The following is a 57,671-nucleotide window of genomic DNA, read 5'->3' on the forward strand; positions in this document are numbered from 1 at the left end:
GCCGGCGATGCAGGCATCGCCGATCACATGGATGTTCGGGTCCACCTTGCTCTGCAGCGTCGCCGGTTCGATGGCGCAGAAACCATTCTCGTTGGTTAGACCCGCCGCCTCGGCAATCCGCCCGGCCTTTTGCGCCGGAATGACGTTGGCCACATCCGCCTTGATCGTATCGAGGCCGGTGACGATCTCGCCCGTTTCCGGATTGACGCTCTCGATGCCGCCATGGATGGACGCGGGCAGCCACTCCACCATACCGGGATAGTGCTTCTCCCAGCCCTCCATGAACAGCGCCTGCTTGGAGAACGCCTCCTTGGGATCGATCACCACGAGCTTTGCCGTCGGATTGGAAGTCTTGAGCAGGTGCGCGACCATGGAGATGCGCTCATACGGCCCGGGCGGACAGCGATAGGGATTGGGCGGCGCCACCATGGCGAAGGTTCCGCCCTCGCGCATCGCCGCGATCTTGTTCTTCAGGAGCGCGGTCTGGGTTCCCGCCTTCCAGGCGTGAGGCATCAGCGAAGCGGCTTCCAGCGAATAGCCCGGCACGCTGTCGTAGATGAGGTCGATACCCGGCGCGACTACCAGCTTGTCGTAGGGAACGGTCCCCCCGCCGGCGAGCGACACGGTCTTCGCGTCGCGGTCGATACCGACGGCCCAGTCATGAACGACATTCACGCCGAAGTCGGAGGCCAGCTTGTCGTAGGTGTGGCCGATGGACTCAAGCGAACGGAAGCCGCCGAGATAGAGATTGGAGAAGAAGCAGGTGTAATAGGCTTTGGTAGGCTCGATCAGGGTGACATCGATGGCCCCCTTGCTGTCCTTCGCCAGATAGCGGGCTGTCGTCGCGCCGCCGGCGCCGCCGCCGATCACCACGACCTTGGGCCGCGCCTGGCCATAGGCCGCACGCCCCATTCCCGTCAGCAGCCCCGCACCGGCAATCGCCGCAGTCCCTTTCGCAAACCCTCGCCGTGTGATCCCCATGTCTTGCTCCTCCCGTTCCCGCTTTGCGGGCTTCCCTTGAATTTTCAACCCAAAGTTACCCTCGTCCTTGCTCCTCACTCAAGCGTTTCGAAATAGACCGCAAGCGAGGCGATTTCCTCGTCCGTCAGGCTCGCGGCCACGGAGCGCATCACCGGGTTTTCCCGGTGCTTCGACCTGTAGGCATGCAGGACCGTCACGAAGCGGCGCACCGGCCAGCCGGTGATGGAGGGAATGCCCTTGTCCTCGCCGCTCGCCTGGTGGCAGGTCACGCACTCGCTGGACAGGTATTCGCCATAGGCTGGATCCCCCGCGATCGACAGGATGTGCTCGGGCAGATCGGGATCGCCTGCCGAGGCATGAACAGGCGCGGTCGGCGGCGTTTCGGGAATGTTGGCAGGACCCGGCGAATGCTGCCGGATGAAAGCAACGAGCGCCTTCCGATCGGCCTCGACCTTGAGACCGCGGAACTTCATCCGCGTCCCCTTCACCACGCCGGACGGATCGGCGATGAAACGGGACAGGGCGCCCTCGTCCCAGACGAGACCGCCCTGCCCGGCCTGTTCCATGGCGTCGGAATAGCGGAACCCTTCGAGGGTGCCGGCCCGGCGACCGAAGATATTGTTGAGATAGGGGCCGACCGCGTGCCGGGCCTTCGGCCCGACCTGATGGCAGGACTGGCATTGGCGGAACAGCTTGCTTCCCTGCACCACCAGCTCGTCTCGGGCCTGGGCCGAAAGCTGGCTCCCTGCCCAGGCAACCGCCAGCGCAATGCCCAGCACGCAGAGCCGAACGCCGCTCATTCCCATTCTCGCACTCCCCCTCCCAAGGTGACGAGAAATACGCGTGGCCCGCCGCCCGGGCAGACCGTCTAGTCGACGGACATGCCGGCGGCCTCTTCGTCCTCCGGTGTCACGTCGATGATGCGGGCCCGCTTGGTGACCTTCACATCCGTCTTGCAATCCGTCATGCACAGCTCGGCTGTCGCCTTCATCGGCTCTTCCGAACGCGTATCGTCGATGAACCCATCCTCGTTAGGCATCTTGATCGAGCTGAAATTCTCCTTCGAGAGCTCAAACTCCTCATCCGTCACGACGTCGTTCAGATAGAGAAGATACGCGACGATAGCATAGGTTTCATCGGGCGAAAGGCTCTGCGCATTCCCGAAGGGCATGGCCCGGTAGATGTAGTCGTAGACGGTCGACAGATACGGCCAGTAGGAGCCGATCGTCTTCACCGGATCGTGCGACGACAGCGACCCGTTTCCGCCAGCCAGAACCGGCCAACGGCCCGCCCCCTCGCCGAAATCGCCATGGCAAACCGCGCATTGCTCGGAGAAGATGGCTTCGCCCTCGGCAACGGTTCCCCGTCCCTCCGGCAGCCCCTGCCCGTCCGGGCGCACGTCGATGTCCCAGCCGGCGACCTCTTCGGGAGTGGCCGGCGTTCCAAGGCCGAGCTTCCCGGCGCTCGCGGGCATCGCTCCCGCAAGAACAAGCGACAGGATCAGAGCGGCGGACTTAAGAGATCTCGACATTTTCAACGCTCCCGTTGGCCTTGACCTCCCAGGTCTGGATACCATTGTTGTGATAGATGGAGTTGGTGCCGCGCGCCGCGCGCAGTTCGTCCTTGGTCGGCTGCACGAAGCCCGCATCGTCATAGGCGCGCGACTGCAGCAGCAGCGGCGACCCGTCCCAATCGAACTCGTAGTAGAAGCGATGCAGCGCCTTCGGCAGGCTCGGCCCGTCGATCCGTGCCTGGTGCCAGTTGCGCCCGCCGTCGGTGGTCACATCCACCCGGGTGATCCGCCCGTTGCCCGACCAGGCAAGGCCCGTCAGGACCGTCTGGCCGCGGCCGTGCAGGATCGGCGCCTGGGGGCTCGGATTGGTGATCACCGACTTGGTGTCCATCACCCAGGTAAAGCGCCGCGCCTTGCCGCTTTCCAGCAGGTCCGTGTATTTCGACGTCTCCTCGCGAGCATGCCACGGCTCGTCGCCCACCTCGATGCGGCGCAGCCACTTGACCCACATGTTGCCTTCCCAGCCCGGCACCACCAGGCGTGCGGGATAGCCCTGTTCGGGGCGCAGCGCCTCGCCGTTCATCTTGAACGCGACCATGCAGTCGTCGAGCGCCTTTTCCATCGGGATCGAGCGGTTCATACCGGCGGAATCTCCGCCCTCCGGCATGATCCAGCGGCCGTTGGTCTTCACCCCCGCCTCTTCCAGCAGGTATTTCAGCGGCACGCCCGTATACATGACGCAATGGACCATGCCGTGGGTGAACTGGCAGCCGTTCAGCTGGGCACCGCGCCACTCCATGCCGGAATTGGCAGCGCATTCCAGGAAGTACAGCCGGTTCTCGCGCGGGAAGCGCTTCAGGTCGTCCAGCGTGAAGACCAGCGGCGTATCGACCAGACCGTTGATCATCAGCCGGTAGTCGGTCGGATTGACATCGGCCACGCCGCCGTGATGACGCTCGAAGCACAGGCCGTTCGGAGTGATGATGCCGTCCAGCTCGTGCAGCGGCGTGAAGTTCACCGAACTCTCGCGCGAGGCCGTCAGCCATTCGACGCTGCGACGCACGACATGCGCCTCATGCTCGGAAGGCATGCCGTAGGGCGCCGCATCCACGCCCGCGCCCAGATAGCGGCTCCAATCGGCGACATTCGGCGGCAGGTTGTCGGGATTGACCTCCGAGGCACGGGCAAGACCGCCTGTCGCGACCAGTCCGCCGGCGGCAAGGCCCGCCTTCAGAAGCGACCGGCGGCCCGGGTTTGCCAGCACGCCCTCAGGTCCTGGTGTTTTTTTCATCTCGTCCTCCGCAGGCATCTTTTCAGATACGCGATTTCATATGATTGAACATTAAGGGCGGAGCTGTACTCCGCATCCGTTCTCTCAGATTCCGGTGACGCGCACGGCGCGGTTCGGCTCCAGCGTGACCGTGCCGCGATCCTTCAGATGGGCCTCGACCACATCCCAGATCGCCGGGCCTTCCGTCCCCTCGTTTACGCTGGCCCAGCCGGTCACCACATAGCTCTTGCTGGCCTCGACGGCTGAGCCGTCGGCGATGATCGTCATGTCGGAAATCCGGCTGCCGATCTCCTTGGTGGGATCGATCGAATAAGCCATGCCGCCGACGCGCACCATGTCGCCGCCCTGCTGGTAGTAGGGATCGGCATTGAAGAGATTGTCGGCCACGTCCTCGAGAATGTCCTTCAGCATCGCGCCGGTCATCTCAGAGCGGTAGGCCGCCGGATAGGTCATCGAGGTTGCGTTGTGCAGGTCCTCGACGGTGATCGGCTTGCCGGCCGGAACCGACGTCCCCCAACGGAAGCCCGGCGACAGGGCGATCTGCGCCTCGCGCTGCTCCAGCAGGGCATCGCAGATGAGATCGTCGAACGTGCCGTTGAAGTTGCCGCGCCGGTAGAGCAGCGTTTCGGTCGTCGCCAGTTCGCGCGCAAGCTCGTCCGCATAGGGTGCGCGGACCTTTTCCACCAGCGCCGCCATCTCCGCGTCCGGCGCGATGACGTCCGAGAAGATCGGGATCAGCCGGTAGCGGAAGTCCTTCACCTCGCCGCCCTGCACATCGAGATCGAGGCGCGAGACGAACTTGCCGTTGGAGCCGGTGGCGACCAGGAGCGTCTTGCCCACCTTCACCGGCTCGGGCAGCGCATCATGCGTGTGGCCGGTGAGGATCACGTCGAGGCCGGTGACCCGGCTCGCCAGCTTGCGGTCGACGTCGAAGCCGTTATGCGACAGCAGGACGACGAGCTCCGCACCTTCCGCGCGCACCGCGTCGATATTGGCCTGAACCTCCTCCTCGCGGATGCCGAACGACCAGTCGGGCATCATCCAGCGCGGATTGGCGACCGGCGTGTAGGGGAAGGCCTGGCCGATTACGGCGACCTTGATCCCGCCGCGCTCGAAGATGCGATAGGGCTCGAAGACCGCCTCGTCCCATTCGGTGTCGCGAATATTGCTGCCGAGGAAGGCATAGGGAAGTCCCTCGACCAGTTCCTTGACGCGCTCCGCGCCATAGGTGAACTCCCAATGGCCGGTCATGGCGTCGGGCGCCAGCGCGTTCATGACCTCGATCATGTCCATGCCGCCGGTCTTCAGCGAGGTATAGCTGCCCTGCCAGGTGTCGCCGCCGTCGAGGAACAGCATCCGGTCTTCGCGCTCGGCGCGGATCGACTTCAGCACGGTGGCGATACGGTCGACACCGCCCATCCGGCCATAGGCGCGCGACAGGGAATCGAAGTCGACCGAGCTCAGCGCATAGGCTTCCGGAGAGCCCGGCTGCAGGTTGTAGAGCTTGAGGAAATCCTCGCCGGTCACATGCGGCGGCAGGCCCTTCACCTCGCCGACGCCCAGATTGGTCGACGGCTCGCGGAAATAGACCGGCATCAACTGGGCATGGATGTCCGTCAGATGCACGAGGGTGACATTGCCGAGCGGCCGGAACGATAGGAGGTCGTCCTGGCTCAGGCTCTGCTGGGCCGCCAGCCGCGCCCACTGGCCGAAGCCGGAACCGCTGGTCAGGGCACCGGCGGCCACCGCCGCCATCAGGAACTCACGCCGCGAAATCATGCTCGCTCATCCACTCCGGGTCGTTCGCCGCTGTCGCCCGGCTGTGGGCAAAGCGGAGCAGTTGCGCCGCGGGGGCGCGAACGGGACATGTCTGTTTTCGGCACTGATCGGGGCGGCACGCGCCGCCCCGGATCCGGGTTGCGCCTAGTTGCGCACCGCGGGCGTCTCGACCGAAAGGCCCGTCCCGCGCCAGGCGAGATAGGTCTCCAGCGCGACGAACTCGTCCGATCCCACGTCGTAAGGCTCGGCACGGACATCCGCCATGCAGCCCTTGAGACGACGATGCAGCGAGCCCATCTTCTGCCACTTCAGCCGGTAGGTCGGGAAGCCGTTGGACTGCCCCTGGCTGAGGTGGTCGGCGCGGATATAGTTGCCGTAGTTGCTTTCGTGGCAACTGGCGCAGGCGAGATCCAACTGACCGCTGCGGGTGTAGTAGATCTCCTTGCCCTTGTCCCACCAGCTCTGCATGTCGCCCGCCTTGAGGTCGAGCGCGACAGGCATGCCGCGGGACTGCAGGCCGACATAAGCCGTCATGCCCAGCATCTGGTCGGATTCCCATTTCCAGGCATCCGCGCCCATGCGCTCGGTCCGACAGGCGTTGACATACTGCTCCAGCGCCATCGGCTTGCCGGCAGCCTCGCTCCATTTCGGCATGGAGGCGCGCACGCCCTTCATGCTTTCGGAGGCATCGCCATGGCAGCTTTCGCAGGACTTGCCTGCGCTGCCCTCGACCGTCGACCAGAGCGCCTCGCCCTGCTCGACCATCAGGAAGCCGGGGTTGTTGAAGTCGTCGAGTTCGAGGTCCTGGGTTTCCTTGGTCCTGAACTCGAAGCCGGAGATCACCTCGCTCAGGGGGTGTCCCTCGGGCGGCGCCACCCGCGTGACGATGGTCGTACCGTCGATGCTCGGCATCTCGGTCTCGTCACCGATCGCGGCTCCCGTCGCCAGGACCGCGATAGCGGCCGTGCCGGCGATAAGTGTGCCCGCAAGTTTCTTCATATGCCTCCCCCTGTGATGCGAGCTGCCAACCCGCCTTCTGCCGTTCGAATGTCCACCGGCGACCCCCATCGCCGGCAGGGGCCGCCTTACTCGACGGTGATCTTGGATTCGCTGGAATAGACCGAGCCGTCATCGTCCACCCAGGTGAACTTGAACGTGCCCGTCTCCGGCACCTTGGCGCTGAATTCCAGGTAAGGATTGGCCGAGATCGCAGGCTCGAGATCGCAGGAGAAGACGGTCTTCCCGTTGAACTCGCAGGTGAACTTGTTGATGATCGACCGCGGAATGACATTCCCCTGGTCGTCCTTGCGCTGGCCGGATTCCATCTTGTGGGAAATGAGGGTCTTGATCTGGATGACCTCGTCCTTGGACGCCGTCTTCGGCACCTTGACGCGGGGCTTGGAACTGGACATCTCGCGCTCCTGCTGGCGATGAATGTAGAAGAATGGATGCAGGCCGGCGGGCTTAGCCGCCGCAGCCGCCGATCGTCACCTTGACGGTCTTGCGGTCCATGAAGACCTTGCCCGTCGACGTCTTGGCCAGCGCGATCACGTCCTGCGTCTTGGCAAGCCGCATACGGGTGGTGGCATCCGCCGAACCCGACATGGACGTAAAGTGGAACGTCGCCACGCCCGGCTGCGGGTTACCGGCCGCCAGCAGCATGACGGAGGTCACGTGGTCGGCCTCGGTCATCGGACTGTCGACGGAAACGCCGATCGGCACGGTGTTGCCGTTCTCGGCGATCTCCGGCGCGGACAGCGAAACGGTGCCCGTCTCGATGGAGGCACCGCCGGCAAAGGCGTCGATCGCCGCCTGCACCTTGGCGTCTTCCGCCGATGCGAAGCGCGGCAGCCCGGTCATTCCGAGAACGGCGGCTCCCGCACCCAGGGCCAGCGCCTGGCGTCGTGTCATGTTCATCTTGAGTTCCTCGCGAAAGATCGACTGGTCGCGGCAGCCCGTCCGGCGTCCGCGGCTTAATCCTTGAGCGTCATCAGATAGGCGACCACATCCTCGACCTGCTGCGCGGTCATGATGGTCTTTCCGGCGAATTTCTCTGCCACCCGGTGGAAACCGTCATTGCGATAAAAGGCCGGCATCACGGTGCCCTCGTAGACCATCTTCGGGTTGACGATGATCATGCGCAGGGTGGCTTCGTCCCAGCGATCGGCTACGCCGTCGAGCGGCGGGCCGACCTCGCCGTGGAATTGCTGGTCGGACAGTTCCGTCGCCGTATGGCAGGCGACGCAGTTGCCGAGCCGGCGGTCAATCACCGCCTTGCGGCCGGCGGCCGGATCACCGGGAACGCCTGTCAGCGATTTCGGAATGGTTCCGTCGACAACTTCGTAGGACACGATGTCTTCGGCAGCAGCCGCTGCAACGCCTGCAAGCAGGACGCACGCGGCCGTCATACCCCTACGAAAGAGGCTCATGGGCTGTTTTCCTTCCCTCTGACCGGCTTGCGCCAGCGTCAGGCCGCGTTCCCGGCCTTGTCTTCTTGGCGGTCGATTCAACCGACCTGATGAAACCGTAGCACCATCGGGAAAGGCAATCAATTCACATATTCATTTATGAGAATACATTGATGCGACCGCATTCCCCCCAGGATGCGGCACCAGCTTAGCCGATGACGGCAAGAGCGGGAAACGTTTCGAGCAGCCAGAAGGAAAAACGGGCCATCTGGCCGGTCATGAAGGCAACGCCGGTGACGATCATGAACACGCCCATCACCCGCTCCACCGTCACCATATGCTTGCGGAAGCGACGCATGAACCGCATGAACGGGCCGGCAAACAGGCCCGCAATCAGGAACGGCACGCCGATCCCCAAGGCATAGGAGCCGAGCAGGACGGCTCCCTGCAATACGGATTCCTCGGTGCCGGCAACGAACAGGATCGCCGCCAGTATCGGCCCGACGCAGGGCGTCCAGCCGAAGGCGAAGGCAAGGCCGATCACATAGGCGCCGAGCAAGCCGGCGGGCTTTCGCTCCACATGCACGCGCGCCTCCCGGTACAGCAGGCCGATGCGGAAGACGCCTAGGAAGTGAAGGCCCATCACGATGATCGCCGCGCCTGCGACATAGCCGAGCACCTGGATGTGCTGCGTGACGAACTGGCCGATGAAGGAGGCGCTGGCCCCCATCGCCACGAAGACCGTCGAGAAGCCCAGGACGAAAGCAAGCGATGCAAAGAACACCTTGCGCGGATCCGCCTTTTCCTCCTCGCCCTCGCCCGTCAGCTCGTCGAGGGAGACGCCGGCGAGAAAGCCGAGATAGGGCGGAACCAGCGGCAGCACGCAGGGAGAGACGAAGGAGAGGAGGCCTGCGAAAAACGCGCCGATGACTGTGACGTCCTGAAACATGAGCCTACCTGCTTGCTGTCTGGGACCGGGTGGGACGCCGAGGTGAGCGGCGAACTGATATCGCCCGGCATAACGGATACACGCTACACGGCAATGTGACCCCTTGCCTCAACTCGTATTCCCCTTTTCGCATATGATCCACTTGTTTTGGTATAGGCTCGCGGGATAGACGTGTCCCCTCACCTTTTGGCGAGCAGGAAGAATGACGATGCGCTGGCCGGCCATGAAACTGACCCTGATTCTGGTGACGGCCCTTGCTGTTTTCGCCGCTCCGCAGGCGCGCGCGGCCGAACTCGTCATGTTCGAACAGAAGGGCTGCGAGTGGTGCGCCCGCTGGCACGCGGAGATCGGGCCGATCTACCCGAAGACCGAGGAAGGCCGGCAGGCGCCACTTCGTCGCGTCGACATCCACGAACCGATGCCCGATGATCTGGCGTGGATGAAGGGCGAGCGGTTCACACCGAGCTTCGCGTTGATCGAGGACGGACGCGAGATCGGCCGCATTCGCGGCTATCCGGGAGAAGACTTCTTCTGGGGCCTTCTCGGCCGGATGATCGAGGAGTTGCGACCGTCCGCAGACGATACGCAGGAGCGGCCCGCCGCCGGCTGACCTGCGAGCGGATGCGATACGCACCCGAGCCCTGTATACTGAGCAGCACAACTTTTCCGCCCGCGCCACGCGCGAGCGGGCCGACGACAAGGGACACGCATTTGGCACTTCCGGGAATCAAGGACCTCGAGTGTTCGGACGATCTCGACAGGATCGTTGATCGCGCGAAGACCGCGAGCGACTTCCTGAAGGCGATCGCTCACGAGAGCCGCTTGCTCATCCTGTGCATCCTGGCGGAGGGGGAAAAATCCGTCACGGAGCTGGAGGCCCTGCTCTCGCTGCGTCAGCCGACCGTTTCCCAGCAGCTTGCGCGGTTGAGAATGGACAAGCTGGTGACCACCCGGCGCGAGGGAAAGACCGTCTACTACCGTCTGGCAAACGACGATGCCCGCCAGATCATCGAGGCGGTCTACACCGTCTTCTGCCGGGACTGATCCGGGCCGAACGGCCTTCGGCGGGCGACGGGCCGCCGAAGGAAAGCAATCGATAAATCCAGTCGTACGCGAAGGGGAGGCGCGGCCGATGGAGATGCAGACATCCTTGGTCATGGCGCTGTGCGGCTTTGCTGGCGGCGTGGTGCTGGGCCTTGCCGCGCGTGTCGGCCGGTTCTGCACCATGGGCGCGCTCGAGGACGCGTTTCTCGGCGGCGACTTGCGCCGGCTGCGCAGCTGGGCGCTGGCAATAGCCGTCGCGCTGGCGCTGACCCAGATCGCCATCGCCTTCGGCCATATCGATCCGGCCCGCTCGATCTACCTTCCCTCCACCCTCCCCTGGCTCGGCGCGATTGCCGGCGGCTTGATGTTCGGCATCGGCATGGCGCTCGTCGGCACCTGCGGGTTCGGCACCCTCGCCCGCATCGGCGGCGGCGACCTGCGCTCTGTCGTGACGTTTCTCGTCATGGCGGTCTCCGCCTACATGGCGATGCGCGGGGTCACCGGCGTGCTGCGACAGATCCTGATCGATCCGTTCACGCTGTCGCTGGCCTCGCTGGGCGGCACGGCGCTGGATGATATCCTCGACACGATGCTCGGCATCGAGACGGGCGCGGCGCTGGGGCTCGTCGTCGCCGGCCTCCTGGCGGCCTGGGCCCTGCGCGACGGCACCTTCCGATCCGAAACGCGTCTGGTCGTCAGCGGCATCGCCGTCGGCCTTGCAGTCACCGGCGGATGGCTCGCCACCGGCCTACTCGGCAGCAATCCGTTCGAGCCGCAGAAACTGGAATCCTTCACCTTCGTGCGTCCGCTCGGCGACGCGCTGGTCTACGTGATGACCTATAGCGGCGCGACGCTGACCTTCGGCATCGGCTCGGTTTTCGGTGTCACTTTCGGTGCGCTTGCCGGCGCCCTGTTCAAGCGCGAATTCCGCTGGGAGGCATGCGACGATGTGCGCGAACTGCGGCGCCACATGGTCGGCGCGTTCCTGATGGGAACCGGCGGCATTCTCGCCTTCGGCTGCACCATCGGCCAGGGCATCACCGCCGCTTCGGTGCTGGCCCTCTCCGCGCCGCTGGTGCTGATTTCCATCGCAATCGGCGCCCGCCTCGGCCTCGCCTGGCTGATCGAGGGCAGCATCATGGGCCTGTTCGGCCAGCGCGGCTCGCACGGCACCTGACGCCGGATGCGACAAGGCGGCACGCGTGACCGCGCACCGCCCTATGCCTTCCTACTCCGTGCGCTCGCCTTGGCCGCGCCTCAGCGCTCGCGCACGACCAGCACCGACACCTGCGCGTGGCGAACCACGCGTGCCGCATTCGGACCCAGGAGATAGTCCTTCAGCTCCGGCCGGTGCGAGCCGATGACGATGAGGTCGGCCCCCACCTTGTCGGCGGCAACGAGGATCTCCTCGTAGATATTGCCGTGGCCGATCACTGCCTGCACCCGCGTCCCCTTGGGCACATGCGTATCGATGAAGCCGTGCAGCGCGTCGCGCGTCTTCTGGATCGCCGACTTCTCGTAGTCGTCCGGGAAGAACGAGCCGACGATGCTGCGGCCGAAATCCGGCACGGCGGTGAAGACATGCAGCGTGTCGTCCGCCCCCACCGTCTCCATCGCCGCAGTGATCACCTTGGCCGAAGTCGGCACGTCGCCGAGATCGATACAGGCAAGAATGTGCTTGAACATCGAGCTCATGCGGTCGCCTCCTTGCCGGCCTTCTGCCGCTTGTCTTCCATCTGATGCCGCTTGCGGCCACGCTGCAGCATATAGACCAGGCCCAGCAGCAGCAGCGCCGGGATGTAGAACAGCTCGCGCGGCGGCTGGTTGTTGGGCATGTCGAGCGTCTGGAACACCTGATCGAAGTCGAAGCCGGCCTGCTGGGCGGGCGAATCGTAGGTCGCACCGTCGACGATCAGCTTGCCGTCCTGCTCCAGCACCTGCAGCCCGAAGGCATCGAGCCGGTCGATCCCTGTCGGCTGATCGCCGACAGGGATCATCATCGTCAGAGTGATCGGGTCGCCGACATCGTTCATGCCCGCCACGGTCGCACGCAGCTCCGTACCTGGCGCTGCCCGCTCGAGCGTCTCGACGAGGCTCGTCGGATTGACCGATTCATAGGGCGCGACGGTGAGATCCATCCAGAAGCCGGGACGGAACAGCGTGAACGCCACCAGGATCAGCACCGCCGATTCCCAAAGCCGCGAGCGGACGATGAAATACCCCTGCGCTCCGGCCGTGAATATCAGGATCGCGGCGGTTGCAACGATGAAGACGATGACGCCCTCCAGCGGCGTCACGTCGATCAGCAGGATGTCGGTGTTGAAGATGAACAGGAACGGCAGCAGCGCGGTGCGCAGCGAATAGAAGAACGCCACGAAACCGGTGCGGATCGGATCGCCGCCCGAGACCGCCGCCGCCGCGAATGAGGCAAGCCCCACCGGCGGCGTCACATCCGCCATGATGCCGAAATAGAACACGAACAGATGCACCGCCACCAGCGGCACGATCAGCCCGTTCTGCTGCCCCAGCGCGACGATAACCGGCGCCAGCAGCGAGGAAACGACGATGTAGTTCGCCGTCGTCGGCAGGCCCATGCCCAGGATCAGGCTGAGGATCGCGGTAAAGATCAGGATCAGCAGGATCTGCCCCTGGCTGAGGAACTCCACCAGCGCCGCCAGCACCGCGCCGACGCCCGTCTGCGACACCGCACCGACGATGATGCCCGCCGCCGCCGTGGCGATGCCGATGCCGATCATGTTCCGCGCGCCGGCGATCATGCCGTCGATCAGCTCCGACCAGCCGCGCGCCACCGTTCCTTCCGTCGGCTCCTTGCGGAAATAGGCGAAGAGCGGACGCTGGGTGAGCAGGATGAAGATCATCAGCATCGCCGCCCAGAACGCCGAAAGCGACGGCGACAGCCGCTCAACCATCAGGCACCAGATCAGCACGAAGACCGGCAGCAGGAAGTGCAGGCCAGACTTGACCGTCGGCCCCGGCTCCGGCAGCCGCACCACCGGCACGTTCGGATCGTCCATCTCCAGGTCGGGAAACTGCGCGCAATACCGCACGAGCCCCACATAGACGGCCAGGAGGAGCACCGCGACCGCCCATTGGGTCGCATCGCCGGCCAGTCGCGACAGCACGTCCATGAAGAAGAACAGGCCGAAGGACGCGATGGCGGCAACGCCGATCACCAGCGCACCGGTCGACAGGACGCGCATGCGCGTGTCCTCGCCGGCCCGCGAGCGCAGCAGGGCCAGAACGCAAGCAATGAGCCCGAGGACGATCAGGATCGCGAACAGACGGTTCTGCGAACTGCCGAGCGCCTCGAAGGCGGCGAACAGGTAGTAGATGCCTCCCGCGATCGCCAGCATCACCGAAATCGTCACGCCGAAGGAGATCAACGCCCATTTCAGCGGCTTGGGCTCGCTCGCCCGCGGCAGCCCCTCCATGCCCTTCCGCATCGCTTCCAGGTGCACGATGTAGACCAGAGCGATGTAGGAGATGATCGCCGGGATGAAGGCGTGCTTGACCACCTCGAAATACGAGATGCCGATATATTCGACCATCAGGAAGGCGGCGGCGCCCATCACCGGCGGCATGATCTGGCCGTTGACCGACGAGGCCACCTCGACGGCGCCGGCCTTTTCCGGCGAGAAGCCGACACGGCGCATCATGGGGATCGTGAAGGTGCCGGTGGTCACCACATTGGCGATGGACGAGCCGGAAATGAGGCCTGTCATGCCGGAAGCGACGACCGCAGCCTTTGCCGGACCGCCGCTGAAATGGCCCATCAGCGAGAATGCCACCTTGATGAAGTAGTTGCCCGCTCCCGCCTTGTCGAGCAAGGCGCCGAACAGCACGAACAGGAAGACGAGATCGGTGGAAACGCCGAGCGCGATGCCGAAGACGCCCTCCGTCGACAGCCACTGGTGGAAGGCGACAGCGTTGAAGCTCGCGCCCTTCCAGGCAAGCAGACCGGGCGCATAGGGCCCCAGGAACGTGTAGCCGAGGAAGACGATCGCGACGATCATCAGGGGCGGACCGAGAGCGCGGCGCGTTGCCTCCAGCAGGAACAGGATGCCCAGCACGGCGACGACGACGTCGGTGCTGTTCGGATTGTTCGGGCGGTCGGCGAGTCGCGAGCCCATCAGGCTCTTGATCAACGCGGTGTCGAAAACGAAGAGATACAGCGCACAGGCCGTGGCGCCGATGGCCAGCGCCCAGTCGGCGATCGGCACGGAGCGCCGCGGAGAATTGCGAAAGGCGGGAAAGACGAGATAGGCGAGGAAAAGCGCGAAGGCGAGATGGATCGGCCGCGCCTCGCGGCTCGAGAACACGCCGATGCCCAGACTGTAGGGCAGCGGCGAGGCGATCCAGATCTGGAACAGCGACCAGGCCAGCGCGACGCCGGCAATCAGCATCGCAACCTGCCGGTTGGCCGGGTTGCGTCCGCCCGTATCGGTCGAGGCAACCAGGTCCTCAAGCTCGGACGCGCTCAGTTGTCCCTTGTTCGTGCCTTCGCTCATGAGCCCCCCACAGGTTCGACCTTTACCTTGTCGCATCAGGCGGAGTTGCCCGAGCGCAATCCGGAAGAAAATGGGCCGGCGCGAAGGAACCGCGCCGGCCCGGAACCTGGATTACATCCAGCCGCGCTCCTTGTAGTAGCGCTCTGCCCCCTCGTGCAGCGGTGCCGAGAGGTTGTTCTTGATCATGTCCTCTTCCTTCAGGTTCTCGAAGGCGGGATGCATCTGCTTGAAGCGACCGAAGTTCTCGAACACCGCCTTGGTCACCGCGTAGATGACGTCCGGCGAGGTCTTGGTCGAGGAGACGAAGGTCGCGCCCACGCCGAAGGTGGTGGTGTCCTCGTCGGTGCCCGCATACATGCCGGCCGGAATGGTCGCCATGGAGTAGAACGGGTTGTCGTCGACGAGCTTGCGGATGACGTCATTGTCGACGTTGATCAGGCGCGAGTCGCAGGAGGTGGTGGCCTCCTTGATCGTTCCCGCCGGGTGGCCGACGGTGAAAACGATGGCGTCGATCTTGTTGTCGCACAGTGCGGCCGACTGCTCGGCCGACTTCAGCTCGGCGGCGAGCGAGAAGTCCGAGGCGCTCCAGCCCATCTTGTCCATCACCACCTCGAAGGTGGCGCGGGCGCCCGAGCCCGGATCGCCCATGTTGACGCGCTTGCCCTTCAGGTCGTCGAAGGTCTTGATGCCGGAATCGGCGCGCGCCACCACGGTGAACGGCTCCGGATGCACGGAGAAGACCGCACGCAGCTCCTCGAACTTGCCATCCGGGAACGTGTCGGGGGCCGTGCCGTTATAGGCGTGGTACTGCCAGTCCGACTGGGCGACGCCCATGTCGAGGTCGCCGGCGCGGATGCCGTTGATGTTGGATACCGAGCCGCCGGTCGTGTGCGTGCACTTGATGTCGTGCTCGGCCGAACCACGGTTGACCAGACGGCAGATAGCGCCACCGACCTGGTAGTAGACGCCGGTCTGGCCGCCGGTGCCGATGGTGATGAAGGTCTCGGCCTGGGCCGTGCCGGACAGCGCCATGGCGCCGGCGAGCATCGTACCAAGGGTCAATGACTTGAAGAGTTTCATATGGTGCCTCCCGTGATAGGCAGCGGTTTCGTGCGACACGCAGGGAAAAGCCGTCAGGACGGGCCTCCCGTTTCAAAGCGGTTCAGGAAGATCGTGGGCCCGTTACACGGGACCGGCATTCGCGCACAGGGCTCGATCCTGCATCGGATCGCGCCGCCTGCCGGCAGTCTCGAAAGCTGCCTTCGCACGAACAACCGCCTCCTCTCCTCGCTTCTGGCGCGTGAGCTGGACAGGACTGCCACAGCCTTCCCGCGAAAATGCGGAAAGTCAGGTTAGACCGAAAGTGGACGGTCTTCCAACCCCCTGTAGAGGTTCTGGAAAAAATGGAGAGAGGCCGTCTGGAAGATTGCAGGACATTCTTGCGATATCTTGCAGACAATCGGCGCGTCCGCGCATCGGCCGCGGCGGCACTAGTGCAGCAAGACTTCAGTCGCCGCTTTTGCCGCCGGAGATCACTTCGAGGAAATTGCGACGCAGCTGCGCCTCGTCCTGCCCCTCGCGAAGGCCCTGGCGCCACTGATCTATGACCAGACGCAAGGCAAGCGTTTCGCGCGTGTGCGGCAGACGGCTGAGGTAATCGGTAAAGTAGTCGTCGAGCGCCTGACGGTCGAGCGCACCTTGCGCGATCAGCCCATGGATGAGTGCCATGGTCGCAGCGATGTGCCCCCTCAGGAACTCATACTCTGCCGTGCTGTTTCCGCCGGAGGTGTCAGACATCGTCTCGTGCGTCCGTTCCGTCGTTGTGATGATCACTTGCCCCTGCCAACAGTTGTACACAGCATCGGCAGGATGGTCGATAGACGATGCGCGTGGCCGGTCCGGACAAGGCCGGCGCCGGGACATCGCTCCCGTCATTCCCAAGCGTAACTCTACATCATGAAGGAAGGGTTTTCCAATCGAGCCGGTGAGCAAACGCTCAACAAGCCCCGCATCCAGCATGTCGGATCCGAGTCAGATGGCGGCAAGGCGCTTGGAAAGAGAGGAAATGCCGAGGCGGTACAGCAAGTCCGGCGGCAATGGTGCCCACCAGAATTCCCCCGCGCGTTTGGCGGTCTCGACCGTTTCTCGAGGCCGCCGCGCTGCGGAAGATTTTGGTGAGCCCGCAGGGGCTCGAACCCTGGACCTACTGATTAAAAGTCAGTTGCTCTACCAACTGAGCTACAGGCTCACACGCGCGTTCCTGTAACAATGTGCGCCCGGCGTGACAAGAGGCGAATTGGCAAGGGTGGATAACCGCCCTCGCCTTGCCGCTCACGCAGGCTTGGTCTCGTCCCGGGCGACATCGGCTCCGGCATAGATCCCCTTGAGGCGTTCGCGCAGGATCTGCATGACCACATAGAGCACGGGGATCAGCACAACGCCCAAGGTCGTGGCGAACAGCATGCCGCCGAACACCGCGAATCCGATGGCCTTCTGGCTGGCCGCACCGGCGCCGCTCGCGGTGACCAGCGGAACGACGCCCAGCAGGAAGGCCAGCGCCGTCATCATCACCGCACGGAACCGCAGATGCGCAGCCTCGCGAGCCGCAGCAATGATCGACTTGCCCTTTTCCCGCTCCTCCATCGCGAACTCGACGATCAGGATGGCGTTCTTGGCACCAAGGCCGACAAGCATGATCATGCCGATCTGGGTGTAGAGATTGACGTCGCTCCCCGTGGCCGCCACCGCGGCGAAAGCCCCCAGCAACGCCACCGTCACCGACATCAGAATCGCCAGCGGCATCGACCAGCTCTCGTACTGGGCAACCAGGAAGAGATAGGCGAACAGGATCGACAGCATCAGCACGATGACCACCACGGCCCCCGCCCCCTGCTGCTGCAGCGCCGAGCCGGTCCACTCGTAGGTGTAGCCGGACGGCAGCGCCTCGGCCGCGCCCCGCTCCATTTCCGTGATCGTGTCGCCGGTGGACATGCCGGCTTTGGGAGCGGCATTGACGGAGGCGGAGCGGAACATGTTGTAGCGGTTCAGAATCTGCGGACCGAGCACGTTCTCTACGCTGACGATCGAGCGCAGCGGGACCATCTCTCCCGTCTCGTTGCGCACATGCAGCTGCGCGATATCGTCGGCCCGGTCGCGAAGCGCGCCTTCCGCCTGAATCATCACACGATAAACACGGCCGAACAGGTTGAAATCGTTGACGTAGTATCCGCCGAGATAGGCCTGAAGCGTCTGGAAGACATCCGAGATTCTGATGCCGAGCAGCTTCGCCCGCTCGCGGTCGAGATTGACGAAGAGCTGCGGCACGTTCGCCCGGAAGGTGGAATAGGCCTGGGCGATGGAGGGCTGCTGGTTGGCGGTGTAGACCAGCGAGCCGACCGCCGAGGACAGGTCCTGCGGCGTGCCGCCGCCGGTCTGCTGGACTTTCATCTCGACGCCGGCGGTGGTGCCGAGCCCGGGAATCGGCGGCGCGTTGAAGGCGATGATATTGGCCCCGGGAATCGTCGCGAACGTCGCCCAGAGCCTGGCGAGGATCCCGTCGGCGCTCAGCTCCGGCGTCGTGCGCTCGCCCCAGGGCTTCAGCTTGACGATGACCATGCCCGCATTCGGCGAAAGGCCCGAATTGAGGATCGAGAAGCCGTTGACCATGATGATGTGCTGGATGCCGTCGACACCTTCCAGCATCTCCTCCATCCGGTCGGTGATCTCCGTGGTGCGCGGCAGCGCAGCACCGTCCGGCAACTGCACATCGACCATCAGGTAGCCCTGATCCTCCAGCGGCAGGAAGCCCTGCGGCAGGCGGCCGCTCATCACCACGATCAGCGCAATGGCACCGGCAACGCCGACAAGACCGAGGAACGACCGGGGAAGCAGGCGCGACACGACGCCGACATAGCCGTCGCGGGCGTGGCCAATTCCCTTTTCGAAGACTGCCAGCAGCCCGCGCGGCGGGCCGGAGCGCGCCTTCAGCACCAGGCCGCACAGGGCCGGCGACAGGGTCAGCGCGTTGATCGAGGAAATCACCACCGAGACCGAGATCGTCACGGCGAACTGCGAATAGAGCCGTCCGGTGATGCCGGGCATGAAGATCGTCGGCACGAATACGGCGAGCAGCACCAGGGTGGTCGCGATCACCGGCGTGGTGATCTGCGCCATCGCCTTCTCGGTCGCTTCCTTGGCCGACAGGCCCTCCTCCGCGATGATGCGCTCGACATTCTCCACCACGATGATGGCGTCGTCGACGACGATGCCGATGGCCAGCACCAGCGCGAACAGGCTGATCGTGTTGAGCGACATGCCCGCCAGCAGCAGCACCGCGAATGTACCGATCAGCGAGACGGGAATGGCGACGGTCGGGATGATCGTCGCCCGCCAGTTGCCGAGAAACACGAAGACCACCGCGACCACGAGCGCGAAGGTCATCATCAAGGTCATGACCACATCGTCGAGCGAGCGCTCGACGAACTCGGTCGTGTCGAAGGGAATGTCGTAGGCGACATCTTCCGGGAAGGCCTTGGACAGTTCCTCCAGCCGCGCCCTGACGCCCTCGGCAACGGCAAGCGCGTTGGCGCCCGGCGCCTGGTAGACCGCAAGCACGGTCGCCGGATTGCCGTCATAGCGTCCGCTCGCCGCGTAGAACTGCGACCCGAGCTCGACCCGGGCCACATCGCCGATGCGCACCAGGGCCCCGTCGTCGCCGGTCCGCAGCACGATGTTGCGGAACTCCTCGACCGTCGACAGGCGCCCCTGCGCCCGCACGGTGTACTGGAACTGCTGCCCGTCGGGCGCCGGCGGCGCGCCGATCTGGCCGGCCGCGACCTGGAGGTTCTGGTCCTGGATCGCCGCGATGAAGTCCGACGGCGTCATCGACAGGGCCGCGAGCCGATTCGGATCGAGCCAGATCCGCATGCCATAGGCAAAGTCGGTCAGCACGTCGGCCTTGCCCACGCCCTTCACGCGGGCAAGCGAATCCTTGAGGTTGATCGAGGCGTAGTTGGCGAGAAACAGCTCGTCATAGGTGCGGTTGGGCGAATACAGCGTCACGACCAGCAGCATGTTGGTGCTGGCCTTCTGCACGGTCACGCCGCTGCGGGTGACGTCGGCCGGCAGCACGCTGGTTGCCTGCGAGACGCGGTTCTGCACGTTGACCGCAGCGATGTCCGGATCCGTGCCGACATCGAAGACGATGTTCAGCGAGTAGCTGCCGTTGTCGGAGCTGTTCGACGACATGTAGAGCATGTTGTCGACGCCGTTCACCTCGGCCTCGATGGGCGCGGCGACGGTCTCTTCCAGCACCTGTGCGCTGGCGCCGGTATAGCTGGCGGAGACGTTGACCACCGGCGGGGTGATGTTGGGGAACTGCTCGACCGGCAGCGACATGTAGCCAAGCGCGCCGGCGATCGTGATGACGATCGAGATGACCAGCGCGAATTTCGGCCGGTTGATGAAGATCCGCGAGAACATCGGCGTTACTCCGCCGAGCCGGCGGCGAGCGCGGCGTTGACCGGCACGCCCGGGCGCACCTTCTGCAGGCCGAGCGTGATCACCCGCTCACCCTCCTGCAGTCCCTTCGTCACGGCGAAATCCGCGTCGACCTGCTGGCCGAGCTCGACATAGCGCTGCTCGACGGTCTCGTTGCTGCCCACCACCAGCACGAAGGGGCCGCGCTGGTCGCGCTGCACCGCCGACTGCGGAATGAGGATCTCCTTCATCGACACCGGCGCTTCCACGACGACCTCGACGAAGGTACCGGCAACCAGGAGCAGGTCGGGATTGCGGAAGCGCCCGCGAACCGAGATCGTTCCCGTCTTCGGATCGACGACATTGTCGATGAAGACGATCTCGCCGTCCTGTTCGTAGCGCGTGCCGTTGGGCAGGATCACGTGGATCCCCGGCAACTCGGCCTTGTCGTTGACTGCCTCCGCCGGATTCCCGCCGCGCACCGCGTCCAGATAGTCCTTCTCGCTGATCGCGAAGCTCACATACATCGGATCGGTGCGCACCAGCCGCGCGATCGGCCCGCTCGTCGGCCCCACCACATCGCCGACGCTGAAATTGCTCTTGCCGATCTTGCCGGCAAACGGCGCTGTCACGTCGGTGTAGCCGAGGTTGAGCTCGGCCTGGGTGATTGCGGCATTGGCCGCCGCGACCGAGGCATCGGCCTGCTCCTTGGCGGCGAGCGTCGCCTGGTACTTGGCCTGGGAAACATGGCCCTTGTCGAGCAGGTCCTTGTCGCGCTCCAGATCCGAGGCCTTCAGCGCCGCGTCGGCCGCCGCGCGTGCCGCATCCGCCTTTGCCGAGGCAAGAGCCGCCTCGTAGGGAGCCCGCTCGATGGTGAACAGCAGCTGGCCATCCTGAACGGTGGCGCCGTCATCGACATTCTTGGAGTTGAGGAAGCCGGAAACGCGGGCGATGAGATTCACATCGTCGACCGCCTGCACGCGCCCGACGAAACGGACGGACTGGCGCACCTCCTTGGAGACGGCCGCGGCGACGGTGACGGAAGGAGGAGGCGCTTCCTGTGTTGCGCTGTCCTGCGACGGATTGCAGGCGGCCAGCGCGATGGCAAGACCAGGAACGAGGCTCACGCGCAGGAACGAACGCAACTGGGCCATGATTGTAACCTCCCCCGAGCCCTGGCTACCAGGCACCCGTCTAGCGGACGAACGAGAACGGGCGATGACGCCCCTTCCCGCACGACCGTTTTGCAACTTTTGGAAGGTTACGCAGGCATTTCAGTCAAAGACAAGCGCCAATCCGAAGTGGTCCCCGGCTGGCAGAACCAGCCCTTCGGGCGCGTCCACCACACCCAGCGACGCGTCCCGAAGGGTCCGCGCCAGATGATCGCGATCGCGCGAGCGCAGGCCGAGCGCGGCAATTGCCGAACCGCCAGGGCCAATCTGCGGCGCATCGATTCCATAGAGGGAGGAGAACGCTGCCGGGGGCATCAGATGCAACCGGCCGCGCGGCGTCTCGATGGTGATTCCAAGGCTCGTCGCCCGCATCTCCCGCCGGCCCGTGAAGGCTGCGTAGAAGATGTGCTGCTCGGCCGGTTCGTCGCAGACGATCACGACCGATTCGAGCGCGGCAACGCCATTGGGATGGGCCTGATACTCGGCCGACCAGAAGTTCTCCGGATAGCGGTTCAGGCAAGTGAAGAAGCCGTGCGCGGGATCGCTGTCGTTGCGCACGAAGGTCAGGTCGAAGCCGACCTTGCGGATGCCACCGTCGGGCAGTGTCTGCTCGCGGCCGAAAGAGAACGGCGCATAGACATGCAGGCCGGCCTGCTCGAAATCGCGGCGGTCGGCAGCCGGGTCGCGGCTTTCCATGACCAGCATCGACACGCCCTCGCGCGATTTCACGAAATCGCGGTTGAACGCACCGAAGGAAAAGCTGTTGTCCGCTGCTTCCGGAATCAGCGTCTCGTCGCCGATTCCGAGGATCTCGATGAAGAACCCGTCGAGCTGGACGAGATGGTTTTCCGTGCCCCAGGGATGGCGGGCGCGCGCCGTCACGCGAAAGCCCGCCTGTTCCATGAAGCGGGCGGCAGCGGCAAGATCGCGCACCGTCCAGACCACGTGATCGAAACCGCGTGCGGTCATTGTCCTCTCCCCTGCCCCGGTATGTCCGGCCCGGCCGTCCTCAGACCAGGCGGCTCTGCTCGATCGCCGCGGCCACGAAGGACGCGAAGAGCGGGTGCGGCTCGAACGGGCGCGACTTCAGTTCCGGATGGTACTGCACGCCGATGAACCAGGGATGGTCGTCGATCTCCACCGTCTCCGGCAGCTGGCCGTCCGGCGAGGTGCCGGCAAAGCGCAGGCCCGCCTGCTCCAGCCGCTCGCGATAGGCGATGTTCACCTCGTAGCGGTGGCGATGGCGCTCGGAGATCATCTCCGCCCCGTAGATGTCGGCAATGCGCGAGCCCTTCTGCAACCGCGCCGGATAGGCGCCAAGACGCATGGTGCCGCCCAGTTCGCCATCCGCGCGCCGGACCTCGATCTGGTTGCCCTTCGACCATTCGGTCATCAGGCCGACGACGGGCTCTGCGGCCTCGCCGAACTCGGTCGAGTTGGCATCCTTGATGCCGGCGAGATTGCGCGCCGCCTCGATCACCGCCATCTGCATGCCGAAGCAGATGCCGAAATACGGCACCTTGTGCAGACGTGCGAAACGGGCCGCCGCGATCTTGCCTTCCGCGCCGCGCTCGCCGAAGCCGCCCGGCACGAGAATACCGTGCACGCTTTCCAGCCACGGGGTCGCGTCTTCCTTCTCGAAGATCTCGGACTCGATCCACTCGATGTTGACGCGCACGTTGTTGGCGATGCCGCCATGCACCAGTGCCTCGATCAGCGACTTGTACGCATCCTTGAGGACCGTGTACTTGCCGATGATGGCGATGGTCACCTCGCCTTCCGGGTTGGCGAGCGTCTCGGAAATGCCGGTCCAGCGGGACAGGTCGAGCGCCGGCGCGCCGGTGATGCCGAACGCCGCCAGCACCTCGTCGTCCAGGCCTTCCTTGTGATAGGCGATCGGCACGTCGTAGATCGACTTGACGTCATAGGCCGGGATGACGGCGCCTTCGCGCACGTTGCAGAAAAGCGACAGCTTGCGCCGCTCGCTCTCCGGGATCTTGCGGTCGCAGCGGACCATCAGGATGTCCGGCTGGATGCCGATGGAGCGGAGCTCCTTGACCGAGTGCTGGGTCGGCTTGGTCTTGAGCTCGCCTGCCGAGGCGATGAACGGCATCAGGGTCAGGTGGATATAGACCGCATGGCCGCGCGGCAGCTCGTTGCCGAGCTGACGGATCGCCTCGAAGAACGGCAGGCCCTCGATGTCGCCGACGGTGCCGCCGATCTCGCACAGCACGAAATCGTAGTCGTCATTGCCGTCGAGCACGAAGGCCTTGATCGCGTCGGTGACGTGCGGAATCACCTGGACCGTACCGCCGAGGTAGTCGCCGCGGCGCTCCTTGGCGATGATATCCTGGTAGATCCGGCCGGTGGTGATGTTGTCCATCTTGTTGGCCGGACGACCGGTGAACCGCTCGTAATGGCCAAGGTCGAGGTCCGTTTCGGCACCGTCGTCGGTGACGAAGCACTCACCGTGCTGATAGGGGCTCATGGTCCCGGGATCGACGTTGAGATAGGGGTCGAGCTTGCGAAGCCGCACCCGGTATCCACGCGCCTGCAGGAGGGCTCCAAGAGCCGCGGAGGCGAGTCCCTTGCCAAGGGAAGAAACCACGCCGCCGGTGATGAAGATGTATCGCGCCATGGACCAATACCATATCGCTGCGGGCGCTGATTCGAACGCCCGACACGGAGTTAACACACAAGAAAATGCCCCGCGACGGGTATCGCGGGGCATTGGATGAAGACGCCTGCCGCCCTGGGCTTACTGCGCCGCCGGAACCTGAGGTCCGGCGGGCGTCTCGGGCGGACGCAGCTGGTCGAGAATGCCGTTGCCGGAGCCCGACGTTCCCTCGCCTGCCGGCGCGGTCTGCGTACCGGGCACGGCATCCAGGATGGACGCCGGGCGATCGCTGTTCTTTGCCAGCATGGCAAGTCCCAGCGAGGTCGCGAAGAAGACTGCAGCCAGGATGGCGGTGGCGCGGGTCAGCACGTTGCCGCTGCCGCGGCTGGACATCATCCCGCCGCCGCCGCCGCCGATGCCCAGGGCACCGCCCTCGGAACGCTGCAGAAGAACCACGAGGACGAGCGCAAGCACGACCATCAGGTGAATAACGATGACAACGGTTTCCATCGACAACCAGTCTTTCGTGTTCGGATTGGAGCGGGTTCTACACCAATGCCGTCATGGTTTCCACCCTTGATCGGCCCCGGCCCCGCTCATGGCAGCCACCTGCTGCCCGCATGGCGAAAGCTATGCCGGCAGATCAGCCGGCAGCCTTTGCAATCGCAAGGAAATCCGGGGCCTTCAGGCTGGCGCCGCCGACCAGCGCGCCGTCGACATTGTCCACCGACAACAGCTCGCCGGCATTGGCCGGCTTCACCGAGCCGCCGTAAAGCAGCCGGATCGACGCAGCCGAGGGTCCGAACCGTCCCTGCAGTTCCTTGCGCATATAGGCATGCATCTCGGCAACATCATCCACCGTCGGCGTCAGGCCGGTGCCGATGGCCCAGACCGGCTCGTAGGCAACGACCAGCCGGGCGCCGTACGCCCCGTCCGGCACCGAGCCGGCAAGCTGTGCGCCGACCACCTCGAGAGCCTTGCCGGCCTTGCGCTCGGCTTCCGTCTCGCCGACGCAGACGATGGCGACAAGACCCGCACGCCAGGCCGCTTCCGCCTTGGCCCGCACCAGGGCATCGCTCTCGCCGTGGTCGGCCCGGCGCTCGGAATGGCCGACGATGATCCAGCGCGCACCGGAATCGGCCAGCATCTCGGCCGAGATGTCGCCGGTATGGGCGCCGCTTGCGGCGGTGTGGCAGTCCTGCCCGCCGATGCTCAAGCCGCTGTCTCCGGCTGCCGCCGCCGCTGCCGCGACCAGCGTCGCGGGCGGGCAGATCGCCATGTCCACGCTTGCCGCCAGACCGCCGGCCGCCGCCTCCGCCATCGACCGCAGTTCGCCGAGCGCGGTCGCCAGCCCGTTCATCTTCCAGTTTCCGGCGATCAGCGGCTTGTTCTTCTCGGTCATTTCGACATCCTCGGCTGGCATTCGGTCGGCGGTTGGCTTCTGCGCGAAAGGCAGGTTCAGCGCCGGTGCTACCAGAATTTCCGCCTCGTTCAAGACGATACGGCGCAAGCCTTTGCCTGTGCCTTGCTCCTGCGGGCCCGCGTCTCTATGATCCGCCCGCTCTCGCTCGGATTTTACCCAAGGTCCGGGCCGTATCCTGTTGCCTCAGTAACGACGGAACCTGCAATGCTCGACACTCTGCGCAGCGGCGCAAAGTCATGGATTTCCAAACTCCTGATCGGTCTTCTCGTCATCAGCTTCGCGATCTGGGGCATTTCGGGTGATCTTCTCAATGTCGGCGGCGACCAGGTCGCGACCGTGGGCGACCGCAAGATCTCGATCGTCGACTTCGACAATGCCTATCGGCGCGAGCTCGACACGATCGGCCGCAACATCGGCCGGCCGCTGTCCACCGTCGAAGGCGCCTCGCTCGGCATTCCGGCGCAGGTGCTCGGCCGCATGATCGCCGAGGCCGCGCTGAACGAGACGGCCGAGAGCTACAATATCGGCGTTTCCGATCAGGAACTGGTCCGTCTCATCCAGGAGGCTCCGGCCTTCCAGGCGCCGGGCGGCGGATTCGACCGCGCCCAGCTCGCCCGCGTATTGCAGGCCAACGGCCTGACCGAGGACGCCTTCGTCGCCGAGCGCCGCCTGCTCGAGGAGCGCCGCCAGATCGCCGACGCGATCAGCGGCGGCCTTGCGACCCCGGCGGCCATGCTGGAGGCGTTCAACCAGCACGCCAATGAAGAGCGCAGCGTGGACTACGTGGAATTCGGCGCCGATCAGGCCGGCGACATTCCCGCCCCGACGGACAGCGAGCTCGCCACATATTTCGAGGCCAATAAGGACACGTTCCGCGCGCCCGAATACCGCAAGGTCGCGCTGCTGTCGCTGACGCCCGAGCGCCTGGCGCGCCCGGACGAGGTCAGCGAAGACGACGTGCGCCAGGAATACCAGGCCTCCGGCGACCGCTTCGGCGAGCCGGAGCGCCGCCGCATCCTGCAGCTTCCGCTGCCCGACGCGGCCGCGGTCGAGGCTGTCCGCACCGCACTTTCGGAAGGCAAGACCTTCGACGACATCCTGGCCGAGCGCGGCCTGACGGAAACGCAGGTCGAGCTGGGCAACATGGCCCGCACGGACCTGCTCGATCCGGCCATCGCCGAGGCAGCCTTCTCGCTCGCCGAGGGACAGACTTCCGACATCGTCGAGGGACGCCTGACCTCGGTCCTGCTCAAGGTCGCCGAGATCACCGAGGCGCATCAGTCGCCGGTGGAGGAGGTCGCTCCCGAGCTGCGCAAGGAAATCGCACTGCGACAGGCGCAGCGCGAGGTGCTGGACCTGCATGACGAGATCGAGGACGCCCGCGCCGGCGGCGCGACGCTGCAGGAGGTCGCCGAGCGATTCTCCCTGACCCTCGACACGCCGGCCGCCTTCGACAGCGCCGGCAAGGACGAGGCCGGCAACGCGGTTGAGCTGCCGGACGCCAACGACCTGATCTCCGACGTCTTCGAGAGCGATGTCGGCATCGAGGCCGATATGCTGCAGCTCGGCCGCGACGGGTTCCTGTGGTTCGAGGTGCGCGAAGTCGTTCCGGCCCGCGACCGCACGCTGGACGAAGTACGCCAGCAGGTCGTCGACGCCTGGACCGCGCAGCAGCGCACCGAGCGTCTCGACGCCCTTGCCTCCTCCATCGTGGAAGAGGTCCGCGGCGGCAAGTCGCTGCAGGACGTGGCGACCGAGCGTGGCCTGACGGTTGCCTCGGCCAGCGGCATCAAGCGCAATGGCGCCAATGGCCCCCTGCCCGCCTCCGCCATCCCGGCCGTCTTCTCCGGCCCGGTCGGCACGCTCGGCAGCGCCGCGCGCGAGGGCGACCGTCGCCTGGTCTTCCGCGTGACGGGCGCCTCGGCTCCGGCCTTCTTCCGCGAGGCCGGCGAGATCGCCGCGCTCGACCAGCGGCTGGCCGAGGCTCTGCAGAACTCGATCATCGGTCAGTATGTCGGTGAGCGCGAGGCGCGGCTCGGCGTCAGCGTCAACCAGGCCAACATCAACCGGGTGCTCGGCCAGGGCGGCAGCTGATGCCGCCCCGGGTCCCTTTCGGGAGGACGTTGATATGAGCAACCTCAAGAGCCTGATCGCAAAGGCCGCCGACGGGCACGCCCTGTCGCGCGCAGAAGCCCAGTCCGCCTTCGACATCATCATGTCGGGCGCGGCGACCCCTGCGCAGATCGGCGGCTTCCTGATGGCGCTGCGGGTGCGCGGCGAGACCGTCGACGAGATCGCCGGCGCCGTCGCCACCATGCGCTCCAAGATGGTTCCGGTCTCCGCTCCGGCCGATGCGGTCGACGTGGTGGGCACCGGCGGCGATGCCTCCGGCAGCTACAACATCTCCACCTGCTCGGCCTTCGTGGTCGCCGGCTGCGGCGTCCATGTCGCCAAGCACGGCAACCGTTCGCTGTCGTCCAAGTCGGGCGCAGCCGACGTGCTGGCCGCGCTCGGCGTCGACATCGACATCAGCCCGGCGCAGATCTCCCGCTGCATCCGCGAGGCGGGCCTCGGCTTCATGTTCGCGCCGAACCATCATTCGGCGATGAAGCATGTCGGTCCGGCGCGCACCGAGCTCGGCACCCGCACGATCTTCAACCTGCTCGGCCCGCTGTCCAACCCGGCCGGCGTCAAGCGTCAGATGGTCGGCGTCTTCGCCCCGCAATGGGTCGAGCCGATCGCCCGCGTGCTTGCCGCGCTCGGTTCGGAATCGGCCTGGGTGGTGCACGGCTCCGACGGGCTCGACGAAATCACCACGACCGGCCCGACCAGCGTTGCCGCGCTGGAGAACGGCGAGATCCGCCTGTTCGAGATCTCGCCGAAGGATGTCGGCCTTGCGTTCCACGACCCCGCCGACCTGAAGGGCGGCGAGGCGCCGGAAAACGCCGTCGCGCTCAAGGCCGTGCTGGAGGGCGAAAAGTCCGCCTATCGCGACACGGTGCTGATGAATGCCGGCGCGACGCTGGTGGTCGCCGGCCGCGCACCGAGCCTTGCCGAGGGCGTCGCGATGGCCGCGAATGCCATCGACAGCGGCAATGCGCTGGCGCGCCTGTCGCGTCTCGTCGAGGTGTCGAACGAGGTGCGCGGCGATGGCTGACATCCTGGAAAAGATCGGCGCCTACAAGCGCGAGGAGATCGCCGCCGCCAAGGCCGCCGTGCCGCAGGCCGAGATCGAGCGGCGCGCCGCCGAATCCGACGCCCCGCGCGGCTTCCTGAACGCGCTGCGCGCCCGCAAGGACGCCGGCGAGTTCGGCCTGATCGCCGAGATCAAGAAGGCAAGCCCGTCCAAGGGCCTGATCCGCGCCGACTTCGATCCGCCGGCGCTGGCCCGCGCCTATGAGGCCGGCGGCGCCGCCTGCCTCTCCGTACTGACTGACACCCCGTCCTTCCAGGGCGCGCCGGAGTTCCTGGTCGCGGCGCGTGCAGCCACCGCGCTTCCGGCCCTGCGCAAGGATTTCCTCTACGACACCTATCAGGTGTTCGAGGCCCGCGCCTGGGGCGCCGACTGCATCCTGATCATCATGGCCGCCGTCGACGACGCGCTGGCCGCCGATCTGGAGGCGACCGCCTTCGGCCTCGGCATGGACGTGCTGGTCGAGGTGCACGACGCGGACGAGCTGGAGCGCGCGCTGCGCCTCACCTCGCCGATGATCGGCATCAACAACCGCAACCTGAAGACATTCGAAACGCGGCTGGAAACCAGCGAGACGCTGGCCGGACTGATCCCGGACGACCGTCTCGTCGTCGGCGAATCCGGCCTGTTCACCCCGCAGGACCTTGCCCGGATGGAACGCTGCGGCATCTCCACCTTCCTGATCGGCGAGAGCCTGATGCGCCAGGACGATGTGGCCGGCGCAACGCGCGCGCTGCTGGCGCGTCCCGGACTTGCGGCGGAGTAGGACATGGCTGGCACATCTTCTGGAGACGCTTCCCCGCGCTTGACCCATCTGGACGAGAGCGGCGCGGCCAACATGGTCGACGTCTCGACCAAGGAGGTCACCTCCCGCGAGGCGCAGGCCGAAGGCCATGTGCGCATGAAGCCGGAAACGCTGGCGCTGATCCTGTCCGGTTCGGCCAAGAAGGGCGACGTCATCGCCACCGCCCGCATCGCCGGCATCATGGCCGCCAAGCGCACCCACGAGCTGGTGCCGCTCTGCCATCCCCTGCTGCTGTCCAAGGTCGCCGTCGACATCGTGCCGGACGAGGCGCTCCCGGGCCTGCGCGTCACCGCGATGGCCCGCGTTTCGGGCCAGACCGGCGTCGAGATGGAGGCGCTGACCGCCTGCTCGGTCACCTGCCTGACGATCTACGACATGGCCAAGGCCGTCGACCGCGGCATGACCATCGGCGGCATCCGCGTCCTTGCCAAGTCCGGCGGCAAGTCCGGCGACTGGACCGCGGCGAGCGAAACGAACCCCGCCTGACACAAGGCCAACTGACATGAGGCACTGCTGACATGGCGCTGATCTCGGTCGACGAAGCCCTGTCGCGACTTCTCGGCGACGTCGAGCCGCTCGGCTCCGAGACCGTGCCGCTCGCACTGGCCAATGGCCGCGTGCTGGCTGCCGACCTTGCCGCGACCCGCACCCAGCCGCCCTTCGCCGCCTCCGCCATGGACGGCTATGCCGTGCGCGCGGCCGATATCGCCACCGTTCCGGCCGTGCTCAAGCTGATCGGCGAAGCCCCCGCGGGCCGCGCCTTCTCCGGCACCATCGGAGCGGGCGAGACCGTGCGCATCTTCACCGGCGCACCGCTTCCCGAAGGCAGCGACACGATCCTGATCCAGGAAAACGCCGAGCGCGACGGCGAGCGCGTCACCGCGCTGGAAAGCGCACCGCTCGGCCGTTTCGTGCGCCCCGCCGGGCTTGATTTCAAGGTTGGCGAAACGCTGCTGAGCGCCGGTACGCGGCTCGACTATCGCCGCCTTGCGCTGGCGGCCGCCATGAACCATCCCGTGCTTGAGCTGCGCCGCCGACCGAAGGTGGCGATCCTGGCGACGGGCGACGAACTGGTCGAACCGGGGGAGCAGCCGGGGCCCGACCAGATCATCGCCTCCAACCATGCGGGCATTGCCGCCCTGGTCGAGGATTGCGGCGGCGAGCCGCTGCAGCTCGGCATCGCCTCCGACCGGCGCGAGCATATCGCGGAGAAGATCGCCGAGGCGCGAGCCGTCGGAGCCGACATCCTCGTCACGCTTGGCGGGGCCTCCGTCGGCGACCACGATCTGGTGCAGGAAGTGCTTGCCGCCTCAGGCATGGAACTCGGCTTCTGGCGCATCGCCATGCGGCCGGGCAAGCCGCTGATGGCCGGCCGCATCGAGGGCATGCGCGTGCTCGGCCTGCCGGGCAATCCGGTCTCAAGCCTCGTCTGCGGCGTTCTCTTCCTGCGTCCGCTGATCGACGCCCTGCTCGGCCGCCCGCCGCGCCGGCGCGATGCCGAACTGCTGCCGCTGACCGCCGATATCGGCGGCAATGACCAGCGCGAGGACTATCTGCGGGCGCGCATCCTGCGCCAGGACGACGGCACGGAGCGTGTCGCCCCGTTCGAGCGGCAGGACTCCTCCATGCTGGCAACGCTCACCCGCGCCGATGCGCTGGTGGTGCGCCCGCCCCATGCGCCCCCCCTGCCCGCCGGCACGCCGGTGCCGGTCCTGCGCCTGCCGCAGGGCTGAGCCGACCCCGCGCCCTACCGCTTCCCGTTTCGTTCCCTATGGGCATTGTGGAACAAGGCAGGAACGGTTAGACTATGTTCATGATTTGTACATAGCCTGAGTCGCAGGCAGCGATCGGCAGCAGCCGGCCGATATCGGCCAGGCCTTGCGTGCCAGAGCGGGGGACCCAAGCGCATGTTGACGCGCAAGCAGCACGAATTGCTCCTGTTCATCCACGAACGGCTGAAGGAAACCGGTGTTCCTCCCTCGTTCGACGAGATGAAGGACGCGCTCGATCTGCGGTCCAAGTCCGGCATCCACCGGCTGATCACCGCGCTGGAAGAGCGCGGGTTCATTCGCCGCCTGCCGAACCGCGCCCGGGCGCTGGAGATCGTCAAGCTGCCGGAATCGGTTGCGCTCGGCCTTGCCTCGCAGCGCGGCCAGGGCTTCTCGCCCTCCGTCATCGAAGGATCTCTCGGCAAGACGCCGCCGGTGGAAACAGCCCCAGCCCCACCGCCCGCGGCCAATGACAGCGTCGAGATCCCGGTCATGGGCCGCATTGCCGCCGGCGTACCGATCGAGGCGATCCAGTCCCACAGCCACACCATCGCCATGCCGGCCGACCTGCTCGGCAACGGCGAGCACTACGCGCTGGAAGTGCGCGGCGATTCCATGATCGAGGCCGGCATTCTCGACGGCGACACCGTGGTGATCCGCCGTTCCGACAGCGCCGACAGCGGCGACATCGTCGTCGCCCTGATCGACGACGAGGAAGCGACGTTGAAGCGCCTGCGCAAGAAGGGCGCGTCCGTTGCGCTGGAGGCCGCAAACCCGGCCTACGAAACCCGCATCTTCGGTCCGGGACGCGTGCGCATCCAGGGCAAGCTCGTCTCGCTGTTCCGTCGCTATTGAGGCCGCGCGCCGGACGGGGCTCCTGGCAGGCGGGTCATTTCGGCGTCCAGGGTCGGCGACGCCCGTAGCTGGGGACCACGGCAACAGCGAGAGCATCGCCTGTGCCTGATGGCGACTGCCAAGCCGATGACGCTTGCGCGAGCGCTGATCGAGATGCGGCCGAGGCGGCCGGCGCACTGAAATAGAGCGCAACGGCGCCGTCGCGGGCAAGCCGCGCCCCGTCGAACACCTGCCTTGCCCGGCAATCGGGCGGGGCAATCAGCGCCGAGACGATGATGTCGGCCTTGCGGCAATCCTCTTCGAAGGCGGCGCTGTCGCGCACCAGCGAGACCAGCAGCGCAGGCGGGCCTTGCCCCGCTGCAAAGGGCCCCGGCCCCGGTCCTGCCACCGGTCCCGGCGGTGCATTTGCGGAGGCACCGTGCCGGGCACCCGCCCCCGGCGGACCATGCGCGCGCACTAGACAGGCCAGCTTGTCGCAGCGAAGGTCGCCGGCCGCGATCCGCCGGTTCCCGTGGTGCTGCACACTGATGCCTTCCGCCCGCAACCAGACCTCCGGCAGGAACCCGCTCGGGCGCGATGAAACGCGCAAGGCCCCGGCCGCATCGCGCACGGCAATGGTCGTGCCGGTGGCCGAGATCAGCATGTCCGGCTGCCGATGCAGGGCATAAAGCAGGACGGAGGCGGCAAGCGGCAGCAGGGCGACTGGGCGATATCCCCGCGGCGCAAGGCAGGCGACAAGCCCTGCCGCCACCACCAGTAGCGTGCCGCCAAGCGAGGGCGCGCCGATCACCCCGTCCTCCGGCGTCAGGTTGCTGACCCAGGTCGCCATCGCCACCACGAGATCGATGCCAGCGCCCATCGCCGCGAGCGGCAAGGCCTCCAGCCCGAAGGGCAGCAGGGCCAGCGCCAGCACCGCGAACGGCATGACCACGAGTGTCACCACCGGCATTGCCAGCAGGTTGCCGAGCGTACCGAGCGGCGAGATTCGGTGGAAGTGATAGGCGCCGATGGCCCCCGTCGCCAGGCCCGCGATCAGCGAGGTCAGGAGAAGCCCCCAGAACCAGCCCGCAGCGCCCGATGTCGCGGCCTGCAGCAGCCCCCCACGACCCGGCGGCGCCATCGGCCCCTGGCGCTCGCGCGCGGCGCGCCGCCGGGTTATTTCCTCATAGGCGGCGATCAGGGCGATCACGGCGGCGAAGGACATCTGGAAACCGGGATCGAGCAACGCCTCCGGCAGCATCGCAAGGATCAGCAGGACGGCAATCGCGACATTGCGCAGCGTCAGGGCCCGCCGCGAGAAGATGCGCCCCGAAAACACCAGAACGATCATCAGGAAGGCGCGCTGCGTTGCGATGGAGGCACCGGAAATGCCGAGATAGAAGACGGCGGCCGACATCGCCGCAACGGCGGCCCAGGCATCGATCCGCCGCTCATGCACCAGATGCGGGAACAGCGCCAGAAGCGCCCGCACGACGAAGAACACCGAGCCGGCGAACAGCGCCATATGCAGGCCGGAAATCGCCAGGATATGCGCAAGGCCGGCGGTCCTCAGCGCCTCCGTCACCTGCTCTGGGATCAGAGAGCGGTCGCCGGTGATCAGCGCAATGGCAAGCGCGGCGGCCGTCGTCTCGCCGAGCGCGGCGATGATCCGCGCGGCAATCGCCTGACGCAGACTGGCGATCCCGGCTTTCAGCCGTAGCGACAGCGGTGCGGGACCGAGATCAATGCGGCTCGGCGCGCCGAAGGCAAAACCGGTGGCGCCGATGCCGTCGAAGAAGGCACGAAAGGCGAAGTCGTAGCCGCGGGGCATCACGGCAGCCGACGGCGGCATCAGCCTCGCGCGCAGCCGTACAGCCTCGCCGACAGAGATCCTCTCGCCTTCGGGGTCGCCGCGCAGCGACACGCGGACCCGATAAGGCATTGCTGACGCTGGCAGCCGCTCTATCCCCGCAACGCGCAGCAGCAACCGCGTGCCGCGGTCGGTGCGCTCGACCTCCTCCGCAAAGCCGGTCAGTGTCACGCTCCGCGCCCGATCGATCACCGGGGCGGCAACAAGTGCGGTGCGCAATGCCCCGGCGAAAAGTCCCGACAGCACCAGCGCCAGAGCCAGTAACACAAGGCCCCGCACGCCGCGGCGCGCCGCGAAAAACCAGCCGGCCCAGGCAAGAATGGCGGCAAGCGCCAGAACGGGGACCAACGGCTCGGACGGCAGGCGGAAATAGACAGCGATGCCGAAGGTGAAGGCGAGCGCGGCGAAGGCGAGCCCGCGCCCCTGCGCAAGGCTTTCGGCACAGGCAGCTGCGAACCTTGTCCCCGCCCCTTGCGTTTCGTGCCATCCTGCGCGGGCTCGCCGACGACGGGCAAGCAGATCGGCAAGCAGCAAGGGGGCGAGCGCAAGCCAGCGGCGTTCCCCACTGCCGCTGCCCGTTCGTCCCGGCGCCGCTGCCGGCACCGCCCTTGGCGCCGCATCCGGCAGCGCTCGCCTGTCGTCGTCGTCCTCGCCCGCCCGGGACACCTGGCCGCCCCTTCCCCTCGCCGGCGCGCGCGTGCCCCTCGCTCGGGCATTGGTGGCGCGGCGCCGCTGTGTTACACGGTCGCCGACCGTGCCAGGACCGAAGCGTTGCATTGCAACCCGGGTTCGCGCAAGACGCGAAACGGCACCGGATATTCCCGAAGGCACGCCGGACGCTCTGCGCCGGTGCCGCCACCGATCACGAGGCCTTTTGAATGAGCTCTCCCGTCGTCACGCGCTTTGCGCCCTCCCCGACCGGCTACCTGCATATCGGCGGCGCCCGCACGGCGCTGTTCAACTGGCTTTATGCCCGGCGTTTCGGCGGCAAGATGCTGCTGCGGATCGAGGACACCGACCGCGAGCGCAGCACCGATGCGGCCATCTCCGCGATCCTCGACGGCCTGACCTGGCTCGGTCTCGACTGGGAGGGCGAGGCGATCTCGCAGTTCGCCCGCGCCGCGCGCCACCGCGAGGTGGCCGAGAGCCTGATCGAGAAGGGCATGGCCTATCGCTGCTATGCGACGCCGGAAGAGCTGACGGCGATGCGCGAGGAGCAGCGCGCCAACGGCCTGCCGCCGCGCTATGACGGGCGCTGGCGCGACCGCGATCCGTCCGAGGCCCCGGCCGGCGTCAAGCCGGCGATCCGCCTCAAGGCGCCAGTCGACGGCGAGACGGTGATCGAGGACAAGGTGCAGGGCCGCGTCGTCTTCCCGAACAAGGATCTGGACGATCTGGTCCTGCTGCGCTCCGACGGCACGCCGACCTACATGCTGGCCGTCGTCGTCGACGACCACGACATGGGCGTCACCCACATCGTGCGCGGCGACGATCACCTGACCAATGCCGCCCGCCAGACGCTGATCTATCAGGCGCTCGGCTGGGACGTGCCGGTGATGGCCCATATCCCGCTGATCCACGGTCCGGACGGCGCCAAGCTGTCGAAGCGCCATGGCGCGCTCGGCGTCGAGGCCTACCGGGCCATGGGCTATCTGCCCGCCGCCATGCGCAACTATCTGGCGCGCCTCGGCTGGAGCCATGGCGACGACGAGATCTTCTCGACGCAGGAGATGACCGGCTGGTTCGATCTCGACGCCATCGGCAAGTCGCCCTCGCGCTTCGACTTCAAGAAGCTGGAGAACCTCAACGGCCACTACATGCGTGCAGCCGGCACGGACGAGTTGCTGGCCGACTTCACCAGCTTCCTGCCCCATGCGGAGAACGCCGAAGGCCTGCGCGACTGGCTGCAGGACCCGGCGCATGTCGAGATGTTCCGCGCCGCCCTGCCGGGGCTGAAGGAGCGTGCCAAGACCCTGGTGGAGCTGGCCGACAGCGCCGAGTACCTGTGGGTGCAGCGCCCGCTCGCGATGGACGAGAAGGCGGAAAAGCTGCTGGAGGCAGACGACGCGCGCAAGGTGCTCGCCGACCTGCACGCACGCCTTTCCGCGCTCGAAACCTGGAGCGCGGAAGCGACCGAGGAGGCCGTGCGCGCCTATGCCGAGGAGACCGATCTCAAGCTCGGCAAGGCGGCGCAGCCGCTGCGCGCGGCGCTGACCGGCCGGGGCACCTCGCCCGGCATCTTCGACGTGCTGGCCGTGCTCGGCCGCGAGGAATCGCTCGCCCGCATCGCCGATCAGGCCGCCGGCTGAGGCAAGGCCGGGCCCGCCCGGCCAAAGGTACCAATCAAGGCGGCGGCCCGATCCCCGGCCGCCGCCCGCGGTTCACATGAATCCCCCGTCACCCTGTGACGAAAGCGTTAGGGAGGTGCGCTTGCGGGGAGCGGACAAATGGGATACGCAACATTCGACCTTTCCTCCCGCCGTGTGTCCGGCACGCCCCAGCCTCTCCTGGAAGCCGGCCCGGACGATCCTGCGGCGCGCTTCATACAAGGGGGTAGCCTGAATGAGCGACAACACTGCCAAGCTGACGATGGGTGACAAGTCCTGGGACTTGAAGGTGCGTCCGGGGTCCATCGGACCCGATGTGGTCGACATTGCCTCGCTCTATGCGCAGACCGGCTGTTTCACCTACGACCCCGGCTTCACCTCGACCGCCTCGTGCGAATCCGCCATCACCTATATCGATGGCGACGAGGGTACCCTGCTGTATCGCGGCTATCCGATCGAGCAGCTGGCCGAGCACGGTGACTTCCTGGAGAGCTGCTACCTGCTGCTCTACGGCGAGCTGCCGACCAAGGCCCAGAAGGACGACTTCGTGCATCGCGTGACCTATCACACGATGATCCACGAGCAGATGAGCCGCTTCTTCACCGGCTTCCGCCGCGACGCCCACCCGATGGCGATCATGGTCGGCACCGTCGGCGCGCTCTCCGCCTTCTACCACGACTCGACCGACATCTCGGACCCGCACCAGCGCATGGTGGCGAGCCTGCGCATGATCGCGAAGATGCCGACGCTTGCGGCCATGGCCTACAAGTATCACGTCGGCCAGCCCTTCGTTTATCCGCGCAACGACCTCGACTACGCGTCGAACTTCCTGCACATGTGCTTCGCGGTGCCTTGCGAGGAATACAAGGTCAACCCCGTTCTCGCCCGCGCCATGGACCGGATCTTCATCCTCCATGCCGACCACGAGCAGAACGCCTCGACCTCGACCGTGCGTCTCGCCGGTTCCTCGGGCGCCAACCCGTTCGCCTGCATCGCGGCCGGCATCGCCTGCCTGTGGGGCCCGGCGCATGGCGGCGCCAACGAGGCAGCGCTCAACATGCTGTCGGAGATCGGCTCGGTCGACCGGATCCCGGAATACATCGCCCGCGCCAAGGACAAGAACGATCCGTTCCGTCTGATGGGCTTCGGTCATCGGGTCTACAAGAACTACGACCCGCGCGCCCGCATCATGCAGAAGACCACGCATGAAGTGCTGGCCGAGCTCGGCATCCGGGACGATCCGCTTCTCGACGTCGCCATGGAGCTGGAGAAGATCGCTCTCAACGACGACTACTTCATCGAGAAGAAGCTCTACCCGAACATCGACTTCTACTCCGGCATCACCCTGCGTGCGCTCGGCTTCCCGACCACCATGTTCACCGTGCTGTTCGCCCTCGCGCGGACCGTCGGCTGGATCGCCCAGTGGAAGGAGATGGTCGAGGATCCGTCCCAGAAGATCGGCCGCCCGCGCCAGCTCTACACCGGCGCCGCGCAGCGCGACTATCTGCCGGTCTCCCAGCGTCGCTGAGCGGGATCGACACGTCCAAGCTGAGAAAAGGCCGCCTCCGGGCGGCCTTTTTGCGTTTGGGGCGACCTGCGGGGGCGAGGCAGGAGGCGGAGGTGCGCTTAGCGGGCGTTGTTTTGCTGCAGCCTCTCCTTGCGTCTTCCCGGACGAGGCCGAAGGCCGATGATCCGGGACCGGAGAGGCACGGCGGTCGTGGCATGGTTCTGGAGCGCAACTCATACGCCCTCGGCTCTCCGATCCCGCATCTCCGCTTACGCTTCGTGCGGGATGACGAGAGGAAAGGTCCGGGTGATTTTCACCGCCGCTCTGGAAGCCAATAGGCCCCGGGTCGCGCTGCGCTTGCCCGGGGTGACGCCAGAGGGGATGCGAGGTCGCTGCCAGTCCCGCCGGCTGTCATCCTGGCCGGAGGCGAAGCCGGATAGCCGGGACCCAGAGGTGCCCTTAGCGGGTGTGGGGCGGGCGGCGCGCGTTCCGCACGCCGGTACGGCAAACGGGGATAGAAAACGCCCCCCCGTTGCGACAGCGGGGATAAATGGCCGGAGACGGGCCCACGCGATTTGCACAACTGTCTCAATATTTCGGCAAGACATTGAAAATACTGAAAGATTTTCGAGACGGATTTTGCAAAATTTCAGCGCGAAGTTGCGTCTGGCGTCTCAATTCACGCCAAACGCCGGTTGTCCGCCCATCTAGGCAGTCCGGCCGCGAACCTCTTCCAAAACGATGCGCGCGGCGGCGCCCGCCTGGCTCTCGTTCCCCTCCAGCCGCATCACCGCGTCGAGCCGGGCGAAGGCGTCGACCTGCCGCTTTCGGGCCGGGGTGTCGGCCAGCAGCGGGGCGACCGCATCGGCGAGCGCGCGCGGATTGGCGTCGTCGTCCAGGAACTCCGGCACGACATTCTCGCCGATGATGATGTTGGGCAGGACCATGGAGCTGACGCGGGCGACCGGCACGATGCGGTGGATGTCCTTGAGCCGGCGAAAGAACCAGTCGAGCTTGTAGGCAACGACCAACGGCACGCCCGAGATCGCCAGCTCCAGCGAGACAGTGCCCGAGGCGGCGAGAGCGGCATGCGCCCGGCGGAAGGCAGCGAGCTTGGCCGCCTCGCCGGTCACCACCTGCGGCGGATGCGGCCAGTCGGCAAGCTGTTCCTCGATCATCGGCCTCAAGCGCAGCACCGCCGGCAGCACCACCTCGAGATCCGGATGCGCCTGCCGCAGGATCTCGACCGCGCCGCGGAAATCCTGCAGCAGCTGGGTGACCTCGCTGCGCCGGCTGCCCGGCAGCATCAGCAGCACCGGCCGCCCCTCGTCCAGCGCCCTCCTCTCGCCGGCGGCGGGACGGAAGTCGCCGACCCGCTCGATCAGCGAGTGGCCGACATAGCTGGTCGGCGGGCCGCCGAGCTTTTCGTGCACGCCGGGTTCGAAGGGCAGGATCGCCAGCAGCCGGTCGACATAGGCGGCCATGCGGCGCGCGCGGCCCGGCCGCCAGGCCCAGACCGACGGCGAGACGTAATCGACGATGGGAATGGAGGGCGCGCGCTTGCGCACCCGCTTGGCAACGTTATGCGTGAAATCGGGACTGTCGACGATGATCAGGACATCGGGCGCCGCCGCGACCACGTCGTCGACGGTCTGGTAAACCCGGCGGACGATGGAGGGCAGCCGCGCCAGAACGGCGGAAAGACCCATCACCGCGATATCCTCGATGGGAAAGAGGCTCTTCAGCCCCTGCGCTTCCATGCGCTCGCCGCCGACGCCCATGAACTCGACCGGCCGGCCGGCCTGCGCGGCAATGGCCACCATCATCGGTGCGGCCAGCTGGTCGCCGGACTCCTCGCCCGCCACCACATAGACCCGCAGCGGGCGAACAGCACCTTCTGTCATCGCGCGGTCTCCGCCTGCGCCGAGGCCGTCTTGCCGGAAATGCCGAAGAGAAAGACGCCCGAGCGCGCGGCGAGCGCGACGGTCTCGGCCCGCTCGGCAATCAGCACCCGCCCCGCCTCGATGGCGATGCCGGAAAGTCCGGCGTCCCGCACGCGTTGCACGGTGCCCGGACCGATGGTCGGCAGGTCGACGCGAAGATCCTGGCCGGGCTTGGCGCATTTCACCAGCACCCCGCCCTTGCCGCGCACCCGGCTGCGCTCGCGCAGCTCGCGGCAACGCTCGAGCATGGAATCGGTGCCCTCCGCCCCCTCGACGGCAATGATGCGGCCGTGGAAACAGACGGCAGCCTGGCCGATGTCGAGGCGACCGAGCTCGGCGACGGTGGCCGCGCCCAGCTCCAGATCGGCGAGCACCTCGCCCTTCGGCGGGGTGCCGGCCATGCAGCCGGGCTGAGCCAGAAGCTGCGGCGCAACCTCATGGGCCCCGACGACCCGGAAGCCCTCGGCCTCGAAAAAGCGGATGACCTTCTTGAGCAGGGAATCGTCGCCGCCGGCAAGCGAAGCGATGATCTTCGGCAACCGGCGCATGGTGCCGAGATCGCTGACGATTTCGCGCAGCTCCGGCCGGCGGGTGATGCTGCCGATCATCACCAGATCGCGCACCTTTTCGCGCTCCAGATGGCTGGCAAGCTTGCCGATCTGGCCCCAGCCGAGATGCACGGGAGAGAAAGCCTCGACGGAGGGATCCGCCTCGCCCTTGATGGCGATGGCGACGACGCGGCGACCGCGGTCGCTGGCCGCGCGCAGCACCTCTGCCGGCAGCTTGCCGCCGCCGCAGATGACCGCGACAGCGCCGTCGCTACCGTTCGTCGTGGCTGTGTCGGATGCGTCGTTCATGGCCCCGTCCCCGGCCGGCGCCGACAGGCGGATCACCCGTCCTGGGCCGGCGTGCAGAAGCGGCGGTCGGTTTCGACCAGGATGAAATCCGTGACGCGGCGGACAAGGGCAACGCTCTCGTAGGCGGCCGCCACCTTTTCCGCGCGCTGGCGCAACGTGCCTTCGGAGCTCTCGAACAGGTCCTTGTAGGCATTGCGCAGGGCGTGGATGTCCTCGCGGGAGAACCCATGCCGCTTGAGCCCGACAAGGTTCAAGCCCATCAGCCGGGCGCGGTTGCCCATCACCATGCCGAAGGGAATGAGGTCGTTCTCAAGGCCCGCAAGACCGCCGACAAAGGCATGGTCGCCGACGCGGGTAAACTGGATCGCTGCCGCGCCGCCGCCGAAAATGACATTGTTGCCGACGGTGACATGGCCGGCGATCATCACGTTGTTCGACAGGATCACGCCGTCGCCGAGACGGGAATCATGGCCGACATGCGAGTTGGCGAGAAAGGCGCAGCGATTGCCGATCACCGTCTCCAGGCCGCCGCCCTCCGTCCCCGGATTGAGCGTCACGCCCTCGCGGATGATGCAGTCGGTGCCGACGGTGAGCGTCGCTTCCTCGCCGCGATACTTGAGATCCTGCGCCTGATGCCCGACCGAGGCGAAGGGAAAGATCTGCGTCCGCGCCCCGACGCTCGTGCGGCCCGCAACAACCACATGCGACTTCAGCACGACGCCGTCGCCCAGCACGGCCTGCGGCCCGACATGGCAGAACGGCCCGATGGACACGCCCTCGCCGAGCCTGGCGCCGTCCTCGATGACCGCGGAAGGGTGGATTGCGGAGTGAGCTGCCATCATGCGTGCCTCAGTGGTCGACCAGCATGGCGCTGATCTCGGCCTCGGCGACCTTGACGCCGTCGACCGTCGCAATGCCTTCGAACTTCCAGATGTTCGTGCGGTTGCGGATCTTGGTCATCTGATAGCGAAGCTGGTCGCCCGGCAGCACCGGCTTGCGGAACTTCACCTTGTCGATGGTCATGAAGTAGACGAGCTTCGGCGTGTCCGACTGGCCGCGCGAATAGACGCACAGCGCGCCCGCCGTCTGGGCCATGCCCTCGATGATGAGGACGCCCGGCATGACCGGCTGATTGGGGAAATGCCCCATGAAATGCGGCTCGTTGGCCGTCACGTTCTTGATGCCGACGGCGGAGTTGTCCCCATCCATGTCGACGATACGGTCCACCATCAGGAAGGGGTAGCGGTGGGGCAACAGCTCCAGGATCCGCATGATATCGGCGCTACCCAGTTCTTTCTTTTCGCCTTCGCTCATTCTTCTGTCCCCAGGCAACCAAAACCAGTCCGGTTCAAAATCTCAGTCCTTGTCCCGCGCGGAACCGGCTCCACGCTCGGCAAGCTTCGCCAGCGTCATGATCTCGCGGAACCATACCTTCACCGGCTTGGCCGGAACACCGCCATAGCGCGCGCCGGCCGGCACATCCGCCTCGACCACGCTGACGGCGGCGATCTGTGCGCCCATGCCGATGGTGACATGGCCGCGAACGCCGGTCTGGCCGCCGAGAGCGACGTAATCCTCGAGCGTCGCGCTACCGGAAATGCCGACCTGCGAGACGATCACACAGTGACGTCCGATCACCACGTTGTGGCCGATCTGGACCTGATTGTCGATCTTGGTGCCCTCGCCGATGATCGTGTCGCGGTTGGCCCCGCGATCGACCGTCGTGTTGGCGCCGATCTCCACATCGTTCTGGATGATCACGCGGCCGATCTGCGGCACCTTGAGGTGGCCGCCCGGCCCCATCGCGAAGCCGAAACCGTCCTGCCCCGTGCACACGCCCGGATGCAGGATCACCCGGTCGCCGACCAAAGTGTGCTGCAGCACCGCATTGGCACCGACCGTGCAGTCGCGCCCGATGCGCACCCCCGCACCGATCACCGCATTGGACTGGATGCGCGTACCGCTGCCGATCTCCGCGTCCGGCCCGACGACCGCACCGGCCTCCACAATGACGCCGGCCTCAAGCCGGGCCGAGGCATCGATGCGCGCATGCGGCGAGACGCCCGAGGCCGTGCCGTCGAGTGCGACGGGGCGCATGGAAGCGGGATAGAGACGCGCGAGCAGCTGGGCCCAGGCCTTGTAGGGCTGGTCGGCCACGACCGGCACGACGCCGTCCGGCACCTTGTCCGCATGCTTGCGGGCAACGATGCAGGCAGTCGCCGCGGTGGTAGCGAGAACCGGCAGATACTTGGGATTGTCGAAGAAGACGATATCGCCAGTCGAGGCATCCTCGAGCGGCGCGACGCCGGACACCTGCACCTCCCCGCCGCCACGCGGCAGGTCTCCCGTCACCCATTCGGCCACGGTCGCAAGGGCTACGGGCTCGAACGGGGCAAAGAAACAGGGGTCGCTCATCGTCTTCCCATAATGAATCCGGCCGCCGAATGTCGGCGGCCGGTCGTTAATTCGTGAAGTGTCCGCCGGATCAGAAGCGCGTGCCGCCACCGATGCGGAAGAACTGGGTCCGGTCGCCGGTTTCCTTGATGATCGGCCAAGCGAAGTCGGCGCGGATCGGACCGAAGGGCGAGGCCCACTTGATGCCGAAACCGGCCGAGAGGCGCGGCGCGAAGCCGTTCGACTGGACGGTGGCAGCCGTAGCGGGGCCGCAGCCGGCGACGACGCAGTTGTTGATCGCCGAGTCCGAATCCCACAGGGCACCGAAATCCGTGAAGACCGCGCCGGACAGGCCGAGCTCGCGCGGCAGACCGAGGATCGGGAACTCCGCTTCCGCATTGGCATGGACATACCAGCGGCCGCCCAGGGAATCGCCGGTGCGCGAGTCGCGCGGGCCGATGCCCTGCATCTCGAAGCCGCGCAGCCAGGTGTCGCTGTGCTGGAACTGCTCGGACGAGCGCAGCTCGTCGCCGAGACCGTTCAGGTAACCACCGCCGGTGCGCAGGATACCGATGACGCCCCACTCCGGCAGGAGCTCCTTGTAGGCGCGGGCATCGATCGTGGTCGACAGGTAGCGGCTGTCGCCGCCGACGCCTGCGAACTCCTGGCTGAACGCGATGTACAGGCCATCGCGCGGATCGCGCTTGCTGTCGCGGGTGTCATAAACCAGCGAGTAGCCGATGGACGACGTCAGGTTGCGGCCCAGCGAGGACTGCAGACCGCCGGAGAGGTCCTGCGGGCGCTTCCACGACAGGTCCTCGTCGAAGATCCGGTAGATCAGGTTCAGGCGCAGCTCGTCGTCGCGCAGCGGCAGGCCGAAGGCAATGGAGCCGCCGGTCGTCTTGCTGTCATAGCTGCGGTAGTCGTTCGCCTCGAAATTGCGGCGATAGACATCGAGCGACAGCGAAATGCGGCGGCCGAGGAAATACGGCTCGGTGAATGCGAACTCGTAAACCTGGTTCGAGGCGCCGGCACCGACCTTGGCGCGGACGAACTGGCCGCGACCGAGGAAGTTGCGCTCCTGCAGCGTGATGTCGCCGATGACGCCATCGGCGGTCGAGTAACCGACGCCGAAGCCGATCTCGCCGGTCGGCTGCTCCTCGATGTCCACATTGACCACGATGCGGTCCGGCGAGCTGCCGCGCGAGGTGGTGATGCGGACGTCCTTGAAGAACTGCAGGTCCTTCAGCCGGCGCTCGGCCTTGTCGAGCAGCACGCGGTTGAAAGCATCGCCCTCGGCGATGTCGAACTCGCGGCGAATGACATATTCGCGGGTGCGGTCGTTGCCGCGGATGTTGATCCGCTCGACATAGACGCGCGGGCCTTCCTCGATGAAGTAGGTCAGCGAGATCGTGCGATTCTCGTAATCGCGGGTGGCGCGCGGACGGATCTGCGCGAAGGCATAGCCCTGGCGCGAGACGTCGAGCGTCATGTCCTCGAGGGTCTTCTCGACCTCGAGCGAGGAATAGGTGTCGCCGGCGCTGGTGCGGATCTTGCGGCGCAGCTCCTCCGGATCGACATCGGTCAGCGTGGTCTGCAGGTCGATGTCGCCATAGGTGTACTGCTCGCCCTCTTCCACCGTGAAGGTGACGTAGAAGACGTTCTCCTCGCGGTCGAGGTCGGCAACGGCCGACACGATGCGGAAGTCCGCATAGCCGTGGCGGTAGTAGAACTGGCGCAGCAGCTCCTGATCCGCGTCGAGACGGTCGGGATCGAAGGAATCGGTGGTGCGCAGGAAGCTCAGCAGACCGCTTTCGCGGGTGCGGATCACGTCGGCGAGACGCCCGTCGCTGAACTTGGTGTTGCCGATGAAGGTGATGCGCTCGATGCCGGTGCGGTCGCCCTCGTTGATCTCGAACACGAGATCAACGCGGTTGCTCGAACGGCTGATGATCTTGGGCTCGACGGTCGCGCGGTAGCGACCGGAGCGCCGATAGGCCTCAAGCACGTTCTGGACGTCGGACTGCACCTTGGCGCGGGTCAGCATCGACCGCTCCTCGGTCCGCACGACGCCGGCCAGCGTCTTGTCGTCGAGACGGCGATTGCCCTCGAACGAAATGCGGTTGACCATCGGGTTCTCGGTCACGGTCACCACCAGGGACCCGCCCTGCTGGTTGATTGCCACGTCCTCGAACAGGCCGGTCGCGTAAAGGGTCTTGAGCGACTCGTCGATCTCAGCCGGCCCGAAAGCGCGACCAGGGCGGATCGTCAGGTAGCTCTCGACGGTCGAGGCCTCGATACGGGTGTTGCCGCGGACGACAATCCGGCTGACCACCGCAGCGGACGCCTGATCGGCACCCAGGCCGGCAAAGCTCCACGGCATGATCGGCGCGACACCGCTCATCACGGCCGCCACCAGGATCGTTCTCGTCAGGTTCTGCACACGCTGCATAAGGACGTTTCGCCTTCGCTTTTCCGCCAAGCCCTTGATAAGTCGCCCGTGGCAACGGACATGGCAGTCGAGATTCTCTATATCCGTCAGTCGTTTTACAGGCTTTTGGACCGGACGCAACCGCCCAAACTCGCCAAAACCCGTTTCCCGCCGGATCGTTGCACCTTCGACACGCTTCTTCCCCGCCCCGCTACAGGGATGTCAGGTGAAGCACGTCGTTCCAAGTCGCGAACACCATCAGGAAGAGCACGATGGCGATCCCGATACGGAAACCGTACTCCTGCGCCCGCTCGCTGAGCGGCTTACCCCGCAAGGCCTCGGCGGCGTAGAACAGCAGGTGTCCGCCGTCGAGCATGGGGATGGGGAGCAGGTTCAAGAGGCCGATGCTGACCGACAGCACGGCCGTCAGGTTGAGCAAAGCGCCGAAACCGAGGGTCGCGACCTGCCCGGAAATCTGCGCCACGCGGATCGGCCCGCCGAGCTGGTCGGCGGATTCGCGGCCCGTGACGATGCCGGCGAGATAGCCGGCGGTGCGCGTGACCACGAACCAGGTCTCGCGGCTGCCTTCGACGACGGCCTCCACCGGACCGAAGGTGCGCGTCACCACGTCTTCCTTGCTGGCGCTGCGGCTGACGCCAAGCAGGCCGACCGACTGGACGTTGCCGAACGGGTCGGTGATCTCGCGCCGCTGCGGCGTCACTTCGATGGTCAGCTGCTGGCCGCCGCGATCCACCAGCATGGAGAGCGGCTGATCGGCGCTGACGCTGACGATGCGCTGCATGTCGGAAAAGGTCTGGATCGGCTGCCCGTCGATGGCCAGCACCATGTCGCCCGCCATCAGGCCGGCGGCCTGGGCCGCGCTGTCGGGCTGGATCGTGTCGACGCGCGGCGAGATCTCCTGCCGTCCGAACAGGCCGAACAGCAGCGCGAAGATGACGATGGCGAGAATGAAATTGGCGATGGGACCCGCCGCGACGATGGCCGCGCGGCGCGAAACCGGCTTGGTCTGGAAGGCGCCAGCGCGCTCTTCCGCGCTCATGCGGGCAAGCGCCTCCTGATCGGGAACGCTGGCCTCGTTCTCGTCGCCCGCGAACTTGACATAGCCGCCGAGCGGAATGGCCGAGAGCTTCCAGCGCGTGCCGTGGCGGTCGTTGCGGCCGAACAGCTCCGGCCCGAATCCGACCGAAAAGGCCTGCACCCGCACGCCGCACCAGCGCGCCACCAGGAAGTGGCCGAGCTCGTGGAAGAACACGACCACGGTGAGCACGAACAGGAACGGCAGGGCATAGCCTGCGAAAGACCCAAACAGCGATCCGATCAGTTCCATGTCATCTCCTTGCCGGACCGGCAGTTTCGTCCCTGCATATTAACAAGCCGTTCGCGGGGCTCAGCCCGCCTGTGCGAGGATCGCCTCGCGTGCCATTGCACGAGCGATGCCGTCGATGCGCAACACGTCGTCGACGCAGCCCGGCTCGACGAGATCGCCGGACGCGGCCATGCGCTCCAGCACCCTCTCCACCGTCGCCGCGATCCCGAGAAACCCGATCCCGCGATCCAGAAAGGCCCTGACGGCAATTTCGTCTGCAGCATTGAGAGCGGCCGTCGCGGCCGTGCCCGCGATCATCGCCTCGCGGGCGATGCGCAGGGCCGGGAACCGCACCGGGTCCGGTGCCTCGAAGCTGAGCGTTGCCAATGCGGCGAGATCAAGGCGTTGTGCCGGCGTTGCCATGCGGCGCGGCCAGGCGAGACAGTGCGCGATGGGCGTTCGCATGTCCGGCGCGCCGAGCTGGGCGAGCAGCGAACCGTCGCGATACTGCACCATGCCATGGACGACGGATTGCGGATGGACCAGCACGTCGAGCTGGTCCGGCCCCAGCGGAAACAGGTGGAAGGCCTCGATGATCTCGAAGCCCTTGTTCATCATCGTGGCGCTGTCGATGGAAATGCGCGCGCCCATGCTCCAGTTGGGATGGCGCAGCGCCGCCTCGGGCGACACATGGCGCATCTCCTCCAGCGACAGTGTGCGGAACGGACCGCCGGACGCGGTCAGCGTCAGCTTTTCCACCTGATCGATATTGCCGCGCTCCAGCACCTGGAACACGGCATTGTGTTCGGAATCGACCGGCAGGATCGTGGCCGATGCCGCCCGCGCCGCCGCCATGAAAAGATCGCCGGCGCACACAAGGCATTCCTTGTTGGCAAGGCCGATGGTGGTGCCGCGCGCGGCCGCCGCGATGGTCGGCTCCAGCCCCGCCGCCCCGACGATGGCCGCGATCACCATGTCCGCCGGGCGCGAGGCCGCCTCGCGCACCGCCTGCGGTCCGGCCGCGGCGGTGATGCCGGTGCCGGCGAGCGCGTCCTTCAGCCGCGGGTAGGCGGCCGGATCTGCGACCACCGCATGCTCGGCGCCGACCTCGATGGCGGCACGCGCCAGCTCTTCCGCCCGGTCGTTGGCGGTGAGCGCCACCACATGGAAACGCTCGCGATTGCGGGAGACGAGATCGAGCGTCGAGCCGCCGATGGAGCCGGTCGCGCCGAGCACGGTCAGGCGCAGCGGATCCGTGCCCGCGCCCACGCCTGCCCCCTGCCCGCCCGTCGCGGTCTCCATGCTTCCCACTTGCATCTTCAAGATCTCAATACCCTTGCAGGGCGATCACCGCACCGACCGGATCGACCAGCGAGCCGGCGAGGACGGCCGCCACCAGGTAGCCGACCACGCCGGCGCCCGTCAGGCCGTCGACCCGGTCCATGACGCCGCCATGGCCGGGAATGATATGGCCGGAATCCTTCACGCCGAAATGACGCTTCAGCGCCGATTCCAGCAGGTCGCCGGCCTGGGAGAAGACCGACAGGACGCCGGCCGACACGATCCAGAGCGACACCGGCACGCGCCCGACCAGGGCACCCATCGCCGCGCCGACGACAAGCGCGGCAGCCAGCCCGCCGAGCGCCCCGCTCCAGGTCTTCTTCGGCGACACGCGCGGCCACAGCTTCGGTCCGCCGAGCCGCCGGCCGACGAAATAGGCCAGGATGTCGGTTGCCCATACGACGGCAAACAAGAACAGGATCATCACGAAACCTTCCGACCCCAGCCGGAAGGCGATGAGCGCAACGCCGGTAAGGCCGGCATAGAGCACGCCGGTGCCCATCCAGCCGACGGGCGCCTCGCCCGACACCTGTCCCCACACCCAGAGCAGCGCGGCGAAGGCGAAGGCAAGCCCCAGCGCCAGCGGGGTCAGCGAAAGCGCCGCTGCGACCAGCATCAGGGCGATGCCGACGACGGCAACGACAATGGCCGCACGCTGCCGCGTCGCCCGGACGATGACCGTCCACTCCTGCAGGAGGATCATGGAGCAAAGCGCGGCGCCGGCGGCAAAGAACCAGCCGCCCAGCCAGACGATCGCAAGCACGGCCGGAGCCAGCAGCAGGGCCGAAATCACCCGCAGCTTCAGCTCGCTCGCCTTGGGCCTGCCTCCCCCCGCGGCCCCGCCGGTCATCTGGCGGCTTTCGCCGAAAGGCCTCCGAACCTGCGCTCGCGGGCCGAATAGGCTTCGAGCGCGCGGTCGAAGGCCGCCTCGTCGAAGTCCGGCCAGTGCAGGTCGGGAAAGTAGAATTCGCTGTAGGCGGACTGCCACAACAGGAAGTTGGACAGCCGCTGCTCGCCACTGGTGCGGATGACGAGATCGGGATCCGGCAGGCTGGCCGTATCGAGCCGGGCGGACACTGCCGCCTCGTCGATGTCGCCGGGCGCTATGAGGCCCGCAGCGACATCCGAGGCCAGGGCGCGCATGGCGCGCACCATCTCGTTGCGGGCGCCGTAGTTGAAGGCGACGACGAGGACCATGCCGGTGTTGTCGCGGGTGAGCTGCTCGCCCTCCTCGATCAGCGACAGGATCGAGGACGACAGGCCGCTACGCTCGCCGATCATCCGCACCCGCACGTTCTCGCGGTGGATCTCGGCAAGGTCGCGCCGCACGAAGCGCTCCAGAAGCGCCATCAGGAAGCCGACCTCGGCGGCCGGCCGGCTCCAGTTCTCCGAGGAGAAGGAGAAGATCGTCAGCACCTCGACGCCGCGCCGGGCGGCGTGCTTGACGGTGCGCCGCAGGGCCGAGACGCCGGCCCGATGCCCTTCGGTGCGGGGCAGTCCGCGAGAGACCGCCCAGCGACCGTTTCCGTCCATGATCACGGCGACATGCCGCGGCACAACGATCCGCTCCCCGGCTTCGGCCGGGGCGGACACGTCAAGGCCAGCCGTCACCGTCATCTCATGCTCCCCGCCACTTGGATCGAACCGGATCCTGGGGTCAGATCTGGGAGATTTCTTGTTCCTTTTTCGCCAGCATGGAATCGATTTCCGCGATCATCTCGTCGGTCATCTTCTGGACCTTGTCGGCGTGAACGCGGCTGTCGTCCTCGCTGATCGAGCCGTCCTTTTCCAGCTTCTTCAGCGTGTCCATGCCATCGCGGCGCACGTGGCGCACGGCGACCTTGGACTGCTCGGCATACTTGTGCGCGATCTTGATAAGGTCCTTGCGGCGCTCCTCGTTGAGCTCCGGAATCGGCAGACGCAGCGTCGTGCCGTCGACCACCGGGTTCAGGCCGAGGTTGGATTCGCGGATGGCACGCTCAACGGCGCCGACCATCGACTTGTCCCACACCTGCACGGAGATCATGCGCGGCTCGGGCACGCTCACCGTCGCCACCTGGTTGATCGGCATTTCGGACCCGTAGGCGTTCACCGTGATCGGATCCATCATGTTGGCAGAGGCGCGGCCGGTGCGAAGGCCGGCGAGATCCGTCTTCAGCACGCCGATGGCGCCGTTCATACGACGCTCGAGGTCGCCAAAATCGATACCCTGGTCCGCCATCTTGTCCTCTCTTGTCGAAGCAACGCCCCGGACAAATCCTCGGGGCGCGAAACCGTCGCGTCTTATTTCCATGACGGTGGCCACAAAGGCAAGGCCCTGCACGCGCTTTTGCAAGAAGGGCCCGCAGGCGCAACCGCCTGCGGGCCCTCACAGGGCGTGCTTCGGGCTGCCGCGATGCGGCGCCGCCGGTCCTGCTAGTCGGCGATGACCGTGTAGCGGCCGGAGCCGTTCATCACGTCGACCAGCGCGCCGGGCGTGCGAATCGAGAACACGATGACCGGAATGGCATTGTCGCGGGCCAGCGCGATGGCGGTCGCGTCCATCACCTTGAGGTCGCGGCCGAGCACCTCGCCGGGCGTGAGGGTGTCGTAGCGCTCGGCGTCCGGCACCTTCTTGGGATCGTCCGAATAGACGCCGTCGACGCTGGTGCCCTTCAGGAAGGCATCGCAGCGCATCTCGGCCGCGCGCAGTGCCGCGCCGCTGTCGGTGGTGAAGAACGGATTGCCCGTGCCGCCGGCGAAGACGATCACGTCGCCGTCTTCCATGTAGCGCTCGGCGCCGCGCTGGGTGAAGGTCTCGCAGATCGAGGGCACCGGCACGGCGGACAGAACGCGCGCCGGAACGCCGAGGCGCCGCAGGGCGTCGGCCAGCGTCAGCGAGTTCATGACCGTGGCCAGCATGCCCATGTGGTCGCCGGTGACCCGGTTGCCGCCCTTGGCGGCGATGGCCACGCCGCGAAAGATGTTGCCGCCGCCGACGACGACGCCGACCTGGGCGCCGAGCGACACCGCCTCGGCAATTTCCTTTGCCACCCGGCCGACCGTCTCAGGGTCGATGCCGAAGTCCTGCGAGCCCATCAGTGCCTCGCCCGAGAGCTTGACCAGCACGCGTCGCCAGCGGAGTTTTCCCGTCATTGTTCTTCTCGTCGTGATCAGGGCAGTGTGTCTTCACTAGACACGAAAACGCAAGCCGATCCGTCGGACGGGCTTGCGCGCATAGAAGAAGGGCGCCGGAATGACCGGCGCCCCTCTGGACTTAGTTGCCGACGGCCGCCGCGACTTCCGCGGCGAAATCGGTCTCTTCTTTCTCGATGCCTTCGCCGAGCGCATAGCGCACGAAGCCGACCAGCTTCACCGGCTTGCCCAGCTCCTTGCCGCACGCCTCGACGGCCTGCTCGACGGTCTTGTCCGGGTCGATCACGAACGCCTGCTTCACGAGGGTGACTTCCTCGTAGAACTTGCGCAGACGGCCCTCGACCATCTTCTCGATGATGTTCTCCGGCTTGCCCGACTCGCGCGCCTGCTCGGCGAAGATCTGACGCTCGCGCTCCACGACCTCCGGATCGAGGTCCTCGACGCTCAGCGACAGCGGGTTGGTCGCGGCAACATGCATGGCGACCTTGCGGCCGAACGCGGCGAGCTCGGCGGCATCAGCCTCCGACTCGAGCGCCACCAGCACGCCGATCTTGCCGAGGTTGTCGGCGATCGCGCTGTGGACATAGGTCGCAACGACGCCGGCCGAAACCGACAGGACGGCGGCGCGGCGCAGCGACATGTTCTCGCCGATGGTCGCGATGGCGTCCTTGATCGAATCGGAGACGGACTTGGACGAGCCCGGGAAGGTCGCGTTGCCGAGAGCCTCGACATCGCCGCCGACCGACAGGGCCGCCTTGGCGGTGCCGGAGACCAGCGCCTGGAACGCATCGTTACGGGCGACGAAGTCGGTCTCGGAGTTCAGCTCGACGACAGCGGCCTTGGTGCCTTCGGCGGCGACGCCGACCAGACCCTCGGCGGCCACGCGGCCGGCCTTCTTGGCGGCCTTGGCCAGACCCTTGGTCCGCAGCCAGTCGATGGCCGCTTCCATGTCGCCGTTGTTCTCGGTGAGGGCTGCCTTGCAGTCCATCATGCCCGCGCCGGTCTTCTCGCGGAGCTCCTTCACCATCGCAGCGGTAATGCTCATAGATTGCCTCGTTGACGGGTTGTCACCCCGGCAGCTGTAGCCGAGGCCATACTTAAGAATGATGACAGGCGCCGCCGGAAAGGCGGCAGCCGGCGGATGGTTTCCGCCGGCCCGGGTCTATCCCGTCAGGCCTGAGCTTCTGCGGACGCTTCCGCGGGAGCCGCCTCGGCAGCTTCCAGAGCCGGCTCCACCGGAGCCTCCTCGGCCGCGCCGACGTCGATGCCCATGCCGCCCTGGGCACGGGAAATGCCGTCGATGGCAGCGCGCGCGATCAGGTCGCAGTACAGGGTGATCGCACGACCGGCGTCGTCATTGCCCGGAACCGGGTAGTCGATGCCGTCCGGATCGCAGTTGCTGTCGACGATCGCGGCGACCGGGATGCCAAGACGCTTGGCTTCCTGGATGGCGATGGCCTCGCGGTTGGTGTCGATCACGAAGATCAGGTCCGGCAGGCCACCCATGTCCTTGATGCCGCCCAGGTTCCGCTCGAGCTTCTCGCGCTCGCGGTCCATGAACAGGCGCTCCTTCTTGGTGAGGCCGCTCGGGTTGCCGAGGGTCTCTTCAAGCTTGCGCAGACGCTGGATCGACTGGGAGATGGTCTTCCAGTTGGTCAGCATGCCGCCGAGCCAGCGGGCGTTGACATGGTACTGGGCCGAACGGCGGGCCGCGTCGGCAACCGACTCCTGGGCCTGACGCTTGGTGCCGACCAGCAGCACGCGACCGCCGGCGGCAACCGTGTCGGACACGGTCTTCAGCGCCTGGTGCAGCAGCGGCACGGTCTGGGCGAGATCCAGGATATGGATGTTGTTGCGCACGCCGAAAATGTAGTTCCCCATCTTGGGGTTCCAGCGGTGCTTCTGGTGGCCGAAGTGGACACCGGCTTCCAGCAGCTGGCGCATCGTGAAATCGGGCAGGGCCATGGCCTTGCAACTCCTTGATTTTCCGGTTGTACCTCCGCAGGGTGTGGCAGTGCTCAAGCACCGACACCGGATGGACCCCGTCCGTGACGAAAACCGACCCTGCGTGTGGAATGCGCGCCTTATACTGACACGCGCGCAACAAGACAAGCCCTGCCGGCCCGCCTTTTGCCTTGCCTGCCGCAGAAAGATGCGGTTGGCGAGAGGGTGTGGTGCTGTCGCGAAGGGGCGTGAGTCGCTGTCGGCGCGCATCCGAAAGGCCCTCGGCTCTCCGGTCCCGGGTCGCGCAATGCTTGCCCGGGATGACGAAGGAGAAGGGCTGGCGGGCAGCAGGTGCGAAGGAGAGAGCCGTTCGCATCTCGAGGGCGCGCCATTGTCTCGGGCTGTCATACCTGTGAAGGCAGGTATCCAGTATCCGCCTGGGCGTGTAGTGGCACGAAGGCGGCAGCCTCCGGCCTTGCTGCAGCAGCGTCGAGGATTCAGTCGCGACCGCTCGTGGTTACTGGATCCCGGTCTTCGGCTACGCCGAAACCGGGACGACAGGCAGTGAGTGAGCGCGAGTCAGAGCACCCTCGCTACCGCTCTGGCAGCCAATAGGCCCCGGATCTCGCGATGCTCGTCCGGGGTGACGACCGAGGGGATGCGGGTGGGCGCGCCTTTTCGGACGCCCCCCCGCCCGGCCCGATCAGGCCAGCTGCACCTCGACAACGCCCGGAATGGTCTTGACTGCGCCGGCCATCTGCGGCGTCAGACGGTAGCCGCCCGGCAGCTTGACCTCGACCTCGCGGTTGCCGTCGCCGCACAGCACCACGACGCTGACCTCGCCGTCGCCCCGGTCGCCCAGGTGCCGCGACAGGCGCGACACGGCCTGCTCGTTGCGCAGGAAGACGGTGAGGCTCTTCTGCACGCGCGAGGCCTCCTCCTCCAGCGGGCGCACCGACTGGATTCGCAGGCTCGGCTCGTCGTCGCGCATGTCCGCCCCGACCAGAAGCACCACCGAGACGCCCGGCTCCAGCGCATCGCGGAACTGCGCCAGCGCCTCGGAAAACAGCAGTGCCTCGAACTGGCCGGAAGGATCGGACAGGCGGACGATGCCCATGCGGTTGCCCGAGCGGGTCTTGCGCTCCTGGCGCGCCAGCACCGTGCCGGCGAGACGGCCGGCGGAGGCGCCCTGCTTCACCGCCTGCGAGAACTCGCTCCACATCTGCACGCGCATGCGCTCCAGCAGCGGGCGATAGGCATCGAGCGGATGGGCGGAGAGATAGAAGCCGATGGCCGCCTGCTCGCGCTGCAATTGCTCCTCCGGCAGCCAGGCCTGCGCGTCGGGCAGATGCACCTCCTCGCCCTCCTCGCCGCCGCCGAACATGTCGTTCTGGCCGCTGCTCTTTTCCTCGTCGGTCCGCTGGGCAACGCCGATAATGCGATCGAGACCGGCAACGAGCCGCGCGCGGTTGGGTTCCAGCTCGTCGAAGGCGCCGGCATTGACGAGGCTTTCCAGCGTCCGCTTGTTGAGCTGGCGCGCGTTCACCCGCGAGGAGAAATTGCCGAGGCTCGAGAACGGGCGTTCCTCGCGCATGGCGATGATGTGCTCCATCACCCCCTCGCCCACGCCCTTGATCGCGCCCATAGCGTAGCGGATCTTCTCGCCCTCGACGGTGAAATGCACGCCGGAGCGGTTGATCGAGGGCGGCAGCACCTTGATGCCCATGCGCCGCGCCTCGACGCAGAAGTCGCTGAGCTTGTCCGTGTTGCCGAGATCGAGCGTCATCGACGCGGCCATGAACTCGACCGGGTGGTTCGCCTTCAGCCAGGCCGTCTGATAGGAGACGAGCGCATAGGCGGCGGCGTGCGACTTGTTGAAGCCGTAATTCGCGAACTTGGCGACGAGGTCGAAGATCGTGCCCGCCTGCCCCTTGTCGACGCCGCGCTCGACCGCACCCTCGACGAAGCGCGCGCGCTGCACTTCCATCTCCGAGGCGATCTTCTTGCCCATGGCGCGGCGCAGCAGGTCGGCTTCGCCGAGCGAGTAGCCCGAGAGCACCTGGGCGATCTGCATCACCTGCTCCTGGTAGACGATGATGCCGTTCGTCTCTTTCAGGATCGGCTCGAGCAGCGGATGCAGATAGTCCGGCTCCTGCTCGCCATGCTTGACCGCATTGTAGACCGGGATGTTGTCCATCGGGCCGGGACGGTACAGCGCCACCAGCGCGATGATGTCCTCGAACCGATCCGGCTTCATGCCGGCGATGGCCCGGCGCATGCCCTGGCTTTCCAGCTGGAACACGCCGACCGTCTCGCCGGCCGCAAGCAGCCGGTAGGTCGCCGGGTCGTCCATCGGCAGGCCCGCCATGTCGACGGTGATGCCCTTGTCGGCGATCAGCTTCACCGCCGTGTCGATCACCGTCAGCGTCTTCAGGCCGAGGAAGTCGAACTTCACCAGACCCGCCTGCTCGACCCACTTCATGTTGAACTGGGCGACCGGCATGTCGGAGCGCGGGTCGCGGTAGAGCGGCACCAACTGCTCCAGCGGCCGGTCGCCGATGACGACGCCGGCGGCGTGGGTCGAGGCGTGGCGGTAGAGCCCCTCCAGCTTCTGCGCCATGGCAAGCAGCCGCGCGACCGTCTCCTCCTCGCGCTGCGCCTCCTGCAGGCGCGGCTCGTCGCGGATCGCCTGTTCCAGCGTGATCGGCTGGCCCGGCACCGCCGGCACCATCTTCGACAGGCGGTCGACCTGGCCGTAGGGCATCTGCAGCACGCGGCCGACGTCGCGCAGCACGGCGCGTGCCTGCAGCGTACCGAAGGTGATGATCTGCGCCACCTGCTCGCGCCCGTACTTGCGCTGCACGTAGCGGATGACCTCTTCGCGCCGGTTCTGGCAGAAGTCGATGTCGAAGTCCGGCATCGACACGCGCTCGGGATTAAGAAATCTCTCGAACAGAAGCGCGTAACGCATTGGATCAAGGTCGGTAATGGTCAGTGACCAAGCGACCAAAGAGCCCGCACCAGAACCACGGCCCGGCCCCACCGGGATATCCTGCGCCTTCGCCCACTTGATGAAGTCGGCAACGATCAGGAAGTAGCCGGGAAAGCGCATGCGCTCGATGACGCCGAGCTCGTAGTCGAGCCGGTCCCAGTAGTCCTGCTCGCTGACGCCCTCGGCAAGGCCATGCGCTTCGAGGCGGCCGGTCAGGCCTTCGCGCGCCTGGCGGCGCAGCTCCTCGACCTCGGCGATGAAGGCGGCTTCCGGATCGGCGGAGGCGCCGGCGAACTGCGGCAGGATCGGCGAGCGCTTCATCGGCCGGGCATGGCAGCGCCGGGCGATCTCCACCGTATTGGCGGTTGCCTCCGGCAAATCCGCAAACAGTTCAATAATTTCCGCGCGCGTCTTAAAGCGATGCTCCGGCGTCAGGCGGCGGCGGTCGTCCTCGATGATCACCCGGCCTTCCGAGATCGCGATCAGCGCGTCATGCGCCTCGTAATCGTCGGCGGTGGCGAAGAACGGCTCGTTGGTGGCGACGAGCGGCAGCCCGAGATCGTAGGCCAGCCGGATGGTCTCGGCCTCACTGGCAATCTCCTCCGGCATGTCGTGGCGCTGCAGCTCCACATAAAGGCGGTCGCCGAAGGCTGCCGCCAGCCGCTCCAGCCGCGCGCGGGCCTTGTCCGGCTCGCCGGCGACCAGCGCCTGGCCGACCGGCCCGCCGACGCCGCCGGTGAGCAGGATGACGCCGGCCGAGCGATCCTCCAGCCGCGAGATCGGGATGTGGGCGCGCATGGACGGGTCGGTGTCGAGATAGGCGCGGCTGACCACGTCCATCAGGTTGCCGTAGCCCTCGTCCGTCGCGGCCAGCAAAACCACGTCGCCGAGATGTTCGGTGCCCCGCCCCTTGCGCACACCGCCATCGCCGAAATCGACGGCAAGCTGCACGCCGGTGATCGGCTGGATGCCGGCGCCCCAGGCCTTGTCGGAAAACTCCAGCGCGCCGAAGAGATTGGAGGTGTCGGTGATGGCGAGCGCCGGCTGGCCGTCGCCGCTGGCAAGCCCGACGAGCTTGCCGATCGGCAGCGCGCCTTCCAGAAGCGAATAGGCCGAATGGACCCTGAGATGGACGAAGCCGGGATCGCTCATCTTTTTGCCCGCCGTTGCTGCCTGCCGAAAATGACAGGCGGCGCGCACGCGATCAGGGCTGTTGCGCGATCGGGAAAGGCGGCCGCCTGTGGTCGAGCGGACAGTGTTTCCCGTCCGCTCCCCGATGTCGACCCGCCCTGCCCGCCGATCCCCAGATATGGGCACGCCATGCACTGCCAATTCGCGGACCGGCGAGAACCACCGGCGGACGGCGAGCCCGTCAGATGGTCAGGCGGTCAGCAGCTCGGCAATGGCGCTGCTCCAGAGCAGCATCGTGGTGCCGAACAGGGTCAGCGCCGCCAATGCGGCCAGATCCTGAAAACTGTCGCGGAACTCATCGAACATAGTAGCCTCCCTTGCCCAGGAACTCTCGGTGAACTCTCGATAATTCGAGTATGTTCACGTTTTGTTCTTTTCACAACCCCCGTCATTCTGGCGGAACGACTCATGGTTAGCGCACGGTTAAACCGGGCGCAGGGTCGGAGGCGGAGCCCAGAGGTGCCCCTGGCGAGCATGAGGCGGGAGGCGCTCACCCACCCTCAGCTGTCATGCCTGCGAAGGCAGGCATCCAGTATCCGCTGGGGCGTGTGGGTTTGCGAAAGCGGATGCCCCTCGGAGAGAGGCGCTCGCGGCAACGTCACGGCTCAGGTCGCGCGATCTGGGGTT

At 66.5% G+C, this 57,671-nt stretch carries 47 protein-coding genes and 1 tRNA gene (1 of these 48 running past the window's edge); 11 read left to right on the forward strand and 37 right to left on the reverse strand.

The window, feature by feature from the left end:
• The 10 genes from H7H34_RS10710 to H7H34_RS10755 form a co-directional block, all read right to left on the reverse strand.
• Positions 1-981, reverse strand: partial view of an NAD(P)/FAD-dependent oxidoreductase gene (locus H7H34_RS10710; RefSeq protein ID WP_185925188.1) — the 5' portion only. Its footprint begins 297 nt before the window's first position; only the first 981 of its 1,278 coding nucleotides appear in the window; its start codon is at positions 979-981; its stop codon lies off the left edge, out of view.
• A 74-nt stretch (positions 982-1,055) separates the two neighbouring features.
• Positions 1,056-1,781 carry a c-type cytochrome gene (locus H7H34_RS10715; RefSeq protein ID WP_185925189.1) on the reverse strand — a complete coding sequence of 242 codons (726 nt, stop codon included), beginning with the start codon at positions 1,779-1,781 and terminating at the stop codon, positions 1,056-1,058.
• Positions 1,782-1,849: 68 nt separating this feature from the next.
• A complete protein-coding gene (locus H7H34_RS10720; protein WP_120267907.1) occupies positions 1,850-2,512 on the reverse strand; it encodes a c-type cytochrome in 663 nt (220 codons plus the stop codon).
• Positions 2,496-3,785 carry a sulfite dehydrogenase gene (gene soxC, locus H7H34_RS10725; RefSeq protein WP_185925190.1) on the reverse strand — a complete coding sequence of 430 codons (1,290 nt, stop codon included), beginning with the start codon at positions 3,783-3,785 and terminating at the stop codon, positions 2,496-2,498. Before soxC ends, H7H34_RS10720 begins: the two co-directional genes overlap by 17 nt.
• Positions 3,786-3,869: 84 nt before the next feature.
• Positions 3,870-5,564 carry a thiosulfohydrolase SoxB gene (gene soxB / locus H7H34_RS10730; RefSeq protein ID WP_185925191.1) on the reverse strand — a complete coding sequence of 565 codons (1,695 nt, stop codon included), beginning with the start codon at positions 5,562-5,564 and terminating at the stop codon, positions 3,870-3,872.
• A 144-nt stretch (positions 5,565-5,708) separates the two neighbouring features.
• Positions 5,709-6,563, reverse strand: a complete 855-nt coding sequence (gene soxA, locus H7H34_RS10735; protein WP_120267904.1) for a sulfur oxidation c-type cytochrome SoxA — start codon at positions 6,561-6,563, stop codon at positions 5,709-5,711.
• Positions 6,564-6,649: 86 nt separating this feature from the next.
• The gene (gene soxZ / locus H7H34_RS10740) at positions 6,650-6,976 is read right to left on the reverse strand and encodes a thiosulfate oxidation carrier complex protein SoxZ (RefSeq protein WP_120267903.1); all 327 of its coding nucleotides are present in this window, start codon (positions 6,974-6,976) and stop codon (positions 6,650-6,652) included.
• A 52-nt stretch (positions 6,977-7,028) separates the two neighbouring features.
• Positions 7,029-7,481: a thiosulfate oxidation carrier protein SoxY gene (gene soxY / locus H7H34_RS10745; protein ID WP_120268359.1), complete on the reverse strand. Its 453-nt coding sequence runs from the start codon at positions 7,479-7,481 to the stop codon at positions 7,029-7,031.
• Between the two features lie 56 nt (positions 7,482-7,537).
• Positions 7,538-7,993, reverse strand: a complete 456-nt coding sequence (gene soxX / locus H7H34_RS10750) for a sulfur oxidation c-type cytochrome SoxX (protein WP_120267902.1) — start codon at positions 7,991-7,993, stop codon at positions 7,538-7,540.
• 187 nt (positions 7,994-8,180) lie between these two features.
• Positions 8,181-8,921: a cytochrome c biogenesis CcdA family protein gene (locus H7H34_RS10755; RefSeq protein WP_120267901.1), complete on the reverse strand. Its 741-nt coding sequence runs from the start codon at positions 8,919-8,921 to the stop codon at positions 8,181-8,183.
• A gap of 223 nt (positions 8,922-9,144) precedes the next feature.
• Here H7H34_RS10755 and H7H34_RS10760 point away from each other — a divergent pair, with 223 nt between their 5' ends.
• From H7H34_RS10760 to H7H34_RS10770, 3 genes are all read left to right on the forward strand, one after another.
• On the forward strand, positions 9,145-9,531 hold the full coding sequence (locus tag H7H34_RS10760; RefSeq protein ID WP_185926510.1) for a thioredoxin domain-containing protein: 387 nt from the start codon (positions 9,145-9,147) through the stop codon (positions 9,529-9,531).
• Positions 9,532-9,632: 101 nt separating this feature from the next.
• A complete protein-coding gene (locus H7H34_RS10765; RefSeq protein WP_120267900.1) occupies positions 9,633-9,965 on the forward strand; it encodes an ArsR/SmtB family transcription factor in 333 nt (110 codons plus the stop codon).
• 88 nt (positions 9,966-10,053) lie between these two features.
• On the forward strand, positions 10,054-11,142 hold the full coding sequence (locus tag H7H34_RS10770; RefSeq protein ID WP_120267899.1) for a YeeE/YedE family protein: 1,089 nt from the start codon (positions 10,054-10,056) through the stop codon (positions 11,140-11,142).
• 80 nt (positions 11,143-11,222) lie between these two features.
• Here H7H34_RS10770 and H7H34_RS10775 read toward each other — a convergent pair whose 3' ends face one another.
• The 11 genes from H7H34_RS10775 to tpiA all read right to left on the reverse strand — a co-directional run bounded on the left by H7H34_RS10775 (position 11,223) and on the right by tpiA (position 25,163).
• Positions 11,223-11,660, reverse strand: a complete 438-nt coding sequence (locus H7H34_RS10775; protein ID WP_244953759.1) for a universal stress protein — start codon at positions 11,658-11,660, stop codon at positions 11,223-11,225.
• Positions 11,657-14,494 (reverse strand): TRAP transporter permease, encoded by a 2,838-nt coding sequence (locus tag H7H34_RS10780; RefSeq protein WP_120267897.1) that lies wholly within the window; start codon positions 14,492-14,494, stop codon positions 11,657-11,659. Before H7H34_RS10780 ends, H7H34_RS10775 begins: the two co-directional genes overlap by 4 nt.
• A gap of 111 nt (positions 14,495-14,605) precedes the next feature.
• Entirely contained in the window at positions 14,606-15,574 is a 969-nt protein-coding gene (locus tag H7H34_RS10785; protein WP_120267896.1) for a TAXI family TRAP transporter solute-binding subunit, read from the reverse strand.
• Positions 15,575-16,000: 426 nt separating this feature from the next.
• Entirely contained in the window at positions 16,001-16,513 is a 513-nt protein-coding gene (locus H7H34_RS23300) for a hypothetical protein (protein WP_209006201.1), read from the reverse strand.
• A gap of 153 nt (positions 16,514-16,666) precedes the next feature.
• Positions 16,667-16,742, reverse strand: a tRNA-Lys gene (locus H7H34_RS10795).
• An 83-nt stretch (positions 16,743-16,825) separates the two neighbouring features.
• On the reverse strand, positions 16,826-19,975 hold the full coding sequence (locus H7H34_RS10800) for an efflux RND transporter permease subunit (protein WP_185925192.1): 3,150 nt from the start codon (positions 19,973-19,975) through the stop codon (positions 16,826-16,828).
• Positions 19,976-19,980: 5 nt separating this feature from the next.
• A complete protein-coding gene (locus H7H34_RS10805; protein WP_185925193.1) occupies positions 19,981-21,126 on the reverse strand; it encodes an efflux RND transporter periplasmic adaptor subunit in 1,146 nt (381 codons plus the stop codon).
• A gap of 120 nt (positions 21,127-21,246) precedes the next feature.
• The gene (locus tag H7H34_RS10810; RefSeq protein WP_185925194.1) at positions 21,247-22,113 is read right to left on the reverse strand and encodes a VOC family protein; all 867 of its coding nucleotides are present in this window, start codon (positions 22,111-22,113) and stop codon (positions 21,247-21,249) included.
• A gap of 40 nt (positions 22,114-22,153) precedes the next feature.
• Positions 22,154-23,782 carry a CTP synthase gene (locus tag H7H34_RS10815; protein ID WP_185925195.1) on the reverse strand — a complete coding sequence of 543 codons (1,629 nt, stop codon included), beginning with the start codon at positions 23,780-23,782 and terminating at the stop codon, positions 22,154-22,156.
• Positions 23,783-23,902: 120 nt separating this feature from the next.
• Entirely contained in the window at positions 23,903-24,271 is a 369-nt protein-coding gene (gene secG, locus H7H34_RS10820; protein WP_185925196.1) for a preprotein translocase subunit SecG, read from the reverse strand.
• A 133-nt stretch (positions 24,272-24,404) separates the two neighbouring features.
• Positions 24,405-25,163 carry a triose-phosphate isomerase gene (tpiA, locus tag H7H34_RS10825; protein WP_185925197.1) on the reverse strand — a complete coding sequence of 253 codons (759 nt, stop codon included), beginning with the start codon at positions 25,161-25,163 and terminating at the stop codon, positions 24,405-24,407.
• A 225-nt stretch (positions 25,164-25,388) separates the two neighbouring features.
• Between tpiA and H7H34_RS10830 the strand changes: the two genes are divergently transcribed.
• The 6 genes from H7H34_RS10830 to lexA all read left to right on the forward strand — a co-directional run bounded on the left by H7H34_RS10830 (position 25,389) and on the right by lexA (position 31,806).
• Positions 25,389-27,278 (forward strand): peptidylprolyl isomerase, encoded by a 1,890-nt coding sequence (locus H7H34_RS10830; protein ID WP_185925198.1) that lies wholly within the window; start codon positions 25,389-25,391, stop codon positions 27,276-27,278.
• A 34-nt stretch (positions 27,279-27,312) separates the two neighbouring features.
• Positions 27,313-28,341, forward strand: coding sequence for an anthranilate phosphoribosyltransferase (trpD, locus tag H7H34_RS10835; protein ID WP_185925199.1), 1,029 nt, complete (start codon positions 27,313-27,315; stop codon positions 28,339-28,341).
• Positions 28,334-29,143, forward strand: a complete 810-nt coding sequence (gene trpC, locus H7H34_RS10840) for an indole-3-glycerol phosphate synthase TrpC (protein WP_185925200.1) — start codon at positions 28,334-28,336, stop codon at positions 29,141-29,143. Before trpD ends, trpC begins: the two co-directional genes overlap by 8 nt.
• 3 nt (positions 29,144-29,146) lie before the next feature.
• Positions 29,147-29,668, forward strand: coding sequence for a cyclic pyranopterin monophosphate synthase MoaC (moaC, locus tag H7H34_RS10845; protein WP_185925201.1), 522 nt, complete (start codon positions 29,147-29,149; stop codon positions 29,666-29,668).
• A gap of 32 nt (positions 29,669-29,700) precedes the next feature.
• Entirely contained in the window at positions 29,701-30,915 is a 1,215-nt protein-coding gene (locus H7H34_RS10850) for a molybdopterin molybdotransferase MoeA (protein ID WP_185925202.1), read from the forward strand.
• 174 nt (positions 30,916-31,089) lie between these two features.
• Positions 31,090-31,806 carry a transcriptional repressor LexA gene (gene lexA / locus H7H34_RS10855; RefSeq protein WP_185925203.1) on the forward strand — a complete coding sequence of 239 codons (717 nt, stop codon included), beginning with the start codon at positions 31,090-31,092 and terminating at the stop codon, positions 31,804-31,806.
• A 34-nt stretch (positions 31,807-31,840) separates the two neighbouring features.
• Here the strand turns inward: lexA and H7H34_RS10860 are convergent, their stop codons facing one another.
• The gene (locus H7H34_RS10860) at positions 31,841-34,321 is read right to left on the reverse strand and encodes a ComEC/Rec2 family competence protein (RefSeq protein ID WP_185925204.1); all 2,481 of its coding nucleotides are present in this window, start codon (positions 34,319-34,321) and stop codon (positions 31,841-31,843) included.
• A 212-nt stretch (positions 34,322-34,533) separates the two neighbouring features.
• Here H7H34_RS10860 and gltX point away from each other — a divergent pair, with 212 nt between their 5' ends.
• The gene (gene gltX, locus H7H34_RS10865) at positions 34,534-35,964 is read left to right on the forward strand and encodes a glutamate--tRNA ligase (RefSeq protein ID WP_185925205.1); all 1,431 of its coding nucleotides are present in this window, start codon (positions 34,534-34,536) and stop codon (positions 35,962-35,964) included.
• Between the two features lie 253 nt (positions 35,965-36,217).
• A complete protein-coding gene (gltA, locus tag H7H34_RS10870; protein ID WP_120267883.1) occupies positions 36,218-37,510 on the forward strand; it encodes a citrate synthase in 1,293 nt (430 codons plus the stop codon).
• A 686-nt stretch (positions 37,511-38,196) separates the two neighbouring features.
• On the opposite strand, the gene lpxB is transcribed toward gltA, so the two are convergent.
• From lpxB to dnaE, 15 genes are all read right to left on the reverse strand, one after another.
• Complete coding sequence (gene lpxB, locus H7H34_RS10875; RefSeq protein ID WP_185925206.1) at positions 38,197-39,393, reverse strand: lipid-A-disaccharide synthase; 1,197 nt, start codon at positions 39,391-39,393, stop codon at positions 38,197-38,199.
• Positions 39,390-40,289, reverse strand: a complete 900-nt coding sequence (locus tag H7H34_RS10880) for an LpxI family protein (RefSeq protein ID WP_185925207.1) — start codon at positions 40,287-40,289, stop codon at positions 39,390-39,392. Before H7H34_RS10880 ends, lpxB begins: the two co-directional genes overlap by 4 nt.
• Before the next feature lie 32 nt (positions 40,290-40,321).
• Positions 40,322-41,131 (reverse strand): acyl-ACP--UDP-N-acetylglucosamine O-acyltransferase, encoded by an 810-nt coding sequence (lpxA, locus tag H7H34_RS10885; RefSeq protein ID WP_120267881.1) that lies wholly within the window; start codon positions 41,129-41,131, stop codon positions 40,322-40,324.
• 7 nt (positions 41,132-41,138) lie between these two features.
• A complete protein-coding gene (fabZ, locus tag H7H34_RS10890; protein ID WP_067215250.1) occupies positions 41,139-41,603 on the reverse strand; it encodes a 3-hydroxyacyl-ACP dehydratase FabZ in 465 nt (154 codons plus the stop codon).
• 42 nt (positions 41,604-41,645) lie between these two features.
• Positions 41,646-42,704: a UDP-3-O-(3-hydroxymyristoyl)glucosamine N-acyltransferase gene (lpxD, locus tag H7H34_RS10895; protein ID WP_120267880.1), complete on the reverse strand. Its 1,059-nt coding sequence runs from the start codon at positions 42,702-42,704 to the stop codon at positions 41,646-41,648.
• A 70-nt stretch (positions 42,705-42,774) separates the two neighbouring features.
• A complete protein-coding gene (gene bamA, locus H7H34_RS10900; protein WP_120267879.1) occupies positions 42,775-45,135 on the reverse strand; it encodes an outer membrane protein assembly factor BamA in 2,361 nt (786 codons plus the stop codon).
• Positions 45,136-45,325: 190 nt separating this feature from the next.
• Positions 45,326-46,462, reverse strand: a complete 1,137-nt coding sequence (gene rseP / locus H7H34_RS10905) for an RIP metalloprotease RseP (protein ID WP_185925208.1) — start codon at positions 46,460-46,462, stop codon at positions 45,326-45,328.
• A gap of 60 nt (positions 46,463-46,522) precedes the next feature.
• Positions 46,523-47,743 carry a 1-deoxy-D-xylulose-5-phosphate reductoisomerase gene (gene dxr / locus H7H34_RS10910; protein ID WP_185926511.1) on the reverse strand — a complete coding sequence of 407 codons (1,221 nt, stop codon included), beginning with the start codon at positions 47,741-47,743 and terminating at the stop codon, positions 46,523-46,525.
• 25 nt (positions 47,744-47,768) lie between these two features.
• Complete coding sequence (locus H7H34_RS10915; protein ID WP_185925209.1) at positions 47,769-48,632, reverse strand: phosphatidate cytidylyltransferase; 864 nt, start codon at positions 48,630-48,632, stop codon at positions 47,769-47,771.
• On the reverse strand, positions 48,629-49,399 hold the full coding sequence (locus tag H7H34_RS10920) for an isoprenyl transferase (protein WP_120267875.1): 771 nt from the start codon (positions 49,397-49,399) through the stop codon (positions 48,629-48,631). Before H7H34_RS10920 ends, H7H34_RS10915 begins: the two co-directional genes overlap by 4 nt.
• A gap of 40 nt (positions 49,400-49,439) precedes the next feature.
• Positions 49,440-50,003: a ribosome recycling factor gene (gene frr / locus H7H34_RS10925; RefSeq protein WP_067215265.1), complete on the reverse strand. Its 564-nt coding sequence runs from the start codon at positions 50,001-50,003 to the stop codon at positions 49,440-49,442.
• A 194-nt stretch (positions 50,004-50,197) separates the two neighbouring features.
• Positions 50,198-50,917 carry a UMP kinase gene (gene pyrH / locus H7H34_RS10930; protein ID WP_067215266.1) on the reverse strand — a complete coding sequence of 240 codons (720 nt, stop codon included), beginning with the start codon at positions 50,915-50,917 and terminating at the stop codon, positions 50,198-50,200.
• 121 nt (positions 50,918-51,038) lie between these two features.
• Positions 51,039-51,962: a translation elongation factor Ts gene (gene tsf / locus H7H34_RS10935; RefSeq protein ID WP_120267874.1), complete on the reverse strand. Its 924-nt coding sequence runs from the start codon at positions 51,960-51,962 to the stop codon at positions 51,039-51,041.
• Between the two features lie 125 nt (positions 51,963-52,087).
• On the reverse strand, positions 52,088-52,882 hold the full coding sequence (gene rpsB / locus H7H34_RS10940) for a 30S ribosomal protein S2 (RefSeq protein ID WP_120267873.1): 795 nt from the start codon (positions 52,880-52,882) through the stop codon (positions 52,088-52,090).
• Between the two features lie 682 nt (positions 52,883-53,564).
• The gene (dnaE, locus tag H7H34_RS10945) at positions 53,565-57,005 is read right to left on the reverse strand and encodes a DNA polymerase III subunit alpha (protein ID WP_185925210.1); all 3,441 of its coding nucleotides are present in this window, start codon (positions 57,003-57,005) and stop codon (positions 53,565-53,567) included.
• Between the last annotated feature and the right edge of the window lie 666 nt (positions 57,006-57,671).

This window comes from Stappia sp. 28M-7, assembly GCF_014252955.1.
Classification (GTDB): Bacteria; Pseudomonadota; Alphaproteobacteria; order Rhizobiales; family Stappiaceae; genus Stappia.

Excerpts from the sequence above, each read along its gene's own strand:
- H7H34_RS10715 (WP_185925189.1), bottom strand. The coding sequence starts at position 1,781 with ATGAGCGGCGTTCGGCTCTGCGTGCTGGGCATTGCGCTGGCGGTTGCC.
- H7H34_RS10720 (WP_120267907.1), bottom strand. The coding sequence starts at position 2,512 with ATGTCGAGATCTCTTAAGTCCGCCGCTCTGATCCTGTCGCTTGTTCTT.
- soxC (WP_185925190.1), bottom strand. The coding sequence starts at position 3,785 with ATGAAAAAAACACCAGGACCTGAGGGCGTGCTGGCAAACCCGGGCCGC.
- soxB (WP_185925191.1), bottom strand. The coding sequence starts at position 5,564 with ATGATTTCGCGGCGTGAGTTCCTGATGGCGGCGGTGGCCGCCGGTGCC.
- soxA (WP_120267904.1), bottom strand. The coding sequence starts at position 6,563 with ATGAAGAAACTTGCGGGCACACTTATCGCCGGCACGGCCGCTATCGCG.
- soxZ (WP_120267903.1), bottom strand. The coding sequence starts at position 6,976 with ATGTCCAGTTCCAAGCCCCGCGTCAAGGTGCCGAAGACGGCGTCCAAG.
- soxY (WP_120268359.1), bottom strand. The coding sequence starts at position 7,481 with ATGAACATGACACGACGCCAGGCGCTGGCCCTGGGTGCGGGAGCCGCC.
- soxX (WP_120267902.1), bottom strand. The coding sequence starts at position 7,993 with ATGAGCCTCTTTCGTAGGGGTATGACGGCCGCGTGCGTCCTGCTTGCA.
- H7H34_RS10755 (WP_120267901.1), bottom strand. The coding sequence starts at position 8,921 with ATGTTTCAGGACGTCACAGTCATCGGCGCGTTTTTCGCAGGCCTCCTC.
- H7H34_RS10760 (WP_185926510.1), top strand. The coding sequence starts at position 9,145 with ATGAAACTGACCCTGATTCTGGTGACGGCCCTTGCTGTTTTCGCCGCT.
- H7H34_RS10770 (WP_120267899.1), top strand. The coding sequence starts at position 10,054 with ATGGAGATGCAGACATCCTTGGTCATGGCGCTGTGCGGCTTTGCTGGC.
- H7H34_RS10775 (WP_244953759.1), bottom strand. The coding sequence starts at position 11,660 with ATGAGCTCGATGTTCAAGCACATTCTTGCCTGTATCGATCTCGGCGAC.
- H7H34_RS10780 (WP_120267897.1), bottom strand. The coding sequence starts at position 14,494 with ATGAGCGAAGGCACGAACAAGGGACAACTGAGCGCGTCCGAGCTTGAG.
- H7H34_RS10785 (WP_120267896.1), bottom strand. The coding sequence starts at position 15,574 with ATGAAACTCTTCAAGTCATTGACCCTTGGTACGATGCTCGCCGGCGCC.
- H7H34_RS23300 (WP_209006201.1), bottom strand. The coding sequence starts at position 16,513 with ATGCTGGATGCGGGGCTTGTTGAGCGTTTGCTCACCGGCTCGATTGGA.
- H7H34_RS10800 (WP_185925192.1), bottom strand. The coding sequence starts at position 19,975 with ATGTTCTCGCGGATCTTCATCAACCGGCCGAAATTCGCGCTGGTCATC.
- H7H34_RS10805 (WP_185925193.1), bottom strand. The coding sequence starts at position 21,126 with ATGGCCCAGTTGCGTTCGTTCCTGCGCGTGAGCCTCGTTCCTGGTCTT.
- H7H34_RS10810 (WP_185925194.1), bottom strand. The coding sequence starts at position 22,113 with ATGACCGCACGCGGTTTCGATCACGTGGTCTGGACGGTGCGCGATCTT.
- H7H34_RS10815 (WP_185925195.1), bottom strand. The coding sequence starts at position 23,782 with ATGGCGCGATACATCTTCATCACCGGCGGCGTGGTTTCTTCCCTTGGC.
- secG (WP_185925196.1), bottom strand. The coding sequence starts at position 24,271 with ATGGAAACCGTTGTCATCGTTATTCACCTGATGGTCGTGCTTGCGCTC.
- tpiA (WP_185925197.1), bottom strand. The coding sequence starts at position 25,163 with ATGACCGAGAAGAACAAGCCGCTGATCGCCGGAAACTGGAAGATGAAC.
- H7H34_RS10830 (WP_185925198.1), top strand. The coding sequence starts at position 25,389 with ATGCTCGACACTCTGCGCAGCGGCGCAAAGTCATGGATTTCCAAACTC.
- trpD (WP_185925199.1), top strand. The coding sequence starts at position 27,313 with ATGAGCAACCTCAAGAGCCTGATCGCAAAGGCCGCCGACGGGCACGCC.
- trpC (WP_185925200.1), top strand. The coding sequence starts at position 28,334 with ATGGCTGACATCCTGGAAAAGATCGGCGCCTACAAGCGCGAGGAGATC.
- moaC (WP_185925201.1), top strand. The coding sequence starts at position 29,147 with ATGGCTGGCACATCTTCTGGAGACGCTTCCCCGCGCTTGACCCATCTG.
- H7H34_RS10850 (WP_185925202.1), top strand. The coding sequence starts at position 29,701 with ATGGCGCTGATCTCGGTCGACGAAGCCCTGTCGCGACTTCTCGGCGAC.
- lexA (WP_185925203.1), top strand. The coding sequence starts at position 31,090 with ATGTTGACGCGCAAGCAGCACGAATTGCTCCTGTTCATCCACGAACGG.
- gltX (WP_185925205.1), top strand. The coding sequence starts at position 34,534 with ATGAGCTCTCCCGTCGTCACGCGCTTTGCGCCCTCCCCGACCGGCTAC.
- gltA (WP_120267883.1), top strand. The coding sequence starts at position 36,218 with ATGAGCGACAACACTGCCAAGCTGACGATGGGTGACAAGTCCTGGGAC.
- lpxB (WP_185925206.1), bottom strand. The coding sequence starts at position 39,393 with ATGACAGAAGGTGCTGTTCGCCCGCTGCGGGTCTATGTGGTGGCGGGC.
- H7H34_RS10880 (WP_185925207.1), bottom strand. The coding sequence starts at position 40,289 with ATGAACGACGCATCCGACACAGCCACGACGAACGGTAGCGACGGCGCT.
- lpxA (WP_120267881.1), bottom strand. The coding sequence starts at position 41,131 with ATGATGGCAGCTCACTCCGCAATCCACCCTTCCGCGGTCATCGAGGAC.
- fabZ (WP_067215250.1), bottom strand. The coding sequence starts at position 41,603 with ATGAGCGAAGGCGAAAAGAAAGAACTGGGTAGCGCCGATATCATGCGG.
- lpxD (WP_120267880.1), bottom strand. The coding sequence starts at position 42,704 with ATGAGCGACCCCTGTTTCTTTGCCCCGTTCGAGCCCGTAGCCCTTGCG.
- bamA (WP_120267879.1), bottom strand. The coding sequence starts at position 45,135 with ATGCAGCGTGTGCAGAACCTGACGAGAACGATCCTGGTGGCGGCCGTG.
- rseP (WP_185925208.1), bottom strand. The coding sequence starts at position 46,462 with ATGGAACTGATCGGATCGCTGTTTGGGTCTTTCGCAGGCTATGCCCTG.
- dxr (WP_185926511.1), bottom strand. The coding sequence starts at position 47,743 with ATGGAGACCGCGACGGGCGGGCAGGGGGCAGGCGTGGGCGCGGGCACG.
- H7H34_RS10915 (WP_185925209.1), bottom strand. The coding sequence starts at position 48,632 with ATGACCGGCGGGGCCGCGGGGGGAGGCAGGCCCAAGGCGAGCGAGCTG.
- H7H34_RS10920 (WP_120267875.1), bottom strand. The coding sequence starts at position 49,399 with ATGACGGTGACGGCTGGCCTTGACGTGTCCGCCCCGGCCGAAGCCGGG.
- frr (WP_067215265.1), bottom strand. The coding sequence starts at position 50,003 with ATGGCGGACCAGGGTATCGATTTTGGCGACCTCGAGCGTCGTATGAAC.
- pyrH (WP_067215266.1), bottom strand. The coding sequence starts at position 50,917 with ATGACGGGAAAACTCCGCTGGCGACGCGTGCTGGTCAAGCTCTCGGGC.
- tsf (WP_120267874.1), bottom strand. The coding sequence starts at position 51,962 with ATGAGCATTACCGCTGCGATGGTGAAGGAGCTCCGCGAGAAGACCGGC.
- rpsB (WP_120267873.1), bottom strand. The coding sequence starts at position 52,882 with ATGGCCCTGCCCGATTTCACGATGCGCCAGCTGCTGGAAGCCGGTGTC.
- dnaE (WP_185925210.1), bottom strand. The coding sequence starts at position 57,005 with ATGAGCGATCCCGGCTTCGTCCATCTCAGGGTCCATTCGGCCTATTCG.